General features: G+C 26.8%; 60 protein-coding genes (1 of these 60 running past the window's edge). 10 read left to right on the top strand and 50 right to left on the bottom strand.

Going from position 1 to position 57671, the window contains the following annotated elements:
* The 4 genes from cydB to tupA all read right to left on the bottom strand — a co-directional run.
* On the bottom strand, positions 1 to 546 hold the 5' portion of the coding sequence (cydB, locus tag JG676_RS02995; RefSeq protein WP_200217267.1) for a cytochrome d ubiquinol oxidase subunit II. Its footprint begins 579 nt before the window's first position; the window shows 546 of its 1125 coding nt (coding positions 1-546); the start codon lies at positions 544 to 546; its stop codon lies beyond the left edge, outside the window.
* On the bottom strand, positions 546 to 2096 hold the full coding sequence (locus JG676_RS02990) for a cytochrome ubiquinol oxidase subunit I (RefSeq protein ID WP_200217266.1): 1551 nt from the start codon (positions 2094 to 2096) through the stop codon (positions 546 to 548). The genes cydB and JG676_RS02990 overlap by 1 nt, the downstream gene beginning before the upstream one ends.
* On the bottom strand, positions 2096 to 2326 hold the full coding sequence (locus JG676_RS02985; RefSeq protein WP_200217265.1) for a DUF4492 domain-containing protein: 231 nt from the start codon (positions 2324 to 2326) through the stop codon (positions 2096 to 2098). The genes JG676_RS02990 and JG676_RS02985 overlap by 1 nt, the downstream gene beginning before the upstream one ends.
* Before the next feature lie 217 nt (positions 2327 to 2543).
* Positions 2544 to 3353: a tungstate ABC transporter substrate-binding protein TupA gene (tupA, locus tag JG676_RS02980; protein ID WP_200217264.1), complete on the bottom strand. Its 810-nt coding sequence runs from the start codon at positions 3351 to 3353 to the stop codon at positions 2544 to 2546.
* 83 nt (positions 3354 to 3436) lie between these two features.
* Here tupA and tupB point away from each other — a divergent pair, with 83 nt between their 5' ends.
* The 5 genes from tupB to JG676_RS02955 all read left to right on the top strand — a co-directional run bounded on the left by tupB (position 3437) and on the right by JG676_RS02955 (position 6565).
* Entirely contained in the window at positions 3437 to 4123 is a 687-nt protein-coding gene (gene tupB, locus JG676_RS02975) for a tungstate ABC transporter permease TupB (protein WP_200169965.1), read from the top strand.
* A 1-nt stretch (position 4124) separates the two neighbouring features.
* Positions 4125 to 5069 carry a tungstate ABC transporter ATP-binding protein TupC gene (tupC, locus tag JG676_RS02970; protein WP_200169966.1) on the top strand — a complete coding sequence of 315 codons (945 nt, stop codon included), beginning with the start codon at positions 4125 to 4127 and terminating at the stop codon, positions 5067 to 5069.
* A gap of 71 nt (positions 5070 to 5140) precedes the next feature.
* Positions 5141 to 5803, top strand: a complete 663-nt coding sequence (gene sodB / locus JG676_RS02965; RefSeq protein WP_200169967.1) for a superoxide dismutase [Fe] — start codon at positions 5141 to 5143, stop codon at positions 5801 to 5803.
* Positions 5804 to 5874: 71 nt separating this feature from the next.
* Positions 5875 to 6078, top strand: a complete 204-nt coding sequence (locus JG676_RS02960) for a hypothetical protein (RefSeq protein WP_178890645.1) — start codon at positions 5875 to 5877, stop codon at positions 6076 to 6078.
* A 124-nt stretch (positions 6079 to 6202) separates the two neighbouring features.
* Positions 6203 to 6565 (top strand): methyltransferase, encoded by a 363-nt coding sequence (locus tag JG676_RS02955; RefSeq protein ID WP_200169968.1) that lies wholly within the window; start codon positions 6203 to 6205, stop codon positions 6563 to 6565.
* Between the two features lie 12 nt (positions 6566 to 6577).
* On the opposite strand, the gene JG676_RS02950 is transcribed toward JG676_RS02955, so the two are convergent.
* On the bottom strand, positions 6578 to 7783 hold the full coding sequence (locus JG676_RS02950; protein ID WP_200217263.1) for a saccharopine dehydrogenase family protein: 1206 nt from the start codon (positions 7781 to 7783) through the stop codon (positions 6578 to 6580).
* 125 nt (positions 7784 to 7908) lie between these two features.
* Here JG676_RS02950 and JG676_RS02945 point away from each other — a divergent pair, with 125 nt between their 5' ends.
* Together JG676_RS02945 and JG676_RS02940 are read left to right on the top strand one after the other, a co-directional pair.
* Positions 7909 to 9081, top strand: coding sequence for a putative transporter (locus JG676_RS02945; RefSeq protein WP_200169970.1), 1173 nt, complete (start codon positions 7909 to 7911; stop codon positions 9079 to 9081).
* Positions 9082 to 9160: 79 nt separating this feature from the next.
* Positions 9161 to 10537 carry a hemolysin family protein gene (locus JG676_RS02940; RefSeq protein ID WP_200217262.1) on the top strand — a complete coding sequence of 459 codons (1377 nt, stop codon included), beginning with the start codon at positions 9161 to 9163 and terminating at the stop codon, positions 10535 to 10537.
* 179 nt (positions 10538 to 10716) lie between these two features.
* Here the strand turns inward: JG676_RS02940 and JG676_RS02935 are convergent, their stop codons facing one another.
* The 6 genes from JG676_RS02935 to dapB form a co-directional block, all read right to left on the bottom strand.
* The gene (locus JG676_RS02935) at positions 10717 to 12687 is read right to left on the bottom strand and encodes a methyl-accepting chemotaxis protein (RefSeq protein WP_373563794.1); all 1971 of its coding nucleotides are present in this window, start codon (positions 12685 to 12687) and stop codon (positions 10717 to 10719) included.
* Positions 12688 to 12939: 252 nt separating this feature from the next.
* Positions 12940 to 14934, bottom strand: a complete 1995-nt coding sequence (locus JG676_RS02930; RefSeq protein WP_200217260.1) for a methyl-accepting chemotaxis protein — start codon at positions 14932 to 14934, stop codon at positions 12940 to 12942.
* A 59-nt stretch (positions 14935 to 14993) separates the two neighbouring features.
* Positions 14994 to 17507: a molybdopterin guanine dinucleotide-containing S/N-oxide reductase gene (locus JG676_RS02925; RefSeq protein ID WP_200169908.1), complete on the bottom strand. Its 2514-nt coding sequence runs from the start codon at positions 17505 to 17507 to the stop codon at positions 14994 to 14996.
* Positions 17508 to 17519: 12 nt separating this feature from the next.
* The gene (locus JG676_RS02920; protein ID WP_200217259.1) at positions 17520 to 18089 is read right to left on the bottom strand and encodes a cytochrome c3 family protein; all 570 of its coding nucleotides are present in this window, start codon (positions 18087 to 18089) and stop codon (positions 17520 to 17522) included.
* 117 nt (positions 18090 to 18206) lie between these two features.
* Positions 18207 to 19544: an amidophosphoribosyltransferase gene (gene purF, locus JG676_RS02915; RefSeq protein ID WP_200217258.1), complete on the bottom strand. Its 1338-nt coding sequence runs from the start codon at positions 19542 to 19544 to the stop codon at positions 18207 to 18209.
* Positions 19545 to 20273, bottom strand: coding sequence for a 4-hydroxy-tetrahydrodipicolinate reductase (dapB, locus tag JG676_RS02910; protein ID WP_200169911.1), 729 nt, complete (start codon positions 20271 to 20273; stop codon positions 19545 to 19547).
* A 138-nt stretch (positions 20274 to 20411) separates the two neighbouring features.
* Here dapB and JG676_RS02905 point away from each other — a divergent pair, with 138 nt between their 5' ends.
* Positions 20412 to 21857, top strand: coding sequence for a DASS family sodium-coupled anion symporter (locus JG676_RS02905; RefSeq protein ID WP_200217257.1), 1446 nt, complete (start codon positions 20412 to 20414; stop codon positions 21855 to 21857).
* A 34-nt stretch (positions 21858 to 21891) separates the two neighbouring features.
* Here JG676_RS02905 and trxB read toward each other — a convergent pair whose 3' ends face one another.
* The 19 genes from trxB to mqnP form a co-directional block, all read right to left on the bottom strand.
* Positions 21892 to 22830, bottom strand: coding sequence for a thioredoxin-disulfide reductase (gene trxB / locus JG676_RS02900; protein ID WP_200169913.1), 939 nt, complete (start codon positions 22828 to 22830; stop codon positions 21892 to 21894).
* 127 nt (positions 22831 to 22957) lie between these two features.
* Positions 22958 to 23272, bottom strand: coding sequence for a thioredoxin (trxA, locus tag JG676_RS02895; RefSeq protein WP_200169914.1), 315 nt, complete (start codon positions 23270 to 23272; stop codon positions 22958 to 22960).
* Positions 23273 to 23323: 51 nt separating this feature from the next.
* Positions 23324 to 23662: a YraN family protein gene (locus tag JG676_RS02890; protein ID WP_200169915.1), complete on the bottom strand. Its 339-nt coding sequence runs from the start codon at positions 23660 to 23662 to the stop codon at positions 23324 to 23326.
* Positions 23662 to 24915, bottom strand: coding sequence for a homoserine dehydrogenase (locus tag JG676_RS02885; RefSeq protein WP_200169916.1), 1254 nt, complete (start codon positions 24913 to 24915; stop codon positions 23662 to 23664). Before JG676_RS02885 ends, JG676_RS02890 begins: the two co-directional genes overlap by 1 nt.
* The gene (locus JG676_RS02880; protein WP_200217256.1) at positions 24912 to 26120 is read right to left on the bottom strand and encodes an LL-diaminopimelate aminotransferase; all 1209 of its coding nucleotides are present in this window, start codon (positions 26118 to 26120) and stop codon (positions 24912 to 24914) included. The genes JG676_RS02885 and JG676_RS02880 overlap by 4 nt, the downstream gene beginning before the upstream one ends.
* An 8-nt stretch (positions 26121 to 26128) precedes the next feature.
* A complete protein-coding gene (locus JG676_RS02875) occupies positions 26129 to 26932 on the bottom strand; it encodes a hypothetical protein (RefSeq protein WP_200169918.1) in 804 nt (267 codons plus the stop codon).
* Positions 26926 to 27864 (bottom strand): hypothetical protein, encoded by a 939-nt coding sequence (locus tag JG676_RS02870; protein ID WP_200169919.1) that lies wholly within the window; start codon positions 27862 to 27864, stop codon positions 26926 to 26928. Before JG676_RS02870 ends, JG676_RS02875 begins: the two co-directional genes overlap by 7 nt.
* Positions 27857 to 28543, bottom strand: a complete 687-nt coding sequence (rlmB, locus tag JG676_RS02865; protein WP_200169920.1) for a 23S rRNA (guanosine(2251)-2'-O)-methyltransferase RlmB — start codon at positions 28541 to 28543, stop codon at positions 27857 to 27859. Before rlmB ends, JG676_RS02870 begins: the two co-directional genes overlap by 8 nt.
* 4 nt (positions 28544 to 28547) lie before the next feature.
* On the bottom strand, positions 28548 to 29381 hold the full coding sequence (rsmI, locus tag JG676_RS02860) for a 16S rRNA (cytidine(1402)-2'-O)-methyltransferase (protein WP_200169921.1): 834 nt from the start codon (positions 29379 to 29381) through the stop codon (positions 28548 to 28550).
* Positions 29382 to 29384: 3 nt separating this feature from the next.
* Complete coding sequence (gene rpmE / locus JG676_RS02855; RefSeq protein WP_200169922.1) at positions 29385 to 29585, bottom strand: 50S ribosomal protein L31; 201 nt, start codon at positions 29583 to 29585, stop codon at positions 29385 to 29387.
* Positions 29586 to 29647: 62 nt separating this feature from the next.
* Entirely contained in the window at positions 29648 to 30301 is a 654-nt protein-coding gene (locus JG676_RS02850) for a 16S rRNA (uracil(1498)-N(3))-methyltransferase (RefSeq protein WP_200169923.1), read from the bottom strand.
* Positions 30302 to 30709 (bottom strand): hypothetical protein, encoded by a 408-nt coding sequence (locus tag JG676_RS02845; protein WP_200169924.1) that lies wholly within the window; start codon positions 30707 to 30709, stop codon positions 30302 to 30304.
* Positions 30709 to 31131 (bottom strand): cytochrome c, encoded by a 423-nt coding sequence (locus JG676_RS02840; RefSeq protein WP_200169925.1) that lies wholly within the window; start codon positions 31129 to 31131, stop codon positions 30709 to 30711. Before JG676_RS02840 ends, JG676_RS02845 begins: the two co-directional genes overlap by 1 nt.
* A complete protein-coding gene (locus tag JG676_RS02835) occupies positions 31131 to 31712 on the bottom strand; it encodes a 6-carboxytetrahydropterin synthase (RefSeq protein ID WP_200169926.1) in 582 nt (193 codons plus the stop codon). The genes JG676_RS02840 and JG676_RS02835 overlap by 1 nt, the downstream gene beginning before the upstream one ends.
* A complete protein-coding gene (locus tag JG676_RS02830; protein ID WP_200169927.1) occupies positions 31709 to 32458 on the bottom strand; it encodes a 7-carboxy-7-deazaguanine synthase QueE in 750 nt (249 codons plus the stop codon). The genes JG676_RS02835 and JG676_RS02830 overlap by 4 nt, the downstream gene beginning before the upstream one ends.
* Before the next feature lie 5 nt (positions 32459 to 32463).
* Entirely contained in the window at positions 32464 to 33426 is a 963-nt protein-coding gene (moaA, locus tag JG676_RS02825; protein ID WP_200169928.1) for a GTP 3',8-cyclase MoaA, read from the bottom strand.
* A 10-nt stretch (positions 33427 to 33436) separates the two neighbouring features.
* Positions 33437 to 33946: a DUF6115 domain-containing protein gene (locus JG676_RS02820; protein WP_200217255.1), complete on the bottom strand. Its 510-nt coding sequence runs from the start codon at positions 33944 to 33946 to the stop codon at positions 33437 to 33439.
* Positions 33943 to 34440, bottom strand: a complete 498-nt coding sequence (locus tag JG676_RS02815) for a hypothetical protein (protein WP_200169930.1) — start codon at positions 34438 to 34440, stop codon at positions 33943 to 33945. Before JG676_RS02815 ends, JG676_RS02820 begins: the two co-directional genes overlap by 4 nt.
* A complete protein-coding gene (gene mqnP / locus JG676_RS02810) occupies positions 34431 to 35306 on the bottom strand; it encodes a menaquinone biosynthesis prenyltransferase MqnP (protein WP_200169931.1) in 876 nt (291 codons plus the stop codon). The genes JG676_RS02815 and mqnP overlap by 10 nt, the downstream gene beginning before the upstream one ends.
* 67 nt (positions 35307 to 35373) lie before the next feature.
* Between mqnP and miaA the strand changes: the two genes are divergently transcribed.
* Positions 35374 to 36243 (top strand): tRNA (adenosine(37)-N6)-dimethylallyltransferase MiaA, encoded by an 870-nt coding sequence (miaA, locus tag JG676_RS02805; RefSeq protein WP_200169932.1) that lies wholly within the window; start codon positions 35374 to 35376, stop codon positions 36241 to 36243.
* On the opposite strand, the gene JG676_RS02800 is transcribed toward miaA, so the two are convergent.
* The 20 genes from JG676_RS02800 to JG676_RS02705 all read right to left on the bottom strand — a co-directional run bounded on the left by JG676_RS02800 (position 36232) and on the right by JG676_RS02705 (position 56812).
* Positions 36232 to 38595 (bottom strand): lipopolysaccharide assembly protein LapB, encoded by a 2364-nt coding sequence (locus JG676_RS02800; RefSeq protein ID WP_200169933.1) that lies wholly within the window; start codon positions 38593 to 38595, stop codon positions 36232 to 36234. The genes miaA and JG676_RS02800 overlap by 12 nt on opposite strands.
* Positions 38596 to 38614: 19 nt before the next feature.
* On the bottom strand, positions 38615 to 40009 hold the full coding sequence (locus JG676_RS02795; RefSeq protein ID WP_200169934.1) for an NADH-quinone oxidoreductase subunit N: 1395 nt from the start codon (positions 40007 to 40009) through the stop codon (positions 38615 to 38617).
* Positions 39999 to 41489: an NADH-quinone oxidoreductase subunit M gene (locus JG676_RS02790; protein WP_200169935.1), complete on the bottom strand. Its 1491-nt coding sequence runs from the start codon at positions 41487 to 41489 to the stop codon at positions 39999 to 40001. The genes JG676_RS02795 and JG676_RS02790 overlap by 11 nt, the downstream gene beginning before the upstream one ends.
* Before the next feature lies 1 nt (position 41490).
* Positions 41491 to 43287 (bottom strand): NADH-quinone oxidoreductase subunit L, encoded by a 1797-nt coding sequence (gene nuoL, locus JG676_RS02785; protein ID WP_200217254.1) that lies wholly within the window; start codon positions 43285 to 43287, stop codon positions 41491 to 41493.
* A gap of 1 nt (position 43288) precedes the next feature.
* Positions 43289 to 43585 (bottom strand): NADH-quinone oxidoreductase subunit NuoK, encoded by a 297-nt coding sequence (gene nuoK, locus JG676_RS02780; protein ID WP_200169937.1) that lies wholly within the window; start codon positions 43583 to 43585, stop codon positions 43289 to 43291.
* Positions 43585 to 44100, bottom strand: coding sequence for an NADH-quinone oxidoreductase subunit J (locus JG676_RS02775; protein ID WP_200169938.1), 516 nt, complete (start codon positions 44098 to 44100; stop codon positions 43585 to 43587). The genes nuoK and JG676_RS02775 overlap by 1 nt, the downstream gene beginning before the upstream one ends.
* Positions 44097 to 44765, bottom strand: coding sequence for an NADH-quinone oxidoreductase subunit NuoI (nuoI, locus tag JG676_RS02770; protein WP_200217253.1), 669 nt, complete (start codon positions 44763 to 44765; stop codon positions 44097 to 44099). The genes JG676_RS02775 and nuoI overlap by 4 nt, the downstream gene beginning before the upstream one ends.
* A gap of 9 nt (positions 44766 to 44774) precedes the next feature.
* Positions 44775 to 45773 (bottom strand): NADH-quinone oxidoreductase subunit NuoH, encoded by a 999-nt coding sequence (gene nuoH, locus JG676_RS02765; RefSeq protein ID WP_200169940.1) that lies wholly within the window; start codon positions 45771 to 45773, stop codon positions 44775 to 44777.
* Positions 45766 to 48228, bottom strand: a complete 2463-nt coding sequence (locus JG676_RS02760; RefSeq protein ID WP_200217252.1) for an NADH-quinone oxidoreductase subunit G — start codon at positions 48226 to 48228, stop codon at positions 45766 to 45768. The genes nuoH and JG676_RS02760 overlap by 8 nt, the downstream gene beginning before the upstream one ends.
* Positions 48225 to 48929 carry a hypothetical protein gene (locus tag JG676_RS02755; protein WP_200169942.1) on the bottom strand — a complete coding sequence of 235 codons (705 nt, stop codon included), beginning with the start codon at positions 48927 to 48929 and terminating at the stop codon, positions 48225 to 48227. Before JG676_RS02755 ends, JG676_RS02760 begins: the two co-directional genes overlap by 4 nt.
* Positions 48919 to 49152 carry an NADH-ubiquinone oxidoreductase subunit E family protein gene (locus JG676_RS02750; RefSeq protein ID WP_200169943.1) on the bottom strand — a complete coding sequence of 78 codons (234 nt, stop codon included), beginning with the start codon at positions 49150 to 49152 and terminating at the stop codon, positions 48919 to 48921. Before JG676_RS02750 ends, JG676_RS02755 begins: the two co-directional genes overlap by 11 nt.
* On the bottom strand, positions 49149 to 50375 hold the full coding sequence (gene nuoD / locus JG676_RS02745; protein ID WP_200217251.1) for an NADH dehydrogenase (quinone) subunit D: 1227 nt from the start codon (positions 50373 to 50375) through the stop codon (positions 49149 to 49151). The genes JG676_RS02750 and nuoD overlap by 4 nt, the downstream gene beginning before the upstream one ends.
* Position 50376: 1 nt before the next feature.
* Entirely contained in the window at positions 50377 to 51168 is a 792-nt protein-coding gene (locus JG676_RS02740) for an NADH-quinone oxidoreductase subunit C (RefSeq protein WP_200217250.1), read from the bottom strand.
* Positions 51168 to 51671, bottom strand: coding sequence for an NADH-quinone oxidoreductase subunit B family protein (locus tag JG676_RS02735; RefSeq protein WP_200169946.1), 504 nt, complete (start codon positions 51669 to 51671; stop codon positions 51168 to 51170). Before JG676_RS02735 ends, JG676_RS02740 begins: the two co-directional genes overlap by 1 nt.
* Positions 51653 to 52042, bottom strand: a complete 390-nt coding sequence (locus JG676_RS02730; protein ID WP_200169947.1) for an NAD(P)H-quinone oxidoreductase subunit 3 — start codon at positions 52040 to 52042, stop codon at positions 51653 to 51655. The genes JG676_RS02735 and JG676_RS02730 overlap by 19 nt, the downstream gene beginning before the upstream one ends.
* Positions 52043 to 52157: 115 nt before the next feature.
* Positions 52158 to 52826 carry an ATP-binding cassette domain-containing protein gene (locus JG676_RS02725; RefSeq protein WP_200169948.1) on the bottom strand — a complete coding sequence of 223 codons (669 nt, stop codon included), beginning with the start codon at positions 52824 to 52826 and terminating at the stop codon, positions 52158 to 52160.
* Positions 52810 to 53562 carry an ATP-binding cassette domain-containing protein gene (locus JG676_RS02720; RefSeq protein WP_200217270.1) on the bottom strand — a complete coding sequence of 251 codons (753 nt, stop codon included), beginning with the start codon at positions 53560 to 53562 and terminating at the stop codon, positions 52810 to 52812. The genes JG676_RS02725 and JG676_RS02720 overlap by 17 nt, the downstream gene beginning before the upstream one ends.
* Positions 53562 to 54344, bottom strand: a complete 783-nt coding sequence (locus tag JG676_RS02715; RefSeq protein ID WP_200217249.1) for an ABC transporter permease — start codon at positions 54342 to 54344, stop codon at positions 53562 to 53564. Before JG676_RS02715 ends, JG676_RS02720 begins: the two co-directional genes overlap by 1 nt.
* The gene (locus JG676_RS02710) at positions 54337 to 55293 is read right to left on the bottom strand and encodes an ABC transporter permease (protein WP_200217248.1); all 957 of its coding nucleotides are present in this window, start codon (positions 55291 to 55293) and stop codon (positions 54337 to 54339) included. The genes JG676_RS02715 and JG676_RS02710 overlap by 8 nt, the downstream gene beginning before the upstream one ends.
* A complete protein-coding gene (locus JG676_RS02705) occupies positions 55274 to 56812 on the bottom strand; it encodes an ABC transporter substrate-binding protein (protein WP_200169952.1) in 1539 nt (512 codons plus the stop codon). Before JG676_RS02705 ends, JG676_RS02710 begins: the two co-directional genes overlap by 20 nt.
* 290 nt (positions 56813 to 57102) lie before the next feature.
* Between JG676_RS02705 and JG676_RS02700 the strand changes: the two genes are divergently transcribed.
* Positions 57103 to 57534 (top strand): hypothetical protein, encoded by a 432-nt coding sequence (locus JG676_RS02700; RefSeq protein ID WP_200217269.1) that lies wholly within the window; start codon positions 57103 to 57105, stop codon positions 57532 to 57534.
* Positions 57535 to 57671 lie beyond the last annotated feature (137 nt).

Below are 57671 nucleotides of genomic sequence, written 5' to 3'. Positions count from 1 at the left end.
AACCAAAGCAAAACCAAGTAAATAATTTAAAGGGTTAAATAAAAGTTCCAAACCACGTAAAGGATGATCCCAAAAAACAAAATTATATTCACTAAGTCTAAAATAAGAACCGCTAAAAAAACTACTTAATGCTATACCAATTAAAAATACTCCCAAAAATCCATTAATCTTTAAAAACAATTCATAAGTTTTAGCACCATAAAGATTATTATCTTTTTTACGATACTCATAAGAAATAGCTTGGATAATAAAACAAAACAATATACTAAGCCAAGCCCAATAAGCACCCCCAAAGCTGGTGCTATAAAAAAGAGGAAAAGCAGCAAAAGCAGCTCCTCCAAACATAACCAAAGTTGTAAATCCTAACTCCCACTTTCTACCTAAAGAATTTATAAACATAGTTTTTTCAAGCTCATTTTTTGAAAGCTCATCAATTAAAGTTTGACCCCCTTGTATAAAAAACATAAATACTAAAAAACCACCAAGCAAACTAATAATAACCCACCAATAAATTTGCAAATGAGAAAGTTCTAAGCCAAAAAACATTATTTAGCCTCCTTTGTATGATCTTGATGTGTATTAAATCCTTTTTTAATTTGAGTAAGCATTATTTTAATTTCAGCAATCAAAAGTGCTGTAAAAAGAAAAGCAAATAACCAAAATGAAATTTGGACATTTAATTTTCCAAGATGAGTTGCGCCAATACTTACTGGCATAAGATCTTGTATAGCCCAAGGCTGTCTTCCTACTTCTGCTACTATCCACCCTGCCTCTGCTGCTATATATCCAAAAGGTATAGAAAAAACACAAATCCAAAGTATTTTTTTAAACTTCTCAATATCATTAGCCATACTCAAGTAAAGAGTGATGATAAAAAGCAAGAAAAAGAAAGTTCCAAGTCCTACCATAATGTGAAAACTATAAAAAGTTAAAGCAACAGGAGGAATAGCATCTTCAGGTTTTTCTAAATATCCATAACCAAAATCTTTAAAATTTTGTTCAAATAAAACCTGACTTGAATGTTTTAAATCACTCATATTATTTTCTTTTGCAAATTTATAATCTTTTAAAGCTTTAAGTGCGATCTTTCCTCTATCGATACGATTTTGCATAGGTTCTATATTTTTAGCTTCATTGCCATATATTAAATCCTCAATGCCAGGAACAAAACTATTAGGATCACGATTGCCTAAAATAGATAAAGCATAAGGAATGCTAATATTAAACAAAAATACACTTTCATTATTATCAATATTTTTTCTAGGATTTAAAATTCCAAAAGCCACAATGCCGGCTCTATGTTCTCCTTGATAAACTCCTTCCATAGCAGCAAGTTTCATCGGTTGAGTTTGCGTTACACGATAAGCACTTTCATCTCCACTAAAAAATAAAAAAATAGAACATATTAAACCAAAACTAGCTCCTACTACAAGACTTTTTTTAGCTTCTAATATATGTCTTTTTTTAAGTAAAAACCACGCTGAAATTCCCATAACAAAAAGTGCAGAAATTACATAACCACTTCCTATGGTATGTAAAAATTTTGAAATAGCAACCGGAGAAAAAGCCACTTCAAAAAAATTTTCCATCTCATTTCTTGCACTATCAAGATTAAACCTCATGCCTACTGGATATTGCATCCAAGCATTAGCAACTAAAATCCAAAAAGCACTTAAATTACTTCCAATAGCTACACACCAAGTAGAAAAAAGATGAATTTTTTTTGAAACTTTATCCCATCCAAAAAACATAACAGCAAAAAAAGTAGCCTCTAGAAAAAATGCCATTAAACCTTCTATTGCTAAAGGAGCACCAAAAATATCACCTACAAACCAAGAGTAATTAGCCCAGTTTGTTCCAAATTCAAATTCCATAATAATACCAGTTGCTACACCAATGGCAAAATTTATAGCAAACAAGGAAAGCCAGAATTTTGTAATTTTTTTCCAAAGTTCATTTCCTGTTTTAACATAAATACTTTCCATTATTGCAATAATAAAAGAAAGTCCTAAAGTTAAAGGCACAAATAAAAAATGATAAAGTGCCGTTAAAGCAAATTGTGCTCTAGACCAATCAACACTACTTAGCTCACTCATCAATTTTCCTTTAATAAATTTTTAAATACAAAATCACTTTTTTCTTCAAAACTTTTAAAAATAGAATTAAAATTAATATCAAAAAGAAAAATTTTAAAAATAATGAAAATAATAAAAAGTTTAACGAAGATAATTTTCCACAAAGTTTTTCCAAGAGTCAAACTTTTAAATCCATCTTTATAAAAGCAAAAAATCTTGATTAAAATAGAATAGAAATATTTAAAAAACATTTATACCTAATCATTAGTATTAAAAGGACTATTTTAGTATGTTTTGTTTTAAAAAATGATAAAATATTTTAAATTAAAAATAAACTTTATTAAAAGTATTAAACAAAGAATTAAAGCAAATTGAAAATATCCAAGAATAAAGATAATTATAAAATTATAATTATCTTTATTTTCTAATCTAATTTGTAAATTCAAAATTTGAAATTTTTATAAAAAATTATTCTTTTCTTGTTTTAGAATCAACTATAAATAAAGGCTTATTTAACAATTTAAAATCACTAATAAATTTAAGAGTTTTATCACTACTTATCCATTCAATAAATTTTTTCGCTTCTATATAATTGACATTTTTACAATGCTTTGGATTTACAGCTATAATAGAATAAAAATTCTTTAAACTATTATCTCCTTCATTAACTATAACTAAACTTGGATTATTTTTTTCATTTGCTTCATATTTAATATAAGTGCCACGATCTGTTAAAATAACACCTTTTTTTTCTGCAGCTATCATAATAGAAGCTAACATTCCTTGACCACTTTGTTGATACCAAGCTTGTTTCTCAGGAACTTCGCCTGTTAAATTTTTCCAAAGACTTTTTTCTTTATTATCTGTACCTGATTTATCTCCTCTTGAAATAAAAGTTAATTTTTTATCTTTAATAAGCTCTAAACTTTCTTTTAAACTTTTATCTTTAAACAAAGGCGCTAAAGATTTATCAGCAATTAAAATAAAGTCATTATACATTAAAGGCGTTCTATCTACACCAAAACCTTTGGCAACAAATTCTTTTTCTACCTTTGGAGAATGGACAAAAACAACATCTGCATTACAATCTTCACCAAGTTTTAAAGCAGCACCTGTTCCAACAGCAACCCATTTAAGAGTATTTCCACTTTCTTTCTCATAAAGAGGCTTTAAAGCATCAAGTAAACCTGTATTATCTGTGCTTGTTGTTGTTGCCATTTTAAGCTCTATGGCATTAATGCTAAGTATAAATACACATAAAAAAAATAATTTTTTCATTAGAAATTTCCTTTAATAAGTAAATAAATATTTTTATCTTAGCATAATTATGCTAAGATTTCTCAATATTAAAAAGGTTTTATGTGGATTATATTTTAGAAGGTTTAAAACAAAGCATATTTTTACTTTTTAGTGGAGATAAAAGTATTTATTCTGCTATTTATACCACACTTTTAAGTTCTAGTGTTTCTATTATTTTAGCTCTTTTAATTGGATTTCCTTTAGGATTTGCTTTGGGATTTTTTAATTTTAAATTTAAACGTTTTATTAAACTTTTAATCAATACTAGCCTTTCTTTTCCAACCGTTGCTATAGGATTGATAATTTATGCTTTTATTTCTTATAAAGGTCCTTTAGGAAATCTAAATTTACTTTTTACAACAAAAGCTTTAATCTTAGGGCAATTTATTCTAGCTTTACCTATAATCATAGCACTTTTTTCAAATTTAATTGAAAATATGAATCCAAAACATTTTTTACTTATCAAATCTTTTCATTTAAGCTCTACAAAACTTATTTTAACCATTATTTATGAGTTAAGATTTGCTTTAATTAGTGTTATTGCTCTAGCTTATGGACGCATTGTTGCTGAAGTTGGAGTTGCTATGATGGTTGGGGGAAATATAAAATACGACACAAGAACAATTACAACTGCAATTTCTCTTGAAACAAGTAAAGGAGAATTTGCAAGAGGTATTGCACTAGCTTTAGTTCTTATTACTCTTTCATTTTTCTTAAATTTCATTATCCATAAACTAAAAAGAGACTAAAATGATAAATATAAAAGATCTTCAATTTTTTTATAAAGAAAAAATGATTTTAAATATTAACAATCTTAGTCTTGATACAGAAAAAATAAGTATTTTAACTGGTATAAATGGAAGTGGAAAAAGCACACTTTTAAGAATACTTGCTTTTTTAGAAGGAGATTTCTCTAAAAATATTACTTATTTTGGTAAAAACAAACTTTCACTCAAAGAAAAAAGACAAATTTATTTATTGCTTCCTGATCCCATTCTTCTTAATCGTAATGTAAAAGAAAATTTTTATTTTGCATTAAAAACTTATGATATAAAAGAAAATTGGGATGAAAGTATTCAAAAAGCTTTAAAATTATTAGATCTTGATAAAAATTTATTAAAAAAAAATACTCACGAACTCTCTTCTGGACAAATTAGAAAAATATCTTTAGCTATAGCCTTAAGTATAAAAGCTAGATATTATCTTTTAGATGAACCTAGTGCATTTTTAGATAAAAATACTTTATTTTTATTTAAAAAAGCTTTATTGCAATTTCAAGAAGAAAGAAAAAATGGTTTTCTTATAGTAAGTCACGATAAAAATTTTTTAGATGATTTGGCACAAACTAAATTTTATTTACACGATGGGAAAATTTTGGAATTTGAAAATATAAATATTTTTGATTTAGAACAAAATATTATAGAATTTTCAAATCCTCTTTATTTTGAAACAAAAGCACAAAAAATAGCTATTAATCCTTATAAAATAAAACTAGGCAATCATTTAAAATTTCATATTAAAAAAGCAAAAATCATTGCTTTAAGAATAAAAAAAGAATTTATATTTATTAGAGTAAATTCTGGAAATAAAATTTTAGAATTTGCCTTAAAAAATGAAGAGTTTCAAAAACTCTCGCTAAAGCTCTATCAAGATATAGAACTAAGCTTTGATAAAGAAGCTATTTATTATATATAAATAAAAAGACTTTTTTACTCTTTTTAAATAATTTATGTTACAATTTTAATAAAAATAACAAAGGAGAAATTATGTTTGAATTAAGAAAATTACCTTATGATATCAATGATTTTGGAGATTTTTTAAGTAGCGAAACTTTTAATTTTCATCATGGAAAGCATCATCAAACTTATATAAATAATCTTAACAATCTTATTAAGGGAACAGAATTTGAAAATAGCGATTTAATCCATATTATTAAAAATTCAAATGGAGGAATATTTAATAATGCTGCACAAGTTTATAATCACGATTTTTACTTTGATTGCATAAAACCAAAACTTGGTTGTGGATGCGGGGGAAATTGTGAAAGCTTGGATGAAAAATTAAAAGAAGCCTTAGAAAAAGAATTTGATTCATTAGAAAATTTTAAAGCAGAATTTATTAAAGGCGCTACAGGAGTTTTTGGTTCAGGTTGGTTTTGGCTTGTTTATAATACTAAAAATCAAAAATTAGAATTTGCAAGCACTTCAAATGCAGCTACACCAATAACTGAAGATAAAGTTCCTTTACTTGTTGTAGATGTTTGGGAACACGCTTATTATATAGATCATCGCAATGCTCGTCCTGCTTATTTAGAAAAATTCTATGCTCATATTAATTGGAGTTTTGTTTCAAAAGCTTATGAATGGGCTTTAAAAGAAGGTATGAATTCGGTTAGCTTTTATGCAAATGAACTTCATAGCGTAAAATAACTTTTATTTCTTTTCTTGTGTTATAATGAATTTTGACTTAATTGTCAAAATTCTACATAGAAAGGATAAATATGGATAATTCTTTATTAGCATATACCCAAAAATACGAAAAAGAAGGATATGGATTACAATATCCTGATGGACACGTTATAAGATTTTATGAGAGAATCTTAAAATATAAATTAAATAAAACAAGTGGAAAATTACTTGATTTTGGTTGTGGAAATGGAGTGCATTCTAAATATTTCCAAAACATAACTGGGGGGGGGTATTGAGCCTTATGGCATTGATATAGTTCCTAGCTTAAAAAATATCTGGGAAAAAGATCCTTACTTAGATTCTAAAAATTTTCACATTATAACTCCTAACTCTAGTTTTAAAAATCTATTTAATGTAAAAATGGACTTTATATTTGCAAATCAAAGTTTATATTATCTTACTAAACAAGCTTTTAAAGAAACTATACAAGAATTTTATGAATTGTGCAATAAAGGGGCTATTATATTTGCCACAATGATGAGTGATAAAGGCTATAGTATGTATAAAAGAGGAGAGCTTATGGATAATGGATTATGTGAAGTAAAAGAATGTCCAAGTGGTAGATTAAGTGGTTCTTCATATATACGTTTTACTAAAAATATAGAAGAATTAAAAGAAGATTTTAAGCCTTTTAAACCTTTATTTTGGGGAGATTATGAATTGATTAACTTATATAATTTTGAAGGCAGTGTAGAACATTTTATTTATATAGGACAAAAGTAAGTGCTAAAGCACTTACTCTCCTAAACTTGGAGTCATTTCGATAATCTTCCAAGGAAGCCCTTGAGAATTAAGCTCATCCATAAAAGGCTTAGCATCAAATTCTTCCATATTAAATACACCCTTACCTTTCCAAATTCCCTTAGCAACAAGTTTTGTTCCTATCATAGCAGGAACACCTGTAGTATAACTTACAGCTTGGGCACCTGTTTCTTTATAACACTCTTCATGATTGCAAACATTGTAAATATAAACTTGTTTATCTTTGCCATCTTTTATACCGCGAATCACACAACCTATATTAGTATAACCTTTAGTGCGTGGTCCTAAACTTGCAGGATCAGGAAGTAAGGTTTTTAAAAATTCAATTGGCACAATTTCTCTTCCTTGATGCATTACAGGCTTAATACCTAGCATTCCTACATTTTCAAGACATTTCATATGAGTTAAATAGCTTTGCCCAAAAGTCATAAAAAAGCGTATTCTTTTTAAACCTTTAATATTTTTTACTAAACTTTCAAGTTCTTCGTGATAAAGCAAATAACTATCTTTCACACCTACTTCTGGATAGTCCCATTCCATTTTTATTTCCATAGGTTTTGTTTCTATCCACTGACCATTTTCCCAGTAACGCCCCTTAGCAGAAACTTCACGTAAATTAATCTCAGGATTAAAATTAGTTGCAAAAGCATAGCCGTGATCACCTGCATTACAATCTAAAATATCTATATAAGAAATTTCATCAAATAAATTTTGTTGCGCATAAGCACAAAAAACATTAGTTACCCCTGGATCAAAACCACTTCCTAAAAGTCCTAAAATTCCTGCTTGTTTAAATTTATCATTTCTTGCCCATTGTTCTTTGTATTCAAATTTCGCTAAATCAGGATGTTCATAATTTGCTGTATCTATATAATCAACTCCTGCTTTTATACAAGCATCCATTAAACTCAAATCTTGATAAGGTAAAGCTACATTGAGTAAAATTTGTGCTCCTGTTTTCTTGATAAGTTCTACAACTGCATTGCTATCATCAGCATCAATTTGCGCTGTTTCAATTTGAACCCCTAAACGCTCTTTGATAAAAGCAGCGATTTCATCACATTTACTTTTTGTTCTACTAGCTAAAGTGATTTTGCTAAAAGTATCAGAATTCATTGCGCATTTTACAGTAGCCACACGGCTTACCCCGCCTGCACCTATGATTAAAAGATTTGCCATTATATTTATCCTTAAAAATTAAAATTTATCTAAAATTTCATATAAAATCTTAAAAATTTATATATGATTTAAAATAAAAAAATATAATTAATATTATACTAAAATTAATTTTATAAAGTTTTAAGATGTTTAAATCATTTTTTCTTTCTAAAAGATGGGCGCTTTGGGCGTATTCTGGTTTATTTTTATTGCTATTATTTTTATATTTGCAAATAACTTTAAATGTTGCTATTAATGAATGGTATCAAAATTTTTATAATGCATTACAAAAACCAAAAATTCAAAGCTCTAATGAATTATTAATTTTTTCAGATAAAGAAATTCAAAAAGCAAATGAGTTAGCCGAACAAAATTTAGAAAATGCAAACCTAATTAATAAAGCTTCAATTTATTATTATCAATTTCTTTTAAAAAATTTCTTTGGGGTAAAAAATATAGAAATAAAAACAAATTATGATATTAAAGATTTTTATTCTTTAATTATTATATTCTTATGTATTGCCTTGCCTTATGTAATCATAGCAACAATTAATATTTATTTTGCGAGTGTTTATGCTTTTAAATGGCGCGAAGCTATGACTTTTGATTACTTAAAATTTTGGAAACAAAAAGATGATAATATAGAAGGAAGCTCTCAAAGAATTCAAGAAGATATTTACAATTTTTCTAAAATAGTAGAGCAACTTGGTTTAGCTTTTATAAAAGCTTTGATGACACTTATTGCTTTTATACCTATTCTATGGGCTTTAAGTGATCAAATTTCTAAAAGTCTATCTCAAAGTTTATCAAAAGATTCTTTATTTTATTTTTTAGTTAATTTAGATGGATTTTTGGTTTATATAGCACTTTTAATATCTTTGGGCGGACTCATTATCTCTTGGTTTATAGGGATTAAACTTCCAGGACTTGAATATAACAATCAAAAAGCAGAAGCTGCATTTAGAAAAGAATTAGTTTTTGCAGAAGATGATAGAAAACAATATGCCAAAAACGAAACGATGATTGAACTTTTTATAGGATTAAAATTTAATTATCATAGGCTTTTTTTACACTATGGATATTTTAATATATGGCTTATATTATTTAAACAAATATTGGTCATTGTTCCTTTTTTGATTATAGCTCCTAGTCTTTTTAGCGGTGCTATTGGCCTAGGTGTTGTTATGCAAATAAACAATGCTTTTGATCAGGTAAGGACTTCTTTTAGTGTTTTTATAGAAAATTGGACAACAATCACCCAGCTTAGAAGTATTTATAAACGTTTAAATGAATTTGAAAAAAATATTTCTTATAATTGACTCAATTATTTTAAGCTAAAATTTTACTTTTGATAATGTATAATTTCTAAATATTAATTTTAAATTATAAGGAGTTTCATTGGACCCCAGTCAAATTTTAGACTTAAATAAAACCCTATCTCAAACATCTTTTGATACAAGTTATTCTATATTTATGATTTTAATCACGATTATTTTAGTGTTTTTAAATGGTTTCTTCGTTTTATCTGAATTCAGCATTGTTAAAGTAAGAAAATCAAAACTTGAAGAATATGTAAAAGATAAAAAAGCTAATGCTAAACAAGCTTTAGAAATCACTTCAAAACTTGATACTTATTTAAGTGCCTGTCAGCTTGGTATTACTCTAAGTTCATTAGCTCTTGGTTGGATAGGTGAGCCAGCTATAGCTAAAATTTTAGAAATACCACTTTTAAAACTCGGCTTTAACTCAGTATTTATTCATACTATCTCTTTTATTATAGCTTTTAGCATTATTACTCTTTTGCATGTTGTTTTAGGAGAATTAGTTCCAAAAAGTATAGCAATAGTAACAGCAGACAAAGCAGTACTTTGGATAGCCAAACCTCTACATTTATTTTGGTCTTTATTTTTACCTTTTATTAAAATTTTTGATTTTCTGGCAGCTTTAACTTTGAAAATGTTTGGAATTAAACCCACTAAAGAATATGATTTAACCCATTCTGAGGAAGAAATTAAAATTATAGCAAGTGAAAGCCAAAAAGGTGGAATTTTAGATGAATTTGAAACAGAGATAATACGCAATGCAGTTGATTTTTCAGATACGGTTGCCAAAGAAATTATGACTCCACGTAAAGATATGATTTGTTTAAATAAACAAAAAAGCTATGCTGAAAATATTCAAACTATTTGCGAACATAAACACACAAGATTTCCTTATATTGATGGTTCAAAAGATACAATTTTAGGAATAATACACATTAGAGATATCATACAAAATGAACTTATAAATAAAAATGAAAATTCTAAAAATAATAAAAATTTAGAGAATTTTGTAAAACCAATTGTAGTTGTACCTGAAAATATCAGTATTTCAAAAGTTCTTGTTATGATGAATAAAGAAAGATCTCATACTGCTTTAGTAATTGATGAATATGGTGGAACAGCTGGAATTTTAACCATTGAAGATATTATGGAAGAGATTATAGGGGAAATTAAAAGTGAAAATGAAGAAATAGACAATTATAAACAGCTTTCAGAGAATGTTTTTGAATTTCAAGGTCGATGTGATATAGAAAAAGTAGAAGAGCTTTTAGAAATAAAATATGATGAAGATTTAGAACAAGTAACTATTGGGGGATATGTTTTTAATCTTTTAGGACATTTGCCTTTAGTTGGAGAAAAAATTGAAGATGAGCTTTGTTATTATGAAGTTCAAAAAATGAATGGTAATTCCATAGAACAAGTAAAACTCACTAAAAAACACAAAGATGATTAATTCATCTTTGTAGATATTTTTATTTATATACTCTTATTTATAACCTTCCTTAAGCATAAAACATAAGCTAAATTTATTGAATCTTATTCTTTATAACATTAAAAGCTAGAAAGTAGTTTAATAATTAAATTTATTTATTACTCATATTAATTCACTAAAGAGCTTTTGCTCTTTAGTTATTAAAATCTCTTTTTCTTTACATCATCAAGTATATTACTTGCTATATCACTTACTGTATTAGAAATAAGTGCTGATTCATTTGCAATCTCAACATTATCTTTAGTAGTTTGATCTATGTGAGCTACACTTTCATTGATTTGAGTAATACCTGTAGTTTGTTCTTTTATAGATTCAGCCATATCATTGATAGATTGAACAAGTAAATTAGTATTAGCTTCTATTTCACTTAGAGATTTTTGAGTTCTCTCTGCTAGTTTTCTAACTTCATCAGCAACAACAGCAAATCCACGTCCATGTTCTCCTGCACGTGCAGCTTCAATAGCAGCATTTAAAGCTAAAAGATTGATTTGATCTGCAATATCACCTATTATACTTGTTACATTTTTAATTTCTTCACTTTGAGTAATAACATCACTTGTTTTTTGAGAAACATTTTGCATAGAAGAAGTGATTTGTTCTAATGCTGCTGCTGTTTCTTCTAGTGAAGCTGCTTGAGAATTTGAAGAATTAGTTAAAGATTGAACTGCAGTTTGAAGTTTTCCACTCTCATCTGCTAATGAATTTGCAAAGTCAGAACTTTGTTTTAACATTTTAATGATTTCTTGTCCTAATGCATTTGTAGTTACTTCAACAGCACCTTTAGCATCTTTAACTTCTGTTGTAAAATCTAAGGCTCTATAACTATTAAATACTCTTTGTATTTCATTCATATTAGAACCTATTTTTTCTTGTAAAACATCTAAAAGTTTATTAAGAACATTTTTAAGTTCAATTAATTGTGGATTTCTTGGATTAGCAGTAATTCTTGCAGTTAAATCTCCTTTTTCTACTACTTGAACAGTTGATACACTTTCTTTTACTGCTTGATTATCTTGTTCTAAACCTTGTTTAGTTTGAAGAATGTTTTCATTGATGGCATTAGATATTTGACCAAATTCATCATTTGTTTTTATATTAATGGTTGATACATTATTTGTTTTATGATTAATAAAATCAAAGAATGAGTTAAGACCATTTTGGATAGTGGTAAGTGGGGATAAGAAATAATTATTAACAAGATATAAAAATATTAAAGCAAAAGCTACCATTATAATAACTACTATTGTTTGAATAAAAGCCATTTTTGTAACTGGTTCATTGACTACTTCTGCGCTTTCTGTGCTACATATAGTATATTCAGATACTTTAGCACAAATACCTAATCTTTCTTCTCCTTTTAATCCATAAGAAAAGAATTTATAATCTCCGTTTTCTTTATAAGCATTGATTACTGGAGTATGATCTACAGAAGAATCTAAAAGTTTTTTTTGTGTAGCAATAAAAATTTGATTATTCTTATCAAATAAAAGAGAGTTGCCTGGCTTAGTTTCAAATTCTTTTTGTAAAGCTTCTACCAAGACATCAATTGCTAAAACTCCTATAAATTTACCATCTTTATAAAGAGCTTTTGAGTAAGTAAAACAAGGTAAATTAGTAGTAACATCTATGTAAGAAGGGGTTATATAAATTCCATTTGTTTTTAAAGCTTCCTGATAATAGCCTCTTGTTCTTGCATCATAATTATCAGCTTTACCATAAATACCAAAATTCTTTCCTTTAGCATCAGAATCTGTATCACTTACAATAAGCTCACCATCTGGTTGTGCAATATAAGCTGCTAAAAATCTTCCAGCTTCTCTTAAAAACTTTAAATCATCTCCTATATTTTCCATCAAAGCTTGTTGATTATCTAATTGATTATAGGAAAGTTTTAAAATTCTATTAGCGAAATTTTCAAGAGTTTGTGAATTATTATTTTGAAAATTGATGATAGATTCTTGAGCTACCTTTAAAACATTACTTTGAGATTTAAATTCTGCTTTATTCAAAGCATCTTTTGAAAAATAAAAAGTAACTATACCCAAAACAACTAAACACAAAATAGCTATAATATTAGCTATTAAAGAGATTTTAAATTTAACACTGCTTATTTTCATAAAAATCCTTCAGAACTAAAAATAATAAATTATTATATAACAAAAACAACTTATTTATTCTATATTTAGGAAATTTTAACAAGAAAATATAAAAACTTATTTTTTCAAAACAAATATAACTGAAGTTTTATTTAAAAAATTTATTGAATCTTATTCTTTATAACATTAAAAGCTAGAAAGTAGTTTAATAATTAAATTTATTTATTACTCATATTAATTCACTAAAGAGCTTTTGCTCTTTAGTTATTAAAATCTCTTTTTCTTTACATCATCAAGTATATTACTTGCTATATCACTTACTGTATTAGAAATAAGTGCTGATTCATTTGCAATCTCAACATTATCTTTAGTAGTTTGATCTATGTGAGCTACACTTTCATTGATTTGAGTAATACCTGTAGTTTGTTCTTTTATAGATTCAGCCATATCATTGATAGATTGAACAAGTAAATTAGTATTAGCTTCTATTTCACTTAGAGATTTTTGAGTTCTCTCTGCTAGTTTTCTAACTTCATCAGCAACAACAGCAAATCCACGTCCATGTTCTCCTGCACGTGCAGCTTCAATAGCAGCATTTAAAGCTAAAAGATTGATTTGATCTGCAATATCACCTATTATACTTGTTACATTTTTAATTTCTTCACTTTGAGTAATAACATCACTTGTTTTTTGAGAAACATTTTGCATAGAAGAAGTGATTTGTTCTAATGCTGCTGCTGTTTCTTCTAGTGAAGCTGCTTGAGAATTTGAAGAATTAGTTAAAGATTGAACTGCAGTTTGAAGTTTTCCACTCTCATCTGCTAATGAATTTGCAAAGTCAGAACTTTGTTTTAACATTTTAATGATTTCTTGTCCTAATGCATTTGTAGTTACTTCAACAGCACCTTTAGCATCTTTAACTTCTGTTGTAAAATCTAAGGCTCTATAACTATTAAATACTCTTTGTATTTCATTCATATTAGAACCTATTTTTTCTTGTAAAACATCTAAAAGTTTATTAAGAACATTTTTAAGTTCAATTAATTGTGGATTTCTTGGATTAGCAGTAATTCTTGCAGTTAAATCTCCTTTTTCTACTACTTGAACAGTTGATACACTTTCTTTTACTGCTTGATTATCTTGTTCTAAACCTTGTTTAGTTTGAAGAATGTTTTCATTGATGGCATTAGATATTTGACCAAATTCATCATTTGTTTTTATATTAATGGTTGATACATTATTTGTTTTATGATTAATAAAATCAAAGAATGAGTTAAGACCATTTTGGATAGTGGTAAGTGGGGAGAGAAGTTTAGCAATTAGAATTCTTGCAAATATTAAAACTATCACTAAAGCTAAAAAACCAACTATAAGCTGACTATATAATATGCTATTAATAACATTATCATAAGATTTTTTATCCACTACACTACAAACCCTATATAAAGGATTGATTGAAGTAGGATTGCACATAACTGCTTGAGTTTGACCTTGATCATTGTTTGCATAAAATAAAGTATCTTTTTGCTTAGGATCTATCAACATTGGATCATTTTTAATAGCTGCTGCAATATTTTCACTTAAAGCATTTTTAGTTAAAATTCTTGAAAGATCTTCATGAAATATAATATTACCTTCTATATCATAAACAGCAGCATAAGAATTTGCACTATGGCCTAAAGCAAGAACATTTTTAGAAAAACTTCTTAAATCATAATCTCCTCCAACAACACCAATAAATTTGCCATTTTGAAAAACAGGTGTTGCATAAGTTAAAGTAATATGACCACTAATTGATTTATAAGGTCTTGTAACACTGATTTTTCCATTATCTTTTGCTAATTTAAACCAAATAGAATTTTTTGTATCAAAGCCTTTAGAAGCATCTAATATGGAACCATCTGATAAATATGTTTTTTCAGAATCTTCAAAACCCATAAAAACAAGATCAAATCCATTAGCTTCCTTAAAAACATGAAGCAAAGTTACAATCTCTTGTATAGTTATTTTAGGGTTATTAGAAATTTCATTTGCTAAAATTTCCAAAGCTTTTCTTTTAGAACGAGCATAATTATCAAAAGTTATTTGAACATCATCCATAACTTTTAGTTGATTATCTTGCAATAATTCAAAAGCATTTGATTTTGATTGATAATAAGTTATTGTAGTAGTTGCTACTAATACTAATACTATCAAAATACCTACATATAAAGTTAATTTTGAAGACACTTTAAAAGAATTCTTTGGATCTTTTGTTTGCATTTATGGCTCCTAAAAATAAATTTTTGTTATTAATATTATAACAAAAATTTATCAAAAACTTATAAAATTTTTGGATCATTAAAAGCCGTAACTTTAGGAAGACTTTCGTTGAATTTTTCAACTCCTACAAGTGTAGTATGTGAGATATTGCCATTTGCAAGTTTTGAAGTAGGCAAATCTAATGTTAAAACATTAGCACTTCCATATTTACACAATCCATTTTCGTCAGGATCATACCAACCTCCTTCACAAATTCTCACAACTCCTTGCATTATATCCTCGCTTACCAAAACTCCAGCTAAAATTTCTCCACGCTTATTAAATACTCTTACAACATCACCATTTTTAATACCAAGTTTTTTAGCATCTTTAGAATTTATAAGCAAAGGTTCTCTTTCTTTAATGGTATATTTTGTCCTTAAATCTGTATGGCAAAGTTGAGAATGAAGTCTTTTGCTTGGATGAGAAGTTAGAAGATGAAATGGTGTTTCTTTAGTAGCATTCCCAAGCCATTCAATAGGTTCAAACCAAGTAGGATGTGCTTTACAATCATCATAATTATAATTTTTAATTGTTTCTGAATAAATTTCAATAAGCCCTGAAGAAGTTCCTAAAGCATTTAAAATAGGATCTTCGATAAATTCTGAAAAACGAACATATTCTAAACTTTCACTTGTTGGTTCAAAAACAATAGGTTCATTTTTTGCCCAAAATTCTTCAAAATTAGGCATAGGAATACTAAAAGCTTCTCCATAACTTTTTACTTGTTTTAAGGCAATATTATAATAATCTTTAATTAAATCTTTTGCTTTTTTACCATTTTGGGTATAAGCATTAAAAACATCTTTTCCGTAAATCTTGCAAAGATCAGAAAAAATTTCATAATCATCCTTACTCTCTTCTACCGGTAAAACAGCTTGTTTCATAGGAATTATATGCATATTAGAATAATCTCCACTCATAGTAATATCATCTCTTTCATAAGATGAAGTAACCGGCATTACAATATCTGCCATCTTTGCCGTTGGAGTCCAATAAATTTCATTTACAACAATAGTACGTGGTTTTCTCCAAGCTTTTACATTGGTATTAGTATTTTGATGATGCACCAAAGGATTTCCTCCTACCCAGTAAATAAAATCTATATCAGGATAAGTAATTTTAGTCCCATTATGTTCTATAGTTTTTCCAGGATTAAGCAAAGCATCAGCTATTCTTGCTACAGGAAAAGATAAACTAGCAGAATTTTGCAACCACTCAGCGGAATTTAATTCTTCTTTTGACTTTGCAAGACCTTTAAATTTACCATTTTTCCAAACTCCTAATTCACCCGCATTCATACCCCCTATTACACCTCCTTTACAAGTAGGTACACCTCCATTACTATAATGATAACTAAGTCCAAAACCACCACCCTTGGTTCCAATTTGCCCTAGCATAGAACATAAAGTTACCAACATCCAATGAGGTTGTTCTCCATGATGAGCTCTTTGCATACCCCAACCACTCATTATCATTGTTGGATTATCATAAAATGTTTCAGCTAATTCTTTAATAGTTTTTTCTTTTATACCACAAATTTCACTTGCCCATTTAACATCTTTTTTTATACCATCTTCTTTGCCTTCTAAGTAATCCTTAAACTGATTAAAACCAATCGTGTAATTTTCCAAAAAAGTATAATTTACTTTATTTTTAGCGATTAAATGACTTGCTATACCCATCATTAGAGCTACATCAGTATTTGGACGCGGAGAAATCCATTTAGCATTTAAAAATTTAGCTGTATCTGTTTTTATAGGATCTATACAAATAACCTTTATTTTACTATTTTTCAACTTTTCAAAATAAGCTAAACCTCTTTGATCATTTGAAGTCCAAGCTATACGCAATGTTGTTAATGGATCAGCTCCCCAAATAACAACATATTTAGAATGATTTAAAATATTTTCCCAAGAAGTTTGTTGCTCATAAACCTCAATAGAACCCACTACATAAGGCATAATAATTTGCGAAGCTCCTGTTGAATAATCTCCACTCACTCCAACAAAACCTCCTGTAATATTTAAAAATCTATGAAGTAAAGTTCTAGCATTCTGCATATTTCCACTTGATTTCCAACCATAACTTCCACCAAAAATAGCGCTTGATCCTTTTTGTTCTCTTGTTTTTTTAAGTTCATTTGCAATTAAATTCAATGCTTTTTCATAACTTACACGGACAAATTCATCTTTTCCTCTTAATTCTCTTTTTGGATTATTAGGATTTTCAAGATAAGATTTGCGAACATAAGGATATTTTATACGAGATTTATATATTAAATCAGAAGTATAATGTTGCAAAGGATTATCCATTTTAGTAAGTTTTTCCCAAGGTTCACTTTTTATAACTTTTCCATTTTTTATAGTGAGTTTTAAAATTCCCCAATGGGCTGCAGTAACTATTTCTCCATTTTTTACAATACCAAGACTTACTTTTGAAGCTTCAATATTTTTTGCCATACTAAAAGTAGGTATAAAAGATAAAGCACCTAAACTTGCACTCACTTTTAAAAATTTTCTTCTATCTAGCATCTTATTTCCTTTTTAGTTTGCTTTGAAATCTTTTGAATTTTTTTGTAAATATTCTATAACAAGCCATCTATCTTTTTTTTCAATTGCTGTTCTATCAACCATAGATCTAAAAATTGATGGCCAAGCATTTGCATTAAATTCTTTTTCTTTATGTAAAGTATGACAGATTCCACAATTATTAACAAAAAGATCTTTTGCACGAATTAACATTTCTTTATCACTCTTAAAAAATTCTTTTTTATCTGCCCAAATTTCTAAACTTACCCTATCCCATTTATCTTTGGAAATATTTTTTTCATTAAAATTTAATTTAGTATTTCTAGAAAAAGCAGCTACAATAATTCTTTGGGCATCATTATAATAAATAATAGAAGGTGATTTAGGATTTACAAAACCTTCAATTTTTATATAAACTTTATTACCTTGTTCTTTTAAAATTTCAAAAGAATTTGTAGGAAGTAATCTACCAATTACTTTAGTATCATCTTGAGAAAGATAAAGTGATACAACCTCATCACTATAAGCTATATTTTTAGACCACATGCAAGTGATTAAAAAAAATGTTAATAAAAAAAGCCTCATTGTTTTTCCTTAAATAAATATTAAATCATTTTTATTATATTTAATATTTTATTAATTATATATTAATAAAATATTTATATTTTAAAATAAAAATAAAATAATATTTAATTAAGAAATTTATTTTATAAAATAATCTCCATCAAAGCTTACCAAAGAATAAAATCTCTCATCTCCTATACTACTCACTAGCTCATCTATGCTTAAAAAAGTAAGAGAATCAGCACCAACAAATTCTTTTACTTCTTCTATATTTTTATTAGCACTAATTAGTTCTTCAAAAGTAGGTGTATCTATACCATAAATATCCGGGAATTTGATTTCAGGACAAGCAATAGCCAAGTGAATTTTACTTGCACCTGCTAATCTAAGCAAAGAAATAATTTTTTTAGAAGTTGTTCCACGTACCAAACTATCATCAATTACTACAATTTCTTTATCTTTTAAAACTTTAGACATAGGATTAAGTTTTAATTTAACTTTAAAATTTCTAAGTTCCTCAGTTGGCTCTATAAAAGTTCTACCCACGTAATGATTTCTAACAATAGCCATTTCAAGTGGAATTTTAAGATATTGAGAAAAACCTATAGCAGCGCTTACTCCACTATCTGGAACAGGTACTACAAAATCAATTTTTTGCTTAAATTTTTTTGCCAAAGTTTCCCCCATTTTTTTACGCACTTCATAAACACTTTTTCCTTCTATAATACTATCAGGTCGTGCAAAATAGATATATTCAAAAGCACATATTCTAGGTTTTTCATTAAAAAGCTTTATACTTTCAAATTTATCACTGCCTTGTGTAAAAATAAGCATCTCTCCCGCATCTATATCACGGATAAATTCAGCTTCAATTAAATCAAAAGCACAAGTTTCACTAGCTATAATATAACCTCCATCTTTTAAACGTCCTAAAGATAAAGGTCTAACTCCATAAGCATCTCTTATCACATAAAGCTTATCTTTACTAGCCAACATAAAACAATAAGCTCCTATGCATTTTTTTAAACCTTCTATCAAACGATCTTTTAAATCTTGTTTTTTGCTACGAACAATTAAATGGATTAAATTCTCTGTGTCTAAATTTGTTTGAAAAATTGCACCATCTTGCATTAGAGCATTTCTTGCTTCATTTTTATTTACTAAATTTCCATTATGCACCAAAGAAATATCTCCAAAAGAACAATTAGCATAGATAGGTTGTGCATCATCAATACTTGAATTTCCAGCCGTAGAATAGCGATTATGTCCTATAGCAATTTCACCATTTAAAGTTTTTAAATTTAAAGGATTAAAAATTTGATTTACTTCTCCTTTAGCTTTAATAGTTTTTATGCTTTTTCCATCACTTACACTTATGCCACTTGCTTCTTGTCCGCGGTGTTGCATAGCAAATAAAGCATAATAAGCATAAGTACTTGCATTCTTAGAATTAATCACCCCTACAACTGCACACATTTAAATTCCTAAAAAATCATTCATTGAATATAATTTTGGCTCTTTTTGAACGAGCCATTTAGCAATTTTAATTGCACCTTTAGCAAAAGTAGCCCTTGAAGTAGCATTATGAGTTAATTCTAAATATTCTCCTTCTTCATAAAAACCTATAGTATGGCGTCCTACTATATCACCTCCTCTTAAACTCATTACCGCAATCTCATCTTTACTTCTTTCTCCAACTATGCCATCTCTACCGCTTACTCTAACATTTTGAAGCTCTAAATTTCTAGTTTTAGCTACATTTTCAGCCAAAGTTAAAGCTGTACCACTTGGAGAATCTTTTTTATGTCTATGATGCATTTCGACAATTTCTATATCAAAATTTTTAAGCATAATACTTGCTTTACTTGCAAGATAATTTAATACAGCAACTCCTAATGACATATTTGTAGCATAAAATATTGGCATTAATTTACCTAAATTGTGTATCAATTGTATAGTTTTCTCATCTAATCCTGTTGTGCCAATCACCAAAGGTTTATGATTATTTTTTGAAAATTCTAAAAGTTTATTTGTTCCTTGTGGTGAAGAAAAATCAATAATCACTTCACTTTTTTTAAAAAGTTCTTCTAAATTTCCATCTTTATCATAAAGTATAGATGTTTTTGCTTCTTGATCAGATTTTAAACACTCTTGTATTTGCCTTCCCATTCTTCCATAAGCTCCATAAATTCCAATGTTTATCATTTTCATCCTTCTTAATTAATACTAAAATTATATAAAATTAAATTAATAAATTATTTATTTTAAAATATTTAAAATATATTTTAAATATTTTAACTTTTTGTTAAAATGTAATATAAATAATTTTAAGAAGGAGAAATAATGTGGAAGCTGTTTTTACCTATTATAATAGCTGTAGTATTTTATTTTATACCCACTCCGGAAGGATTGAGTAACAATTCTTGGCTTTATTTAAGTATTTTTATTGGATTAATTATAGGTTTAATGCTAGAACCTATTCCACCGGCATTAATAGGAGTTATTGCTATAACCTTGGTTGTTATTTTCAAAATAGGTCCTGTAGGAAGTGATAAAAGTATTATAAGTGATAGTGCTGCTATAAAATGGGGATTAAGTGGTTTTTCTGACTCTGTTGTTTGGTTAATCTTTTCCGCTTTTACCATAGGTCTTGGTTTTTCAAAAACTGGATTAGGTGAAAGAATAGCTCTTTATCTTGTTTCAAAACTCGGTAAATCAACTTTAGGCTTAGGATATGCTATTTGTATAGTTGATTTTATTTTAGCTCCTTTTATTCCAAGTAATGCAGCAAGAAGCGGAGGGACAGTTTACCCTATAGTAACAAATATAGCTCCTATGTTCGAAAGTTATCCTGATAAAAATCCTAGAAAAATAGGTTCATATTTAGTTTGGATGGGTTTAGCAAGTTCGTGTGTAAATAGTTCAATTTTCCTAACCGGACAAGCGCCTAACCCTCTTGCTCTATCTTTAATTTCAAAAAATGGTATTGAAGTTGTAGATTGGCTTGGATGGTTTTTATCCTTTCTTCCTGTTGGAATTGTTATATTTCTTTTAACACCTTTACTTGGATACTTTGTATATCCACCAGAAATTAAAGGTTCAAAAGAAATAGCACAATGGTCAAATGAAAAATATAAAGCTTTAGGAAAAATGGATAAAAAACAAATTTATATGATTATAGTTGCTTTAATCGGTTTGATTTTATGGGTTGGAGCTAGTTTTTTTAAAATCAATGCTACAACAACAGCTTTAATAATGATTATTTTAATGATAGGTCTTAAAATAATTACTTGGCAAGACTTTTTAGCAAATAAAAGTGCTTGGAATACCTTAATCTGGTTTGCTACCCTTATTACTTTAGCTAGTGGGCTTAAAAATATGGGAATATTAGATTTTTTAACAAATAATTTAGGCAAATATTTACTTGGTTTTTCTCCTTTATTTGCAAGTATTTTATTGCTTTTGCTTTTTTCATGGCTTAGATATTTTTTTGCATCTGGGACAGCTTATGTAACTGCGATTATTGCTATTTTTGCAAGTTTAGCAGGACAAATTCAAGGAGCAAATGCTCAAGAAGTAATGTTAATTCTTGCTTTAAGCATGGGATTTATGGGTATTATTACTCCTTATGGAACAGGGTGTTCGCCTCTATGGTTTGGAAGCGGGTATGTAAAAGGATCTAAATTTTTCCTACTAGGAGGAATATTTGCTTGTGTATATCTTGCAATTTATATTATTATTGGAATACCTTGGATTAAATTTATAAGTACTTATCTTAATTTTCATTAAAAATTCTACCTCTATACGAGGTAAAATTTAAAAATTAATGTAAGCTTTCTACATAGGCTATTGCACTAAGCGCTGCAATAGCTCCATCACTTGCAGCACAAATAACTTGTTTTGGAGCATCTTTTCTTAAATCTCCTGCAGCAAAAAGCCCTTTAATATTTGTTTGCATTTTAAGATCAACGCTAACTTGACCTCCTTCTTCCATATTGCATAAAAATTTTCCATCATCTTGTTTTAAAATTTCATTACGCACATCAAGCCCAACAAAAGTAAAAATTCCGGGAATTTTTAAATCTCTGATATTACCATCTCTTAATTTAACCTTTACACCGCTAACACCCATTTTATCACCATATACTTCATCAATACTTGCACTTGTAATAAGTTCTATTTTCTCACTTTTTTTCACTTTTTCTATAGTAGAAGGCGCTGCTCTAAATTCATCTCTTCTATGGATAAGATAAACTTTAGAACAAATATTGGCAAGATATAAAGCTTCTTCTAAGGCTGTATCACCCCCTCCTAAAACTGCAACTTCTTTATTTTTATAAAAAAAACCATCACAAGTTGCACAAGTGCTTACGCCTTTTCCAAAGAATTCATCCTCCCCTTTAAAACCTGCACGACGTGGAGTTGATCCCGTACAAACAATAACTGATTTAGCTTGTTCTATTTTTCCATTTTCTAATTTTATATTAAAGCTACCATCATTATTTTTTAAAATTTGACTAACTCCAACCATTTCGTGTTTTAAACCAAAACGCATACATTGTTCATTCCAAGGAGCCATAAAAGAAATACCATCCATTATAGTAGCAACCCCAGGATAATTTTCTATTTCAGAGCTTGAGGTTATTTGACCACCTGGCATACCTTTTTCAAACATAACAACATTTTTTAAACCTCCTCTAGTTGCATAAAGCCCTGCACTAAGTCCAGCAGGTCCTCCTCCTATAATTGCTAAATCTAACATTTACATTCCTTTTTAAAAAAATTATTTTCATTATGATATAGAATTTTTTCTTAATATGTAGTTAATAAAAATTATTATTTAATATAAAATATAATTAGATAAAGTCGCTAAAGCGACTTTTAGAAGATTAAAGTAAGGAATTAATTTTATCAGCAATAGCTTGCTTAGATTGTGCTCCAACTAGTTGATCAATTACCTCACCATTTTTAAAAAATATTAAAGTAGGAATTGATCTTACTCCGTATTCAGCAGCTAAATCACCTTGCTCATCTGTATTCACTTTACAAATTTTTGCCTTGCCTTCAAAATCATTTGCAAGCTCATCAATTACTGGTGCCAACATTCTACAAGGACCACACCAAGGAGCCCAAAAATCAACTAAAGCAACACCTTCTTTCACTTCTGAAAAATTTTCTGAAGTAAGTTCTATATATTTTCCCATAATTTCTCCTTTTTTTAAATTTATTGTATTTTAACTAAATAAAAAACTAACTTAAAAAGTTATATTTTCAATAAATTCTATTATATTATTTTTAACACAAATTAGATCTATTTGAAAATCATTATTTTTACGTGTTTTCAAAAAATAAAATTCTATTGTTTTAATGATTTTTTGACATTTTTTACGATTAATGCGCTCATAAACATTATAGTCATTTTGAGTAAATTTAACTTCAATAAAATGCAAAATATTATCTTTTAAGGCAATAATATCTATTTCACCAAATTTAGAATGAAAATTTCTTTCCAAAATTTGAAACTGCTGTTTTTTAAGAAAATCACAGGCTTTATCTTCTCCTTTGATACCAAGGATATAAGAAGATACGCCCATTAATCCTCTATACGCATCATAAAAGGTTCTTCTTTGACAAATTCTTGCTGTTTTAAAATTTTTAATAAATTTTGTATGCTCTTTTCATAAGTAAAATGCGTTGTAAAAAATATAGTAGTACAATTTTCATTATTTTTTTTAGGTTTTTGCAAAAAACTTTCAATAGAAATTAAATTTTGAGACATAAGTAAAGTAATTTTAGATAAGACTCCTAATTTATCTTCTACTTTAATTCTTAAATAATATTTTGTATATATTTCTTCTGGTTTTAATAGGTTAAATTCTAATTTTTCTTTAAAACCTAACATAGGAGTTTTAAAATTTCCTTTGGCTATATCCATTAAATCAGCAACAATAGCACTAGCAGTTGCCAAACCTCCAGCTCCAGCACCATAATACAAACTCTCTCCTAATACATCACCTACTATAGAAATAGCATTCATAACTCCATCAACTTTTGAAAGCATTTTATTTTTACTAATCATAGTAGGATGCACTCTTAATTCAATATTTGAATCTTTTAATTTAGCTATACCTAAAAGTTTTATAGTAAAATCAAATTCATTAGCAAAATACATATCTTCAGAACTTATATCTTTAATGCCCTGAGTTAAAATTTCTTCAGGTTTTATATCAAGATTATAAGCAAGACTAGCCAAAATTAAAAGCTTATGTGTAGCATCTTGTCCTTCTATATCAAAACTAGGATCAGCTTCAGCATAGCCTAATTCTTGTGCTTTTTCTAAAGCACTATTAAAATCCATTCCAACCTGCTGCATACAAGTTAAAATATAATTGCACGTTCCGTTTAAAATGCCTTTAATATTAATAATATTATTTGCACTTAAACCCTCTTTTAAAACTTTAATAATAGGAATACCACCTGCAACACTTGCTTCATAACCAAAAGCTAAATCTTTAGCTAATCTTTCAAGTTCATAACGATGATAAGCAAGCAAAGCTTTATTAGCGGTTACAACATTTTTCTTTCTCTTTAGTAATTCACTAATGATTTCAAAAGGTTGCTTAATTCCACCCATTAATTCTACATATACATCAATATCTTTAAAATTTAAAATTTCATCTACATCTAAAGTAATAGGAATAAGAGCATCTTTTTTAATATGTCTTGCTAAAGCTATTACCGGAGTAATGCTTTGACCGCATCTTGCTTTTATAATTTTTTTATTTTCTATTAAAACTTTTGCAACATTGCTTCCTACTGTTCCATAACCTAAAATAGCAACTCTCATATATTTTCTTTAAAATATTTTTTAATATTTCTTGCAGCTTGACGAATGCGATTTTCATTTTCTATCAAAGCAATGCGCACATAATCATCTCCTGCTTCACCAAACCCAACCCCTGGACTTACCGCAACATTAGCATATTGTAAAAGTTGTTTTGAAAATTCTAGACTTTTTAAATGAGCTTTACTAGGTGGTAGCTTAGCCCATATAAACATACTTGCATTTGGTTTTACTAAATTCCAACCTATATTACCAAAAGCTTCTACTAAAACTTGCATTCTTTTTTCATAATTTAATCTAATATTTTCAACACAACTTTGATCGCTGTCAAGAGCTATAGTAGCTGCAACTTGTATAGGTGTATACATACCATAATCAAACCAAGATTTGATTTTTTTAAGAGCATTAACAAGACGTTGATTACCCACAACAAAACCAACTCTCCAACCAGCCATATTATAAGATTTTGAAAGAGTATAAGTTTCCACAGCAACATCTTTAGCACCATCAACCTCTAAAATAGAAGGGGTCTTATAAGATCCATAAGTCAAATCAGCATAAGCAATATCACTAATAATGTAAAATCTTTCTTTTTTTGCAAACTGAACAAGTTTTTCATAAAAACTTTTTTGCACTATTATTGTTGTCGGATTATGAGGAAAATTAACAACCAAATATTTAGCTCTTGGTATGCTTTCAGTTAAAGTTTGTTCTAAATTTTTAAAAAATTGATTTTCATTAAGCTCAAAATTTTCATTATAGCAAATAGGCATTTTAACAACATTTCCACCTGCTATAATAAAGGCTTGAGTATGAATAGGATAAGCAGGAGTTGGAACTATAGCTGTATCACCAGGATTGATAATGGCACGAGCAAGATTTACAAAGCCTTCTTTTGAACCCATAGTAGCTACAACTTCATTTTCTGGATCTAAAATAACATTATATTTTCTTTTATACCAATTACAAATAGCAAGTCTTAATTTATAAATTCCAATAGAAGCTGAATATCCAGATGTTTTATCTTTATTAGCGCTTTCACAAAGTTTATCTATAATATGTTGCGGGGTTTTGCCATCTGGATTCCCCATTGAAAAATCTATAATATCCGCTCCCTTGCGTCTAGCAAGCATTTTTATTGCATTTACCTCAGCAAAAACATAATTTGGTAATCTTTCTATAGTATGAAAACGGATTTCATCAAACATATTTTTCCTTATTTTTTAAGATATATTTTTAAACCTCTTTTAATATTATCAAGATTATATACATCACTAATTATTACATATACTGATCCATCTGGAACAAATTCTGAAAAATGATTGTTTTTTGTTTGACTTTTAATACTTTTGATTAAATTTAAATTTTTATCTAAAAATAAAATTTTTGGAAACCATTCATCAGTATCATTAGCATCTATTTTAAGTGAAGTGGCACCTTTTAATAAAACAATATAATCTTGCAAAGGTTTTTCTAAAAAAGTAGCTGTGTTTAAATTAACATTTGCATTGGTTTTTAATTTTACTTGATCAAAATTCAAATCATACTCATAGTCATTTAAACCTATTCTTTTTATATTATTAATATAGACAGAATTTTCTTTTAAAAGCCTATAAAATATTCCAGGATCTAGAATATATTGAGATTCTACTTGTATAGTATAATCAATATTTCCCTCTCTTAAAACCAAATCTGTTGGAATAAAATATACATAACCTGCATTATTTAAGGCATCATTAATAATTTCAAAAAATAAAATAAAATCTGTTTGTGCCTTAAAATTTAATCTCAAAGTTTCTGGAGTTGGAAGTATAAGATTGAGTAAAGAATTTGCTTTTAACATATTAGATATTTTTTCTATATCTAAATTACCTTGTGAATCTTGATAGTTTTGATTAGCAAACAAAAGCTCAAGCTGGGTTTTTTTACTTGAGGAATTAACAATATTTTTAGCCAATTCTAAAGAGGATATACCATAAGCTAAGCTGGTAAAAACTATCAAAAATAAAATTTTTACCATTCTTTTCCTTTATTAAGCTTTATAAAATCACTTAAAGTAATATTTGAGATCTTTCCGTCTTTAATTAAAAAGCGCTTTGAACCTCCTGCTGGAAATCTTTTTTCTTTTCCATCTTCATCTATAAAACTTAAAGCAGAAGCTCCCATTAAAACAAGCTGATCTTCTTTTAAAGAAAGATTAAAATCCTTATCTTTAACAAAACTAGTTTTTTTATAATTTTTAAGATTAATTAAACCAACCCATATTTTACCATCTGTCTTAAAAGTAACTTCATCTAATGGTTTTTCTTCTATAATATTAAGTTCATCATTTTGAAAAGTCACATTATCTTCTTGGCTTAAATTTTGTTCTTGATTTATTGTAGTATTTTCATCAAGAAAATTATCTTGATTGGTTAAATTATTTTCCTCTTTTTCTTCAACTTTAGGACTTTTTTCTTCATCTACTTCTTGTGTATTATCGATAATTTTTACGTTATTTGTTACTTCTTTTAAATTTGTTTTAGCTTCTCCTATAATATTTACAATTGCAGCACTTGATTTATTTTCTTCAGTTTTTAAAGAAAAATTAAATCCGCTTAAATAATAAAACACAAAAATTAAAATTACAATAATTGCAACAATAATATAAATCCAAAAACCTGAAGACTTATTTGTATAAGTATCAATTTTTGGAGTGATAATTTTACCTTTTGATAGATTATAAGAATTATTAAGGTTATTTTCATTTAAATAATTTTCATACAATTCATTAAAATCTGTAAAATCAAGATCATATTCACGACTTAAAATTTTAATAAAACCACGCACATTAAAATGATTCAAAGTATCAAAATCTTGGTTAATTAAAGCCTTTAAAAAATCAATTTCAATTTGCGTTCTAGCAGCAACTTCTCTTAAATCTAAATCTTGTAATTTTTTCCAACTATTCATTTATCATCCTATCACAAAGTATTGCAAAAGCAGCACTTACATTTAAACTATCAAATTGATTTTTCATAGCTATACCTATACATTCATCACATTTTTTAATTATTTTTGCACTCAAGCCAAAACCTTCACTGCCTAAAATTAAAGCTTTCTTTTTAACATTTTTTAATTTTAAAGTATGAATTTCTTTTCCTTCTTTATCGGCAGCATAAATTTTAAAATTTACTTGCTTAAGCTCATTAATTAATCCTAAAATATCATTTTTTACTACAATAGGCAAACCAAGAGCTGCTCCACTGCTAGTTCTTATTATATTTTGCATTGCAAGCTGATTTCCACAAAAAATTAAACCTTGTGCACCTAAAGCATAAGCAGTCCTAATAATAGCACCTATATTTCCCATATCAGTTACACCACAAAGTATAATTAAAAAATCATTTTTTTTAATCGTATCAAAATCAGCAAATACAAATTCTTTTATATCCATTAAAAAACCTTGATGATTTCCACCTTTAGCATAAGATTGAGCTGTTTTAAAATCAAGCCTTTTAATCTTAAAACCAGACTTTGCAATTTTATTAAAAGTTTTAAAATCACATTCTTTAGCTAAATAAATTTCGTTAATCATATCTTGATAATGTTCTAAAATATAAAAAAATACTTGCTTACCATAAACTAACATTTTATTATTTTATCTCATCTTGACTTAAAAGCAGTTTTTTATAAAGTTCCTTTGAATTTTTACCATAAATTTTTGATAAAAGCTTACTCTTAACCTTTAAAGGTAAATCAAGTTCTAAAATATCTTTTTCATTTAAAAAATTTTTTTGCTCTTCTTGTTCTTTTTCTTTTAAAACTAAAACCCATTCACCTTTTAAATTAGTATTTTTTAAAATTTCAAATAAATTTTTGGCACTAGCTCTTAATTTAGTTTCAAATTTTTTACTAATTTCTTTGATGAGAAAAATCTCTCTTGTTTCTTCTAAATTAGCTATTGTTTCAATTAAAGATAAGATACGTTTTGGGGATTCATAAACTATACTTGGATAAGGATTATTTAAAAGTTTTTCTATATCTTTTTGACGCTCTTTGCCCTTATTTGATAAAAAACCCATAAAAATAAATTCTTTCTTACAAAAACCACTACTTACTAGAGCGATCAAAGCAGCATTAGCACCAGGTAAAACCTCATAAGATAAATTATTATCTAAAGCATATTTTATCAAAGAAACTCCAGGATCACTAATACCTGGCATACCAGCATCGCTCATATAAGCGATATTTTTATCAAAAAAATCTAAAGTAATATTTTTAAAAAATTGAATTTCATTATGAGTATGAAGTGAAATAAATTTATTAGGTTTAATTTGAATATTAAATTTAGAATTCAAAAGAGAAATTAAAGACTTGCAAACTCTAGTATCTTCGCAAACTATTACTTCGCAAGTCTTTAGAATTTCTAAAGAACGAAATGAAATATCATTTAAATTTCCTATGGGAGTAGGAATAAAATAAAGCATTTACTATTGCATTGCGTATTTTTTCTTGAATTTCTCTACACGACCTGCTGCATCAACAATTTTTTCACTTCCTGTAAAAAATGGATGACAACTTGAACAAATATCTACTCTTAATTCGCTTTTATTTGATCTTGTTGTAAAAGTATTGCCACATGCACAACTTACTTTACACTCTACATATTCTGGATGAATTTCTTTTCTCATTACAATTCCTTGAAATTTTTAAAGTTTTTATTATATAAAAATATAAATAAAACAAAGATAAATTAAAGTAAAACTTTAGAACTTATAGCAAGAGCCGCGCTATGAGCTCTTAGGATATTTGGAGTATTTAAAGAAATTTTATTTTTAAAAATTTGAATTTCTTCTTCGCTAAAACCACCCTCAGGTCCTATAAAATATATATTATTTTTAAAAAATTCTTTTTTTTCTCCAGAAAAATCAACTAAAACAACATTTTGATATTTTTCTAAAAACTCTTCAATATTATTAAAAAGTTCAATTTGCATCATATATGATCTTCCGCATTGCTCACACGATTGTATGATAATTCTCTCACAACGTTTAAAATCAATTTTAAAATTTTTTTGAGAATATTGAGTATAAACTAAAATAAGTTTATCTACACCTAATTCATTTAAAAAAGGTAAAGTTTTTTCTAAAATTTTAGGATCAATTACCGCTAATGCTAAAGTAAAATGGGTTTTCGTTGTAATTTTTTCTTCTTTTCTTATTAATTTCAAAGCATAAAATTTTTTAGTTATTTCTAAAATTTCATAAGAATATAAAAAATTATCCTTTAAATTTCTCAAATAAATAATGTCCTTTTCTTTAACACGACGTACTTTAAGATGAGAGAATTCTTCATTTTTTAAATATAAAAACTCCACACCGCTTTCTTTGCAAAATAAGAACCGCATTTAGAAAAATTTTTTAAACAAAAAAGGTAAAAATAATAAAAAAATTTCTATAGGTAAGATTAAAAAACTAATCCATCTAAAAAAAATATATCTTCTATTTTCACGTGCTTTTTTAAATTGTCTAAAATGAAATATAGCTAAAACAAAAATTAAAATATTAGCTAAAATCATCAACCAATAATTTAAAGTCATTTCAAAATGATTAAGAGCTAAGAGTAACATTCCTGTAAAAAAGATTAAAATTAAAAAAAAATAATAAATAGGTAAAAATAAACGAATTCTTCTTGTAAAGATAAATTCTGTTTTAAAATTTCCCTGAGTTAAAACTAAATAAAAAAGCATTAAAAAACCGCTTGCATAAAGACTATAAAGATGTAAGGCTAAAATAAACTCATAACTTTGATCCATCATTTCCCTTTGTTGGTGATATATTTAGCCAAATTTTCAATTTGATCCAAATTTAAATTAATACAATGATCTTTATCATTTTGTTTTTGACAAAGATTAAATTTTCGCATAAAATTTTCTTTGCTTAAATTTTTAATTCTAATATTATTTTTTAATTTTAATTCTCCTTCTTTTCCGTGACAATTTGCACATTTTTGTTTATATAAAGAACTAATAATACTTAAATTCATATTTAAAACTTGAGTATCATCTAAAGAATCGTCACCAACTGGTAATGGTAAATTATCATCATTTACTTGAGTTTTTTCATCATTTTGCTCTATTTGAACAATCTCTTGATCTGATGATTTGGATTTAAGAGATTTATCTTCATTATTAGAACATCCAACAAAAAATAAGAAAATGATTATTAAATATGGCATTAAACTTCCTTTGGGTTAATAAAAATATAAGAATTTTTTAATTTTTCATAGAAATTCTTATCTTTCCAATCTTCTTGAATTGCTTCTGAAAATTCTATATCTTCTAATTTTATAGAAGGCAAAAATTCACTATAAGCATCCTCCTTAAATCCTTGTGCATAACCACTTTTTGTTTCATGAACTATAATACTTTTTAAATAAACCCCTTGCTCGCCATTTATCATCTTAGTCTGTTTTAATAAAGTATCAATAAGAACAAAAAAAATACGGCAAAAATTTTCAGCACTAACATTTAATGGTAAAATAATCCAACGACTAGAAAATTTTTTCATTTGTTCTAAATATTCTTCATTATCATCTTTAAAAAGAGTAATAGCATGATCAAAACTATCAATAATTTGTTTTACTTCTTGCTTTAAAAGTCCAAAATCATATACCATTCCAGCGTTATCTAAATATTTACTTTCAAGCAATACTTCAACTTTATAAGAATGTCCATGAATACTACTTTTACAACGCTTAGAACTGCAAAAACGAACGATATGAGCATTCTCAAATTCAAATTCTTTTCTAATAATCATACTCCCTCTTTATCATTCCAAAGTCTTATATGCATTCTATCGGAGTAATTATATCCATTTTTTATACAAAAATGTGCCACCTCTAAAGCATTAATTTTTAAAATTTCTTCATTATAGCCCATAGGCATACAATAAACTTCATTATCCACTTTGGCTAAAATTTCATCAATTTCTATTTTAGCTTTATTACTTTTTATCATTTCTTTATCTAAAACAAATTTATAAAAACTATCTTTAGCATTTTGCACAATAGCTTTTATAGCATCAAAATTTAATCTTTTTTCTTTAGGTATTTTACTATTACTTAATTTTACACCCAAAGCAAAGATGCATTTTTTATATAAAGGAAATTTTTCAAAATCTATCTTTAAGCTTGCATTAGTTTCAAAATGAATTTCAAAATTATCTTTTAATAAAAGCTCAAGCCACTTTAAAAAATCATTATTATTATAATACAATAAAGGCTCACCACCTGTAATAACTACAATAGGGTTTAATTTTGCTTTTAAAAAGCATACTCTTTTATAAAGCTCTAAAGGGGTAAATCTTGTATATTGATCAGCAAAATCTTTTGTAAAAACTGCTCTAATAGTATCACAACCTAAAAATTTTTTATCATTTATATTTTTATGTACTCCAAAACCATAACAATTAAAATTACATCCAGCAAATCTTACAAAAATAGCTAATCTTCCACTAAATTTTCCCTCACCTTGTATGCTTATAAAACTTTCAACAATATCCAAAAAATTTAACCTCCCGTCTGATAAAAAGCCCTAGAGGATGTTTCATTATCTACAACACTCCATTTATTTTTTTCTGGTTTATTTTTTAAAACTTCTTTAAGAATTTTAGCTGCTGTTTTAATATCTTTCTTTTTTACTGCTTCTTTAATACTTAAAGATTCATCATAATACAAACAAGGTATTAAAAGACCCTCGGCACTAAGTCTTATACGATTACAAGTATCACAAAATTCGTGAGAATGAGGATCAATGATACCAAAGGTATAATTATTTATTTCATATAAAGTCACTGGAGAATTTTGTGCTTTTCTTGAAGAAATTATTTCATATTTTTGTTTTAAAATTTCAAGAATTTCATTAGATTTTAAACCTTGAAGTTTTCCATAAGCATGATTATTTTCCATAAATTCTATAAAACGAATTTGTATATTTAAACTTTTTGCATATTCTAATAAAGAAATCAGCTCATTATCATTAAAATTTTTAAGAGCTACTGTATTAATTTTGACTTTAAAATCTAAATTTACAGCTTCTTCAATTCCTGCTAAAACATTATTTAAAACCTCTTTTTGAGAAATTATTTTTGCTTTTTTAGAATCAAGAGTATCAAGAGAAATATTAATACGTTTTAAACCAGCTTTTTTAAGATCCTTTGCATAATCTTTGAGAAAATATCCATTTGTAGTAATAGCTAAATCAATATCTTTTTTATAATCATGAATCATTGAAATAAATATATCTAAATCTTTTCTCAATAAAGGCTCACCGCCTGTAATTCTAATCTTAGAAATTCCTTCATCAATAGCTACTTTAACAAATAAAAACATTTCTTCAAAGGTTAATAAATTTTCTTTTGGAACCCAATCAAATGGAATTTTTGGCATACAATAAAGACAACGAAAATTACATCTTTGTGTAACTGAAATTCTCATATAATTAATTTTTCTTCCATACTTATCAATTAGCATTTAATAAACCCTACTTAATCATTTTTTTAAATTTTAAAACAAGCTCGACATTACCTATACCTACTCTTAGATCTTTTGCAATTTGCTCTATACTTTTACCTTGCTGAAATAATTCTATAATTTTTTGCTCTTCTGTATCGTAATTAGGCGTAAGTTTGCTTATACTTTGTGTTTTTTGCTCTAAAGTTAAAATTCTATTTTGCTGTTCATTTTGAAATTCTTCTATAATACTTTCAACATTTTTCAAACTTTGCAAAATAGGATAAATTTTATGAGAAACTTCTTTTTCAAGCATTATTTTTACTTCATCTTTTAAAAGATCTATATTAAACTTTTCCTCACTATCATCTTTTAAATCTAAATCTTTTTTAAGATAATGTAACTCCTTAGTAAGATCTTCCATAGCATTTTGCAATTTTGTAATTTTACTTGTATTTTCTTTATCCTTAATATTCATATAGGCTAAAAAAGCAACTAATAAAACAATCATAAAGACTAGATAAAGCACATCTACACTCATTTATTTCCTTTAAAAGTTCTAATGATATCTCTTTGAATTTCTACTACAAAAGCATTATAAATATCTTGATCACCTGATTTAATCTTAATGATTTTAGCTAACTTTTTATTTAGTGCTTTAAAATAAAAAGCTATTTTTTGATCATTAATCTCGAATCTAGCATAATATTCTTGGCCTTCTATTAAAATTTCATTCTCAAAACCTATATGCTCAAAATTTAACAAACTTATAATATCTGACTGAGCTAAAGCAAGCAATTTATTTTCTTTAAATAAACGATTTTCAATTCTTGAAATATCCTCTTTTAAACTTAAAAGTAAATCAAAGATTATCTTTTCAGAATCTTCAAAATCAATCCTATAAGCTATTTTTTTCCATTTGGCTAATTGATGATTTGTGTTAATATTTAAATATTCTTGCAAAAATAAATTATTATTTATATCACAAGCTTCAAATTCTATCTTTAAATCTGTTTTAAAAAGATTTAATTCCATAATAAATCAACCCATATAAAAATAAAAAAAATAATACTCAAATATCCATTTAAAGTAAAAAAAGCTTTATTAATATGAGAAAAATTTTTACGGACAATTTTATGTTCAAAAAATAAAATTAAAGCGCTAAGAATTACACCTATTAAAGCAAAATTTCCTAAAGGAGAGACAAAAACAAAAATAAGCCAAAAACATACAGCTAAAATATGAAAAAAAGCTGAAAACAAAAGAGTAGTCTGACTTCCAAATTTAGCAGGTATAGAATAAAGTCCCATTTTTTTATCATACTCCATATCTTGAAGGCTATATAAAAGATCAAAACCTGCTGTCCAAAATGTAACTCCTAAACATAAGAATATGCTAAAAATATGAATTTCTCCTAATACCACAATACTTCCCGCAATAGGAGCCAAACCCAAACAAAAACCAAGAACTAAATGCACAAAAGAACTAAAACGTTTAAAAGCTGAATAAAATGCCAAAATAAAGAGTACAGGAAAGGAAAGAATAAAAGCTAAATTATTAATAAAATAAGAGCAAAGAATAAAAACCAAAGCATTAAAAACGATAAAAATCCATATACTTTTTTTACCAATACGACCATTAATATTAGGTCTATCTTTACAACGAGGATTGTTTAAATCAATATCTTCATCCATCAAGCGATTTGAAGCCATAGCAAAATTTCTAGCACTAATGGCACAAATAATTCCTAAAATTAAGGCTTTAAATCCAAACCAAGCACTATCATTTGCTATTTTTGAAGCAACAAGCATAGAACTTAATAAAAAAGGTAAGGCAAAAATAGAATGTTTAAATACAATCAAATCTAAAATATCTTTAAATTTATTCCATATTAAACTCATTAAAACTCTTTTATAAATTTTTGTTATGATTTTACTAAAATTTTATAAATTTTTAGAAAGTTTAATAATGTTTTTTGAATTTGCACTCATTGGTCCTACAGCTAGCGGAAAAACTGCTATTGCAAATGCTTTAGCTTACGAATTTAAAGCTGCTATCTTAAGTCTTGATAGCCTTTGTATTTATAAACAAATTAATATAGCAAACGCTAAAAGTGAAGATAAAATTTTAAATGAGCTTGATTATTTTGGAGTAAATCTTTTAAATGTAAATGAACATTTTAATGTTTCTTTATTTATGCAAGAATATGAAAAAGCAAAAAAATGGGCCCAAGACAAACAGAAAATTCTTATTATAACTGGTGGAACGAGCTTTTATCTTAAAATTTTAATGCAAGGATTAAGCGAAAAAATAGAAGAAAAAGAAATTACAATTAGCAATAATGAAATATATGAACTCTTACAAAAAATAGATCCTACTTTTAAAATCGAAAAAAATGATACTTATCGTCTAAAAAAATGGTTTAATATTTATGAAAGCACTAAAGAAATACCAAGCGTTTTTTTAAAGAAAACTCAAAAAAAACCTTTAATTGAAAAAATGGAAATTTATAATCTATCTTGGGATAAAGAAGAACTTAGAAAAAACATACAAAAACGCACTAAATTAATGTTAGATCTAGGCTTAGTAGATGAAGCTAAAAACCTTTTTGAAAAATATGATGCAAATTTAAAACCTTTAAATTCTATAGGATTAAAAGAATGTAAAGCTTATTTAAATAATCAAATATCGTATAAAGAATTAGAAAATTTAATCAATATCCACACTGCACAACTTGCAAAAAGACAAAGAACTTTTAATAAACAATTTGAAAAAATAGATCTTAATTATGATGAAGCTTTTTTGTATTTGCAAAAAAAACTTCAATCATTGAATTAATTGATTTTTCTGACTACATAAGTTTTGCCAGCTAGAACTTGCATTGATATCTAAACATTGTTTTAAACTTTCTTTTTGTGCATTAACATCTTTTAAATTTTCATAAATTCCACTTTGTATATATAAAGCTCTAGCCCTATCATTTGGTGATAATTTTAGCTTTAAAAGATCGGTTAAAACACTCAAGGCCTTTTCATTTTGATTGGTATTTTGTAAAGTATCTAAATAAATAAATTCTAAATTTGGACTAAAAAGATTAATCCCTTTTAAATTTTGATAATCAATTGCCTTTGGCGCATAAGTTAAAATAGTTGTTTGCATATTATGATCATTTGCATAAGTAAGTAAAGCATCATAAAGCTCTACCATATTAAAATTCATAGGAAAACTCTCTAAAATTTGTAAAATATCCATTGCTTTATTATAATCATTTAAACGCAAATAAGATAAAAATTCTAAATAATAAGCTTTAAAATTTTCTTCATCGCTTTTTAATATTCTTGAATTTATGATTTCATCAGCAATTTTAATCACTTGAGTATATTGTTTATTATCAAATAAAATTTGCGCTTTTTGTAATCCATAAAAAATACTATCTTCGTGATAATTTTTATCAATGTATTGCAAAGCTTCATCTAATCTAGATGTTCTTTGAAAACAAGTAAGCATTTTCTTTTTATTGCTAATTTTTTGCCCTATATCATAAGCTTTAAATTCTTCAAAAATTTCACTTGCTCTAATACAATCATCTTTTTGTAATTCCTCGCTAAGTAAAAAAGTAGCAGAATCTTCTAAAATTTTAAGAGTTGAAGGAATTTTGATTTTCTCAATTTGATCTTTATAAGTAATTATTTTTGGATAATTTTTCTCTTTATAATAAAGTTTAATGTCTTCTTCTAAGGCTTTATTACTAATAGCTTGATCACTTTGTTCATATTGTTTTATTATTTCTTCATAACGTTGATGGAGTAAGGTTGCATTATTATCATCTAATTTTAAAAAAACTTCATCATTAGCTTTTCTAATTTCATCAATATAAAGCCCATCTACAAATTCATTCATATATAAATTTATATATTTTTTTGCCTTTAAAGCTTCTTTAGTATGAAGCAAAGAAAAAATTAAATTTTTTAAAACATTTTCATAACGAGGATCTGTTTTATCCATTTGTTCAAAAGTATCCTCATAAATTGAAGAACTTGTATCATACTTTTGATTTTTATAAAAAAGATTAGCAAGATCTAATGCTCTTGAGATATCTTTTCCAAAATATTTTGGATCTGCTTTTAAAACAATATCAATATAATCAATTGCTTGTTTTATTTTATTATTTGTTATCAAATCTTTTGATAAAGATAAAGCAGATCTTGCTGCAAGATCTAAATTTTTATTATTATAGAAAGTATTTTCATAAATTGAAATTGCTCTTTCTTTATCTCCTAAATCATAAATGTAATCAGCATAATCAAGTCTTGCAAGATCTGTAAAATAATTATTTGCTTGCTCATTATTTAAAATCGACATTACATAATCAACATCAGCCTTTTGAGAAAGTGCTATATATGTTCTTAGCATGATATATAAAACTTCTGGAAAATTTTTATCACTTGTAAAAGTCCTCATCCAATTTTTAGCATCATCAATCATACTTTCTAAAATCTGTTGATCTCTAGAATCTGAATTTTGAGTATAAATTTTATTTTGTGCCCTTAATTTATAAAGAGCAAATTCACTCATAAAAATACTACCTTTATAACGATTAATAGCATTTCTTGCATCTGTAATAACTTGTTCATAATTTTGTTTTTGATAGTCTTTTTCTATACGTAAAAAAGTATTAATGTCAGCACTTTGAGGGATAAATACCGGATCTGAGTTTAAATCAAGAGCTCCTATATAAGGAAGGCTTTGATGAGGAAAATCTATGGGAAATTCTAAACCATTGTACTCTTTAGTATTAGCAATATTTGGCACAAAAGCAAATGTAAGACTTTTTGATTTTAAAGAATTATCAGTGCGAATTTCAGTATCCATAAAAATATTTTGCGAAAAATTATATACTTTAGTATCAACTTTTGGAAAGATTAATAATTTTATTTTTTGATCTTCTTTAATAAATCTAAGATCAAATAAAGCAAAATTTTGATCTTTTAACTCATTATTTACTACACCTAAAATTTCACATTCGTAGTGAATTTTAGTATCTTCAATAACACTTTTGCATGTAAATTCTTGATCATTATTAATATGTAAAATTGCAAAAGGTTGATTATTCTCACGACCTGTATTTAACACTAAATCAAATGCAAAAAGTTTTATAATGCTTAATAATATTAAAATTAAAATTTTCATAAATTAATTACAAAAACTCCTACAACATGAAAAATAGTGCTAAAATATTTACGCCAATACATAAAATCAATACTAAATTTTGTCTAAAATTTAATTTGGTGATATAAATCTTATCTTTCTTTATAAAGAATGCATTAATAATAATTTTAATATAGGCATAAAGCATAATCATAGAACTTAAAGCAATAAATAAAGCTAAATATCCATAGCCATTTTCTATAATAGATTTTAAAATCATAACCTTACCCCAAAATACCCCAAAAGGAGGAATCCCAGCTAAAGAAAGAACACAAATTCCTAAACAAATAGCTATTAAAGGTCTTTTAGTTAAAATTCCTTGCAAATCTTCATAAGAACTTTTCTTTAAAAGACTTAAAATTAAAAAGATAGCATAGTTAGCAAAAGCAAACAATACCCAATATCCAAAAATAGGAATTAAGCTCAAACTAAAATCTTCTTGATTGTATCGCAACAAAGGAATTAAAGCACATAATACAAAAGAAGAATGAACCACAGAACTATAGGCTAACATTTTTTTAATATTTTGCTGGCTTAATGAACTTATAGCTGCTAATATCATAGAAAAAACTGCTATTATCATTATAATATATTCAAATCCTAAATTACTCATAAAATTAAAAATTCTTAATATAACAACAAGTATAGCAACTTTTGGAACAACTGAAATAAAAGCAACCAAATTTGTATGGGCCGCATAATAAACATCTTTTAACCAAAAATGAAAAGGTATTAAAGAAAGCTTGATGGCACATAAAATAAAAATAATAACCCCTATACTTAAAAATAAAGGATCTTTTTGAAATTCATTTTTTAACGCAAGGGTAGAATTTAGATCTAAACTGCCTGTTTTCATATAAAATAATGCACAAGCAAGAGTAAAAAATCCTGCTCCAACAGCAGCAACGCTAAAATATTTAATACTAGAAGAAATAGCATTTTGCGTTCCTCTCATAGCAATCAATGTATAAAGGGCTAAGGAAGATCCTTCAAGAGCAATAAAAATTAAAATCAAATTAGAACTTGAAACCATCAATAATAATGAAGAAACCATAAATAAAAATAAAGGATAAAATTCACTTTTATTTTTTTCTCTATCCATTAAAAGGTATAAAAAGGAAAAAAATAAAATAATACAAGATGCATAAAAAGATACTATATCACTTCTTAAAGTATCCAAAAATGCTTTAGCCTCTATACCTTGCATACTCATATTTGATAAAATTAAGAAAAAAGAAAAAATTAAAGATAAAATACTAATGCTTATATAAAAACTTCTATGAAGCTTATAAAAAGCTGAACAAAATAAAAGAATAATTGCAATAATAATTAAAAAAATAAAAGGATATGCCAAAGCTATATTAAGTGCTTCAAAATTAATAAATTCATTTAGCATAACTTTCTCCTTTTAAATTAGATAAAAATTCTATTGTACTTTTTTCAATAGCTTTAATATTCATAGTATTTATCAACTCTTTACTATTTTCTTGTAAAGGTTGTAAAAAAATCTTAGGGGCAACTCCAAGATAAAAAATTAAAATTGTAGCAATACTTAAAACAAAAATTTCCCTAGGATAAAGCTTAAAGCCTGCAATACCATTATCTTTTTGCATAAAAAATATTTTTCTAAATAAATTAAGCATATAGATAGCTCCAAGTATAATCACCAAACCAGCTAAAAATGCATATAAAAGATTGATCTTGGCAATACCTAATAATACTAAAAACTCACCGATAAAAGATAAAGTTAAAGGTAAAGAAATACTAGATAATAAAACAATAGCAAAGAAAATTGCAAATAAAGGCGCTTTACTTGCTAAAGAATGGTAAAAAGAAATTTCATAAGTATTATATCTTTGAAATAAGCTTTGCATCATTAAAAATAAAACTCCCGTTACAAGTCCATGTGCAAACATATAAAATACAGCTCCGCTTATACCTAAAACATTAAAAGAAAAAATACCAAGAACAATAACACCAATATGAGATAAAGAACTATAAGCAACCAATTCTTTTAAATCATCACTCCTATAAGCAATTAAAGCACAATAAATAATACTTACTATACACAAAGCCGCAATTAAAGGCATATAATACACGCTAGCATCTGGGAAAAGTACTAAGCAAAATTTTAAAAAACCAAAAGGAGCCATCTTAAAAGCTACAAGCATTACAGAAACAATTGTTGGAGATTTTGCATAAACTTTTGGCGCCCAAGTGTGAAAAGGAAATAAAGGCGATTTTATAGCAAAAGCTATAAAAAAAGCTGCAAAAAGAATAAGTTGTTCATTTAAATTTGCCCCAGAAACATTATTTTTCCAAATTTCTAAATCAAAAGTCCAAATATTTAAAAGTTGATAATTTAAATAAGCTAAATAAATCATAGCAACAAGCATTAAGATAGAACCTATAAAAGCATAGATAAAAAACTTGATTCCATATTTAAATTCTTTAGAATAAATTCCTATAATATAAATTAAAGGTAAAAGAGAAAATTCCCAAAAAATGTAAAAAAGTAAGGCATCTAAAGCACTAAAAAGTCCTAGCATTGCAAATTCTAATAAAAATATATTTAATACAATATCTTTTTGTTCTAGCTTTAAAAATACAAAAGAAAGAAATACCATTAAAGAACAAAGAAGCATCAAAATTAAAGCTATGCTATCTATTCCAATATGGTAATTAAAAAATTTTAAAATTTCAAAAGAAACTTTATACTCAAAATCAGTTCCTGATAAAAAATCTAAAAAAACTTTGATATTAAGCACCAAAACTATAAAACTTGCCAAGACGCTAAAAATTTTAATCCCACCACGTTTTAAAAGTAAAATGACAAAAGCGGCAACTAAAGGAGAAAAAATCAAATAATTTAACATATTAAACCATCCATACTAAAAAAAGTAAAATGACAAAAGCGGCAACTAAAAATTTAAGCATTAATGAAAGCGAATTGGACATAATAATTTTTTTAGACAATAAATTAAGATTTAAAACAATCTTATCTATACAAGCATCAAAAATATAAATATCACAATGCTTCATTACTGCACACAAACTTGCATATTTTTTAATTAAAAAATTATGATAAAACTTAGGAATATAATACTCATTGCTTAAAAGTTTATAAATATTTTTTTGCTCTAAATTTGGTTTAAACCAAGATTTTTTATAAGCAACAATAGCTAAAAGTATTCCAAAAATAGCAGCAATACTTGCAAGAATCATTACAAGAGAATTTTGCGCATTAATATAAACAAGTTTAATACTTATAAAATCAAAAAATTTATGCTCAAAAAATCCTAAAATAATAGCTAAAATCGCCAAAGGAGTCATTGATAAAAGAGCCAATTTACTTGCTTCGTGAGGATGAGTATTATGTCTTTTTGGGGTAAAAAATACAAGCATTAAAAGTCTAAAACTATAAAATGCTGTCATAAAAGCTGCTATTAAAAGCACCAAAAAAATCCCGTGATGAAAAGTTATAAAAGAATAACCTAAAATCAAATCTTTAGAAAAGAATCCAGCAAAAGGATAAATTCCTGCTAAAGCCAAAGATCCAATAAGCATAAAAATGGCTGTAATTTTCATAGGATTAAAAAGTCCGCCCATTTTTCTAATATCCAAATTATTATTCATAGCATGCATTACATTTGCAGCACCTAAAAATAACAAAGATTTAAAAAAAGCGTGAGTTACTAAATGAAATAAAGCTATACTATAAGCCCCTAATCCTGCCGCAACAAACATATAACCTAATTGAGAAAGGGTTGAATAAGCAATAATACGCTTTAAATCAGTAGCTACTAAAGCCATAGAAGCGGCAAATAAAGCTACAAAAGCTCCTACAAAAGCTATTATATAGCTTACTTCAGGAACTAAATCATAAATTATATTAGCACGAATTACCAAATAAACCCCTGCAGTAACCATAGTTGCTGCGTGAATTAAAGCTGAAACTGGAGTAGGTCCAGCCATAGCATCTGCAAGCCAAGTATGAAAAGGAAATTGTGCTGATTTTCCCATAGCACCTATAAATAAACAAATTGCTATAAGAACTAAAGCAGAATGATCAATACTTGAAATCAAAGAAAAAACTTCATCATATTTTAAAGTATTTGTTTGCAAATAAAGCCAAAAAATTCCAATTAGCATTCCAAGATCACTAATTCTATTCATAATAAAAGCTTCATTAGCTGCAAAAGAATATTTATTATTTTTATACCAAAAACCGATTAAAAGCCAAGAGCATAAACCAACTCCTTCCCAGCCTATAAATAATCCTAAGAAATTATCGCTCATAACCAAAAACATCATAGAAAAAACAAAAAGACCTAAATAAGAAAAATATTTATTAAATCCCTCATCATCTTGCATATAAAAAATGCTATAAAAATGAACTAAAGTAGCAACTATGCTTACCACACTCATCATAGTTAAAGAAACAGCATCAATATCAAATCCAAAAGAAAGACCTATAGTAGGAATCCATTCAAAAAGTACAATATTAAAACTTTGATTTTCAAAAAGAAGTATTAATGAGCTCAAAGCACTTAAAGCTATAAAAAATGAACACAAAAATCCTACAATAATTTTTTTCTTACTCAAAGAGAAACAAGAAGCTAAAATAAATGCCATAAAAGGCGCAAAAAGAGAAATTAAAGCTAAATTTTGCATATTACACCTCTACTTCTTTTAAACTTTTTAATTCTAAGCTTCCTTTTTTTCTATACCAAAGAACACACAAAGCTACTCCTACTGCTACTTCACAAGCTGCTATACCCATAATAAAAAGTGCAAAAACTTGTCCATTTAAGTCATTGTGCATTTTTGAAGCAGCAATTAAAATTAAATTTGCAGCATTAAGTAAAATTTCAGTAGAAATAAAAAGCATAATTAAATTTTGTCTTTTTAAAATACCTATAAGTCCAACTATAAACATTAAAATTGCAATAATAAAATATTTTTCTATCATTATTTTTCCTTGCCAAACTCTTTATGCGTAAGAACAATAGCACATACTAAAGCTATTAAAAGTAAAACAGCTATAAATTCGAAAGCCAAAAGATATTTTGAAAAAATAGCAAAAGCAAGTTGCTTACTATAATCAAAAATAAGAGGATCTTTAAGAGTTAAATCAGTACTAATATTTTGATATTTAAACCCACCAATCATTAACAAAAGAAGCAAAGCACTTAAAACAACTAAAAAGAAAAATATTTTTTTGTATTTTATTTTTTCTTTTAATTCTTTAGAAGAATCAAAAAACATTATAGCAAAACTATAAAGTCCTAAAACTGCTCCACTATAAACGATAATTTGTATTACTCCAATAAATTCAGCATCTAATAAAAAATAAAATCCTGATAAAAAAACCATTCCACCAGCTAAAGCCGAAAGTGAATATAAAACATTTTTACTTAAAACAGCCACCAAAAAAAGGCCTAAAACCACCACACTAAAAAATACAAAAGCTAAATTTTCTATCATTTGTTTTCTCCCTGTGAGGCTAAATTTGGCAATATACATTCTTCATCAGTGCATAAATTATTTTCTCTTTCTTGTAAAACTTCATAATAGTTTGGAGTTTTTTTAACAAACAAATCAGCATCTTTTCTCAAGCTTCCAGAACCTTCAAATTCTTTTTGAGCTTTAAGATGATCAACAGGAGTTAAAAAGTCATTTTTATAACCAAAATAAGCTCTTTGTTCTGATGCACTCTCATACTCACTTGTATGGACTATAGCAAGTTCTGGGCAAACCTCAGCACAAAATCCACAATAAATACAACGTCCTAAATTAATACTATAATTGCTTACTTTTTTACGACCTTCCTCATCTAAAGAAGTTTCCATTCTTATACAATTACTAATGCAAATTTTCTCACAAAGACCACATCCTATACATCTTTCATTTTCACTTTCAATAAAACGCATTAGTCTATGAACAGCTCTATACCTTGAATCAAGCTTAATTTTTTCAAAAGGATATTTTATTGTCGCACTATTATTTTTCTTTATTAATTCTCTTAAAAGAACAAAAAGTCCCACAAAAAGTTCTAACTTAATAGATCTTTTTATAGTTTGAGAAATTTTTTGCCAAGTTGTTTGAGGATTTTTTCTTTTCTCATCAACTAAATAATATTGTTTTTCCATTATAAGTCCTTAAAAAACAATTGTAAAAGCTGTTATTAAAAGATTAAAAACTGCTAAAGGAATTAAAATCAAATAACACATTCTCATTACCTGATCAGGACGCAATTGAGGAAATGCAGCCCTAGCCCAAAAATACCAGAAAAAAATAAAAACAGATTTTAAAATTATCATAATCCAACCAGGAATAATCCAAAAATCATTAAAACCGCCCAAAAATAAAAGTGAAACAAGAATAGCTCCTGCTATCATAGAAGCATACTCACCAATAAAAAACATACCCCAACGAAGTCCTGAATACTCTGTTCCATATCCAGCAACAATTTCAGCATCATTTTCAGTTAAACAAAGCGGGGTTCTATTTGTTTCTATAAATAAAGCGATGATAAAAAGAATAAAAGCTAAAGGTTGTTTAAAAATAAGCCAAGAAAGAATTCCATCGCTTTGATAATTATTAATATCTATAAGAGAAAAAGATCCAACAAGCATAACTATAGCAATTAAAGCTAAAGCCCCTACACTTTCATAAGAGATAATAGCCACCAAAGCTCTTGCTGCACCTAAGATAGACCATTTATTATTACTAGCAAGTCCTCCTAAAAATACCGCATAAAAACAAAGTCCAGAAGTTCCTATTACAAAAAGTAAAGCTACATTAATATCTGCAATAATTGGCTGAACTACTCTACCAAATAAAGTAAATTCGGGCAAAATAGGGATAGCTGATAAGGAAACAAAAGCACTAATAGCAGCAATTAAAGGAGCAATTGCAAAAATAATTTTTTGCGAATTTGAAGGGATAATATCTTCTTTTGTAAAAAGCTTAATCATATCAGCAACCAATTGAATCAATCCAAAAGGACCAACCATATCAGGACCTATACGTCTTTGAAAATATGCTAAAACTTTTCTTTCAGCATAAGTTGCAAAACCTGCCAAAGTAGCAAATACTGCAAGCACTACAACGCATTTAATCAAAGTTTCTATCGCAAAATAAGCAAATTCACTCATTATTTGCTCCTAATTTTTTAATTTTTGCTACAATAAATCTTTCTTTAAAAAAGCTTAAAGTATCAATCTTGCTATCAAAATAAGGTAAAAAAATACTATTTTTTAAATCTTTATCTATCCTTACACTAAGGATTATTTTTTTATCATCTATAAAAAATTCAACCAAATCTTTTTCATTTAAATTAAGCTTTTGAGATAAATCTTCACTCATGCCTAAAAAGATACTCTCCTTTAAAGCACTAGCTAGATTAGAATATCTTCCAAATTGATAACTTGGATTGGCACTATAAACTATAAATTCATTTTCTTTTAAAGCAAGAGAAGATTTAAGATCAGGTAAAATCCATTCTAAATCTGCATTTTTATCAAAAACTTTTGTATCCAAAAGATAACCTCTTTTATTTTCTCCACCATTAGTATAATAATTTTCTAAATGATCAAATTCTATCGGTAAAAATCCTTTATTGATTGGCAATCTCTTTGTATAATCAATGGTAAAATTCTCATCAAAACCTAAAGCATTTGCTAAATCATTTAAAAAATAACCATCAAATTCTAAGGCTGCATTAGTTGGAACTACTCTTTTATCGTAATTTACAAAAGTTCCTTCTTGTTGATTCAAACTAGAACTTTTAAGATCATTGTATTCCTCATAAGAAAAGCTAAAATCACCTTTTTCATTATATCCTAAAGTTTTTCCTTCTTTAGCTTCTGATAAATCACAAATTAATGAAACTCCTAAAGTATTTGTATGTGTTGGATTTAAGAAAATTTTAAAAGGAGTTGTATTTTGAATAAGAGCAAGAAGTTTAGCAAGTTTTTTAGAATTTTTATGAAAGTAAAAATCACTTCCTATAATCAAAGTAAAATTATTTTTCTTTAGCAATAAATCTTCTAATTTGTTCTCATCAATGCCTAAATTTTTAGCAAAAACAGATTTTTTTACCTCTACAAGCCTTTTTATCTTCTTAGGCAAAATCTTTTTTACTTCTTTTTGAATTTCATTACCTTCTTCATCTTTTTCTATTATTGTTTCTATTAATTCTTCATTAATACTTTCTTCTATTTCTTTATTTTCTTGGATAAAAAATTCTTCTAAAGCTTTTCTTATATTTTCATCTTGTGAAAATTTTTGTAATAAAAAGTATAAAATTTGTTCTTCATCTCCCACCTTATGAGTGTGAGTAATGAAATTTTTAGAATATTTTTTCACCCCTTCATCTTCTAAAGGATGAAAATAAAATCCTGCTCCTTTATTCATTACTAAAGCATTATTAATCTTATAACTTAGTGTTGGTGCATCATATCTTAATAAAGTTCCAACAACAACTAAAAAGTCACTTTTAGTTATATCTTCACTTGTTGCATTATAAATACTTCCTGAACTTTGTATAAAATCATTTAAAAATTCTTTAAAAGCTTTTGCCTCATCATTAATCAAACAAAGATCAAATTTCTTTTTCAAATTCTGTAAAATCAAAGCTTCTTCATTTGTGATAAAACTATTAAATTTAATATTTTTAATTTCCCCTTTTTTAATTAAAGAAATTAAATAATCAAAAGCTTTTTTATCTTTTTTTCCTGCACTTTGGGTGTCAAATCCATATCTTGCAGCCTTATTTAAAGTTGCAAAAGAAAAATCATTACTTACTCTATAAATTTTTGTTTTTTGTTCATTGATACTTGTTTGTTTCACATCATAATACATAAGCTCACAATCACTAGAATGCGGATTTGAAGCTGGAATCCTTTTTAATTCCCAAATATTTGAAGTATATTGAAATGAAGAACTAATAAGAGCACCTGTAGGACAAACGCTAGTACATTCTCCACAAAATGAACAATCAAGTTTGTCTCCACTAGAAGGACCTATTAAACTTTTTTGGAATTTAGTCCAAATAGCATAAGCATCTTTTCCCATATTTTCTTTAAAAGTGATATCTGGCATATTACCACCTCTAGGGACAGTTTTTAAAGCACTTTCACCTATCCTATCCTTACATACAGTAATACAACGTTCGCATACTATACAAAGTGCTGGATCATAATTGATAAATCCCCATTTTTTATGTGGTTTGTGTGTATCTTTAATCCAGTATTTTTGTTCATTTACTCTAGCTTTATGAGTAAAATTTTGAAGCTCACATTCTCCTGATTTATCACATACTCCACATTGTAAAGGATGATTAATACAATAAGCTTGCATAATCTCATTTCTTTCATCCCATAAATTCTTTAAATCACTCTCAACAATCATTTTATCTTTAGCTTTAGTATTACAAGAATATACTTTTTTGCCATCTGCTTCTACCATACACATACGACAAGCTAAAGTTGGACTACAACCGCTAAGATAACAAATCGCTGGGATAAAAATATTATTTCTTCTTGCAATATTTAATATATATTCACCTTCTTCAAAGAAACACTCTTTGCCGTTGATTGTTATTGTCATCTTGCTTCCTTTATGCAAATTTTAACAAAATCTAAACCCTCATTTTCATCATTTAAAAATCCTATTGTTCCGCTTAAATTTTCATCTAGATAAAGCTTAGTATTTAAATTTAAATTTTTACCTTGAATATTTACTTCATCTAAATGCTTAAATTTAGCAAGTTGTAAAAATTGCTTAGAACAATGTAAAAAATTATCATTTAATTTACTTTTAAAAACTACAAGTCCATCATAATTATCAAGTTCTTTTAAAGTTCCTAACTTAGAATCAGAAAAATCATATTCTTTTTCAAAAGAATCCAAAATTTGTAAATTAAATTCTTTACTTAAAATATATATAAAATATTTAATATTTTCAAAATCTTTATAAAATTTTAAGTTTTTATCAAAAATTAAAACCTTAGCTTTTTTTAAAAAATCTAAAATTTCTAAAGCTTCTTCCTCTGATATACAAGATTCCGCACTTAAAAAACCCTCATCTAAATCTTTAAATTTTTGTTTATTGAGTATTTTGCAAAGTAATGCTAAAACATAAGAAATGCTTGCTATTTCACATTTATAAAATTTAGCATTTAGAGCTTTATCTTGCAAACAAGAAATATTAATATTAGAACTTTTTTGTAATTTTTCGCATAAAATTGTGTTATTAAGACTAAGCATATTTACAAAACAAAATGCATTATCGCCACTTTTATAGTGCATTTTTATCCTTTTTTATTACTATAGTCCAATCTTTTTGATTAAATTTCAAAGAATTTAAAAGGGTGCATTTTTTTTCTTTTATAAAAGAAAAACTTTTCTCTACTGCAGAAAAATCTCCAATTTCAAAAAGTATAACTAAAACTTCGTCAAATTTAGCATTTGTAATTACTTCATCCATTTCTAAAAATAAATCTTTGCTCTTTCTTAAATCAACTCTTCTCATCTATCAATCTCACCCAAAACTATATTTACACTTCCCATAATAGCTACAACATCAGCCAAATAAGATCCTACAAGCATTTCTTCAAAAAAAGAACAATGCCAATAACTAGGTGTTCTAGCTTTAAGTCTATAAGGTCTGCTACTTCCATCTGAATGAATGAAAAAACCAAGCTCACCTTTTGGACTTTCTGTTGGAACATAAACTTCACCTTTTGGAGGCCTAAGTCCTTGTGAGATTAAAACAAAATGTTGTTGCAAAGAATAATTTTGTGTTAAAATTTGCTCTTTTGAAGCACTAACATATTCTGGATTATCAGCTAAAATTTCTGGCGGAGTATCTTTATAAAGTTTTATACATTGTTTTAAAATTTTCAAACTTTCTCTAAATTCTTGCATATAAACTTTATATCTAGCATAAGAATCACCTTGAGTAGCATAAGGAACCCCAAAATCGACTTCATTATAAAGCAAATAAGGCTCTTCTTTGCGTATATCATAACAAACTCCACTCGCTCTTAACATAACTCCGCTACAACCCCAATTTAAGGCTTGTTCTTTACTTACAACTCCAACATTTTCTGTTCTTAAACGCCAAATTCTATTATCATCAAGCAAAGCTTCATAATCTTCAATATCTTTTGGAAATTTATTACAAAAGCTTAAAAGTTCATCTAAAAAACCTTCAGGTAAATCAAGCATTACTCCGCCTATCCTCATAGAAGAATGCGTAAGTCTTGCTCCGCAGTATTTTTCTAATAAATCAAGAACATATTCTCTATCTCTAAAGCAATATAAAAATATACTCATTGCGCCAATATCAAGTGCGTGTGTAGCAAGCCAAAGCAAATGAGAAGCCAAACGATTTAATTCTAAAATTATCATACGAATTACAGCAGCTCTACGAGGAATTTCTAAGCCACATAATCTTTCAACTGCAGCACAATAAGCATAATTATTAGCACTAGCAGCAACATAGTCCATTCTATCAGTAGTAGGAATAAATTCTTGATAAATCATATTTTCAGCCATTTTTTCCATACCACGATGCATATAACCTATACAAGGACGTGCTTTAACAACTTGCTCTCCATCAAGCTCTAAAATAAGACGTAAATTCCCGTGTGCTGAAGGATGCTGTGGTCCTAAATTTATAATCATTTTAGAGTCTTCACGCTCAAATGCTATATTTTCATAATAAGGTTTTAACTTGGTAGGAATTTGCATATTAACGCCTTTTATCTAAAAATTTAATTTTATCTCGCTTGATCTTTTTAACAAAAGCCACGCCCTCTTCCTCTTGATACTCTAAAGCTAAAGAACTTTCAACTGGTGTTTTTGCTTTTTCAACTTGATGATATAATCTTGAAAAATTTAAAGTATCTTTATCATCAATAAAAGCTGGATCTCTATTTTCAGGTCCCACTACTTCTCTATAATCTTTTCCAAAAATTCTATCAATCTCATACCATTTTGCAAATTCATCTCCTTCTAAAGGATAAGTTTTTAATAAAGGATGTCCATACCAATCATCTGGCATTAAAATACGCTTTAAATTAGGATGATTTATAATAAAAATTCCAAACATATCATAAATTTCTCTCTCACTCCAATTAGCACCTTTAAAAACACTTGTAACACTTTGGAGTCTTTCTTTTAAAGCTACAAAAGTTTTAATTCTAACACGCAATCCTTTTTTTACATTAAGAAGTTGATAAAAAATTCCAAAACCATTACGTTGCGCAACAAAATCAATTGCACTAGCTTCAATAAAACAATCATAGCCTAATTCTTTAAGTAAAGTTAAAGCTTTTATATTATCTTCTTTTTTAATATCAAAAACAAGAGTGTTAAATTCGATAAAAGCATCTTGAAGATTAATTTTTTCTTGTAAAATTAAAAAATCATCTTTAAAAATACTTTCCTTAGGATCAGTTTTAACACTTTGTGGAGCATGATAAAACCTGTCTTCATAATAATTTTTTAATTGAACATTTTTTTTATCTTGATACTTTCTCATTACACTAGCCTTTTTGGAGCAATTTTACGACTTGCTTTTTCTTTTCTTATTTTTTTTTGCAAAATCATTAAAGCAAATTGAAAGCTTTCTGGTCTTGGAGCACATCCTGGTACATAAATATCAACTGGGATAATTCTATCAACTCCTTGAACAGTCGAGTAAGTATTAAACATTCCTCCTGTATTAGCACAACTACCCATAGAGATAACCCATTTAGGATCTGGCATCTGATCATAAAGTCTTCTTGTAAATTCAGCGTGTTTTTTAGATAAAGTTCCCGCTATAATCATCACCTCAGAATGTCTAGGACTAGCCCTAAAAATTGTTCCAAAACGATCAAAATCATATCTTGATCCTCCTGCTGCCATCATTTCAATCGCACAACAAGCCAAACCATAAGATAAAGCCCATAAAGAATTACTTCTACCCCATTGAACAATTTTATCAACTGTAGTTAAAACTACAGGAAGTCCATTTGCATAATTTACTTGATGCTCTGCCATTCAAACGCCCCTTTTTTATAAGCATATAAAAAACCTATTGCTAAAAGTAAAATAAATATTAAAATTTCAAAAAGTCCAAACCAACCAAGATATTTAAAAATTAAAGCCCAAGGAAATAAAAATACTACTTCAATATCTAAAAGTATAAAAACTAAAGCAACTATAAAAAATTGAGAATTCATTTTATTAGCTTGTTTTACAGGAATAGGACCACACTCATACATTCCAAGTCCTAATTTTTTACGATTTTTAGAAGCAAAAGAATTACCTATCTTAGAGGCAATAAAAACCAACCCAAAAAAAATAGCACTAGCTAATATTAGCATTAAAAATATACCAAAATACGGATGAGAAATCTCTATATGAGACATATATTCTCCTTAATAAGCATTAAACGTATTATAACACTTTTAATTCTTTAAAATTTATTAAACATATATATAAATTTTACTTAATTTTTTCTATATAGAAACTTATAAAATTATTTTATAAGTTTATTTTTTTATACAAAAAATCATTAAAAAACTCCTGTTGATGGGTTATAAAAATATAAGAAACTTTTTGTTTTTGCTGATAATTTTTTAAAAAATTTAAAATTTTTTGTGTATTTAAAATATCAAGTGAAGAAGTTACTTCATCTAAAATTAAAATTTCAGGTTTTAAAATCAATGCTCTTATAAGACCTATTTTTTGTGCCTCTCCACCACTTAAATTAAAAGGTTTTAAATTAAAAATTTCTTTTTTTAATCCAAAAATATCAAAAAAATATAAAATTTCATTTTCGTCTTTTTTTAAAGAAAAATTTTCATATACATCAAATAATAATCTTTTTATATTTTTATAAGGGTTTAAAGCAAGTTTTTGATCTTGAAAAATATATTGAATTTTATTTCTTAATTCTTTTTTCTGTTTAACATTTTGCAAACATAAATTTATTCCTTTATATAATACTTCTCCATATTTTGGAATTTCAAGCATACATAAAATCCTTGCTAAAGTGCTTTTTCCACTTCCACTTTCTCCTGTAATAATTAAATTTTCGCCACTTTTGAGGTTAAAATTTAATTCTTTAAATATAAATATTTCTTCTTTTTTTAAATACCAATGCTTTTTTAATAAATAGCTTTGAGTTAAATTTTTAACTTCTAGTAGCATAAAAACTCCAAAAAGCCTTTGTATATTCATTTTCTTCTTTAAAAAAATTATTTTTACTTATTTTTTGAGAAATTAAACCTTGATGCATTATCAAAAGTTCATCGGCTAAATCATAAACTATTTTTAAATTATGAGTAATAATAATAAGATTTATTTTATCTTTAAGTTCATATAAAAGCTTGATAATTTTTTCTTCATTCTTTTTATCAAGAGAAGAATTAATTTCATCACAAATTAAATATTTTGGTTCGCTTACTAAAGCTAAGGCAAAACTAATGCGTCTTGCCATACCAACACTTAATTGATGAGGATAAGAATGCCAGATTAAATCTAAATTTTTTAACCCTAATAAATCAAGATAATAAAAAGCTTTTTGCTTTCTTGATATTTTATTTAAATTTGTATGCGTTTTCAAAACAATATGAAATAATTCTCCAATATCCAAATAAGGATAAAGACTTAAATGCGCATCTTGTAAAACAAGGGCTGCTAAAGATCTTAATTTTCTTAATTCTTTTTCTTTTAAATTTAAAATATCAAAATTATCAATCTTAAATTTCTTAGCTTCAATCTTATAATCTTGATTTAAAAGTCTTAATAAAGACTTAACTAAAAGACTTTTTCCACTTCCGCTTTTTCCTATAATAGCCAAAGTTTTTTTGTCTTTTAAACTAAAAGTAATATTTTGCAATAAGGGTTTATTTTTAAAACTTAGGTTTAAATTATCAATTTCTATCATAATCTTACACCAAAAGTATTTTGCCAAAAACGTGCCAAAAAAAGTAAAGGTAAAATAAGTCCTAAAATAAACAAAAGTGGAAAAACAATCATCCACCAAGCCCCAAGAAATATAGCCTTACTTGCATCATTTAAAATATTACCCAAACTTGGAATTTCAAAAGCAAGTCCTAAACCAAAAAAACTTAGAGTAGATTCAGTATTGATAGAATGAATCACATTTAAAACAAATAATACCATTAAAAGTGAAGAACAAGGTGGAAGCAATTCTTTTAAAAAAGCTCTTATCTTAGAACAGCCCAAAACAAGGGCACACTCATAAAATTCAAGTTTTTCAAGACGTTTTAACTCATCTTCTAAAACTTTAGCTATAAAAGGAAAATGAGCTAAAGCTATAATAAAAATCATACTCCAAAATCCACCTTGTAAAAAACTTTGAAAAAACATAAGCAAAAGTAAAATTGGTAAAGATAAAAAAATATTTAACAAACGTATAAAAAAACTATAAAAAACTAAACGCATTAAAAAAACATAAAAACACGCAAAACAAATGGTAAGCAAAGAAGCAAAAATTCCTATTAAAAAAGAAGTTTTTAAAGCAAATAAAAGTCTAATAAATAAATCTCTACCCAAGGAATCTGTTCCAAAAATATATTCTTTGGAAGGACTTTGATAAACAGAATCAAGGTGTATTAAACTAGGATCATATCCACTTAATAAAAAATTAAAATATAAACATAAAATTATAAAAATAAATAAAAAAATACCAATTTTACGCATAATTTAATCTTGGATTTATGAGTCTAGCAAGCAAAGTGCTAATTAAAATAAAAAAATTAACCATTAAAACACTAAGCATAATTAAAAACATTGCTACAGGATAATCTTTAAAAATAATACTTTGTATCATTAAAAAACCTATTCCATTATAAGAAAATATACTCTCAACTACATAAGCACCCATTATAAAACTTAAAGCACAAGCACCAAAATAAGAAATAATCACCCCCAAAGAATGCTTTAAAATAAAGTGCCCATATATTCTTATTTTACTTAAACCTCTTGCAAAAGCATTAAGAATAAATATTTGATTAAAACTCTCAACAAAACTTGTTTTAGCTATGCGCACAAAAATAGCCAAATGTGATAAAACTAAAGTACTAAGAGGCAAGATTAAATGCAAAATTCGATTAGATAAATCATTTTCAAAACCTATATCACTTATACCTGAAATAGGCAAAATTTTTAAAAAAAATCCAAAAATTAAAATATGTATTAAAGCTAAGGCAAAAGGTGGCAAAGCAAAAAAACTAAGGGTAAAGAAATTAATCATCTTATCTATAAAGCCATCTTTATAAATTACACAAATTAAAGCTAAAATAATACTTAAAAAAAATAAAACAAATAAAGATGCTATGGTTAAAATAAAAGTATTTTTTAAAGGTTCTAAAATCAAAAAAAATACTTTTTCTCCGCTAATTAAAGAAGTTCCAAAATCTCCTTTGCAAACTTTTAATAACCACATTTTATATTGTTCTAATAAAGGTTTATCTAAATTCAAATTTGCTTCAATGCGATTTTTTGTTTCTAAACTTACTACATCATTTCCACTAGCAAATACAACACTTGTTTTACTATAATAAAGCATAACAAAACATAAAAATGAACTAAGAAACATTAAAACACAAGTAGCAAAAATTTTATAAATACTAATTTTTACTCCACTCATAAACATTCCAAGTAAATCCTACTCCATGATGACCTAAAATTCTAGGTTTTATACCTAAAATATTTGCTTTATAAACCAAAGCAAAATCTAAATAAGTTAAAAAAATAAAAGGAGGATCTTCGTATAGAGCTTCGATAAAATTAGAATAATATTTCTTTCTTTCTTTTACATCAAGAGAATTTCTTGCTAAAAATAAAGCTTCATCAACCTTAGCATTATGATAATGACCAAAATTCCATCCTGCTGGATTAATATCACTATCTTGTGAGCTTTCAAATACTCTAAAAGTGTGCAAATCAGGATCAAAAGGACTACCCCAACCCACTAAAAAACTATCTACTTTAGTATAGTCAAAACTTCCAGCTATTTTTGCAATTACTCTTGTTTTTACTCCAAGTTTTTTAAAATCATTTTGCAAAATTCCTGCCAAAACAACTCTTAAAGGATCATTACTCATTGCATAAATATCAAATTCAAGAACTTTTCCATCTTTTTCATAATAACCTTGTTTATTTTTTTTAAAACCCTCTTGCTCTAAAAGTTTTTGTGCTTTTGTCAAATCAAATTTATAACTTGGAAATTCCTTAGGATTAGCCCAAGATTTTTCTAAAGGGTGAGAAGCTATAAAACCATAATTATGCAATATATTTTTTACTATACTTTCTTTATCGACTGCATAATTTAAAGCTAGACGTATATTTTTATTTTTGAGAAATTCATTATTTAAATTAAACATCAAAGCTCTATAATCAGCTGAACTTTGTTTTAAAATCTTAAAGTTTTTATCATTTACAAAAGCTTTAAGTAAAGAAGAATCAATCAAAGCAACATCAATTTGCCCATTTTTAAGTTCAACTACACTAATATTTGGATCTGCTATATGTTTTAAAATAATTTTTTTACTTTTTACTTTTGCAAGATAATAATGCTCATTAGCATTAAATATCATATAAGAACCTTTTTTCCATTTTTCAAATTTATAAGGCCCTGTTCCTATAGGATTTTGATTAAATGAACTAGTATTTAAATTCTCATCTTTTAACAAATGATAAGGAAGTATTCCTATACTTAAAGCATCTAAAAAAGCAGGATATGGTTTTTTTAAACTAATTTTAATCTTATAAGGGCTTAAAATTTCTATTTTATCTACATCTTCAAAATTAACATATATAGAAGAGTTATTCTTTTTATCCATAAAAGCTTTAAGGCTAAACTCAACATCTTTTGCACTAAATTTAACTCCATCGTGCCAAAGCACATCTTCTCTTAAATCAAACTCATAATTTAAGCCATCACTACTTATTTTCCAAGATTTAGCTAAATCAGGTTTTAAATTCATATTTTCATCAAAACGCGTAAGTCCTGAAAAAACTAAAGATATAGCTACATCGTGATCTTCGCTATAAGCAGGATTTATCCTTGAAATTTCATTTTCTACTGCAATAACTAAAGTATCTTTAGGGGTTTTTGCATTTAAACTAATAATAAAAAATAAAGCTATAATTATCGTTCTTAACATTATTGTCCTTAATATTGTAGATAATTTGCATTATAACAAAATTTAAATATTTTTCAAATGATTTATCATATTGTTTAATTGAAATAAAATTATAAATATATAAAATAAAAAACATTACAAATTTGCTCATTTTATAAAAAATAAAAAACTTTCATAACCATCATAAAATCATTATAAATATTATTTAAATATCTATAAAATAATACTTTATTAAATTTGACTTAAAATATTTCTTGCAATAAAATAAATTTACATTATATTTAAAATAAGGAGATAGCTATGTTTAAAAAATATTTAGTGTTGTAGCTTTAAGTGCTTTAATTTCAAGTTCTGCTTTTGCAGAGGATATTCTTGCTAAAATAAGCAATGGAGCAATTAGTGATAATAGTATAGGTGTTAAAGTTTTAACTCTTGATGAGATGAAAGAGGTTAAGGGTGAGTATCAGTTTAAAAGAGATAGTGCCTTTGATTATAATGCTGGTTCTCTAAGTTCTTATGGCTATATTGTTTTAAATGATAACAGTAATGATCATGGAGAAGTAAGCAAGCAACTTGGTTATTCAAAGAATGGTTATATTGTAGCTAAATACCGCTATGTAAATAATCAAAAAGATTATTATTTGCAATATTTTTCAAGCAAATATGGTTCAGGCACAAATATTTGGGCTTATGCAGGAAGTCCTGCTTATGAAATTTTAAGACAATTCAAAAACAAATACTAATTCTTTCTAAATTTATTCCATTTTGACATAAAATGGAATAAATATTGCTTGTATTATTTTATATTTAGATTGAAGGCAGAAAAATCTAAATAAAGGATTTAATATGAGCATCTTTAGTATAAATGATAATTCAAGTT

This window comes from Campylobacter sp. 2018MI34, from assembly GCF_016598975.1.
GTDB lineage: Bacteria > Campylobacterota > Campylobacteria > Campylobacterales > Campylobacteraceae > Campylobacter_D.
This window is presented reverse-complemented; position numbering and strand designations above follow the sequence as displayed.

Coding starts and splice junctions, on each gene's coding strand:
- JG676_RS02990 (WP_200217266.1), bottom strand. CDS start 2,096: ATGAGTGAGCTAAGTAGTGTTGATTGGTCTAGAGCACAATTTGCTTTA.
- JG676_RS02985 (WP_200217265.1), bottom strand. CDS start 2,326: ATGTTTTTTAAATATTTCTATTCTATTTTAATCAAGATTTTTTGCTTT.
- tupA (WP_200217264.1), bottom strand. CDS start 3,353: ATGAAAAAATTATTTTTTTTATGTGTATTTATACTTAGCATTAATGCC.
- tupC (WP_200169966.1), top strand. CDS start 4,125: ATGATAAATATAAAAGATCTTCAATTTTTTTATAAAGAAAAAATGATT.
- sodB (WP_200169967.1), top strand. CDS start 5,141: ATGTTTGAATTAAGAAAATTACCTTATGATATCAATGATTTTGGAGAT.
- JG676_RS02960 (WP_178890645.1), top strand. CDS start 5,875: ATGGATAATTCTTTATTAGCATATACCCAAAAATACGAAAAAGAAGGA.
- JG676_RS02955 (WP_200169968.1), top strand. CDS start 6,203: ATGGACTTTATATTTGCAAATCAAAGTTTATATTATCTTACTAAACAA.
- JG676_RS02950 (WP_200217263.1), bottom strand. CDS start 7,783: ATGGCAAATCTTTTAATCATAGGTGCAGGCGGGGTAAGCCGTGTGGCT.
- JG676_RS02945 (WP_200169970.1), top strand. CDS start 7,909: ATGTTTAAATCATTTTTTCTTTCTAAAAGATGGGCGCTTTGGGCGTAT.
- JG676_RS02930 (WP_200217260.1), bottom strand. CDS start 14,934: ATGCAAACAAAAGATCCAAAGAATTCTTTTAAAGTGTCTTCAAAATTA.
- JG676_RS02925 (WP_200169908.1), bottom strand. CDS start 17,507: ATGCTAGATAGAAGAAAATTTTTAAAAGTGAGTGCAAGTTTAGGTGCT.
- JG676_RS02920 (WP_200217259.1), bottom strand. CDS start 18,089: ATGAGGCTTTTTTTATTAACATTTTTTTTAATCACTTGCATGTGGTCT.
- purF (WP_200217258.1), bottom strand. CDS start 19,544: ATGTGTGCAGTTGTAGGGGTGATTAATTCTAAGAATGCAAGTACTTAT.
- dapB (WP_200169911.1), bottom strand. CDS start 20,273: ATGATAAACATTGGAATTTATGGAGCTTATGGAAGAATGGGAAGGCAA.
- JG676_RS02905 (WP_200217257.1), top strand. CDS start 20,412: ATGTGGAAGCTGTTTTTACCTATTATAATAGCTGTAGTATTTTATTTT.
- trxB (WP_200169913.1), bottom strand. CDS start 22,830: ATGTTAGATTTAGCAATTATAGGAGGAGGACCTGCTGGACTTAGTGCA.
- trxA (WP_200169914.1), bottom strand. CDS start 23,272: ATGGGAAAATATATAGAACTTACTTCAGAAAATTTTTCAGAAGTGAAA.
- JG676_RS02890 (WP_200169915.1), bottom strand. CDS start 23,662: ATGGGCGTATCTTCTTATATCCTTGGTATCAAAGGAGAAGATAAAGCC.
- JG676_RS02885 (WP_200169916.1), bottom strand. CDS start 24,915: ATGAGAGTTGCTATTTTAGGTTATGGAACAGTAGGAAGCAATGTTGCA.
- JG676_RS02880 (WP_200217256.1), bottom strand. CDS start 26,120: ATGTTTGATGAAATCCGTTTTCATACTATAGAAAGATTACCAAATTAT.
- JG676_RS02875 (WP_200169918.1), bottom strand. CDS start 26,932: ATGGTAAAAATTTTATTTTTGATAGTTTTTACCAGCTTAGCTTATGGT.
- JG676_RS02870 (WP_200169919.1), bottom strand. CDS start 27,864: ATGAATAGTTGGAAAAAATTACAAGATTTAGATTTAAGAGAAGTTGCT.
- rlmB (WP_200169920.1), bottom strand. CDS start 28,543: ATGTTAGTTTATGGTAAGCAAGTATTTTTTTATATTTTAGAACATTAT.
- rsmI (WP_200169921.1), bottom strand. CDS start 29,381: ATGCTTTATTTTATTCCTACTCCCATAGGAAATTTAAATGATATTTCA.
- rpmE (WP_200169922.1), bottom strand. CDS start 29,585: ATGAGAAAAGAAATTCATCCAGAATATGTAGAGTGTAAAGTAAGTTGT.
- JG676_RS02850 (WP_200169923.1), bottom strand. CDS start 30,301: ATGCGGTTCTTATTTTGCAAAGAAAGCGGTGTGGAGTTTTTATATTTA.
- JG676_RS02845 (WP_200169924.1), bottom strand. CDS start 30,709: ATGGATCAAAGTTATGAGTTTATTTTAGCCTTACATCTTTATAGTCTT.
- JG676_RS02840 (WP_200169925.1), bottom strand. CDS start 31,131: ATGCCATATTTAATAATCATTTTCTTATTTTTTGTTGGATGTTCTAAT.
- JG676_RS02835 (WP_200169926.1), bottom strand. CDS start 31,712: ATGATTATTAGAAAAGAATTTGAATTTGAGAATGCTCATATCGTTCGT.
- moaA (WP_200169928.1), bottom strand. CDS start 33,426: ATGCTAATTGATAAGTATGGAAGAAAAATTAATTATATGAGAATTTCA.
- JG676_RS02820 (WP_200217255.1), bottom strand. CDS start 33,946: ATGAGTGTAGATGTGCTTTATCTAGTCTTTATGATTGTTTTATTAGTT.
- JG676_RS02815 (WP_200169930.1), bottom strand. CDS start 34,440: ATGGAATTAAATCTTTTTAAAACAGATTTAAAGATAGAATTTGAAGCT.
- mqnP (WP_200169931.1), bottom strand. CDS start 35,306: ATGAGTTTAATATGGAATAAATTTAAAGATATTTTAGATTTGATTGTA.
- miaA (WP_200169932.1), top strand. CDS start 35,374: ATGTTTTTTGAATTTGCACTCATTGGTCCTACAGCTAGCGGAAAAACT.
- JG676_RS02800 (WP_200169933.1), bottom strand. CDS start 38,595: ATGAAAATTTTAATTTTAATATTATTAAGCATTATAAAACTTTTTGCA.
- JG676_RS02795 (WP_200169934.1), bottom strand. CDS start 40,009: ATGCTAAATGAATTTATTAATTTTGAAGCACTTAATATAGCTTTGGCA.
- JG676_RS02790 (WP_200169935.1), bottom strand. CDS start 41,489: ATGTTAAATTATTTGATTTTTTCTCCTTTAGTTGCCGCTTTTGTCATT.
- nuoL (WP_200217254.1), bottom strand. CDS start 43,287: ATGCAAAATTTAGCTTTAATTTCTCTTTTTGCGCCTTTTATGGCATTT.
- nuoK (WP_200169937.1), bottom strand. CDS start 43,585: ATGATAGAAAAATATTTTATTATTGCAATTTTAATGTTTATAGTTGGA.
- JG676_RS02775 (WP_200169938.1), bottom strand. CDS start 44,100: ATGATAGAAAATTTAGCTTTTGTATTTTTTAGTGTGGTGGTTTTAGGC.
- nuoI (WP_200217253.1), bottom strand. CDS start 44,765: ATGGAAAAACAATATTATTTAGTTGATGAGAAAAGAAAAAATCCTCAA.
- nuoH (WP_200169940.1), bottom strand. CDS start 45,773: ATGAGTGAATTTGCTTATTTTGCGATAGAAACTTTGATTAAATGCGTT.
- JG676_RS02760 (WP_200217252.1), bottom strand. CDS start 48,228: ATGACAATAACAATCAACGGCAAAGAGTGTTTCTTTGAAGAAGGTGAA.
- JG676_RS02755 (WP_200169942.1), bottom strand. CDS start 48,929: ATGCACTATAAAAGTGGCGATAATGCATTTTGTTTTGTAAATATGCTT.
- JG676_RS02750 (WP_200169943.1), bottom strand. CDS start 49,152: ATGAGAAGAGTTGATTTAAGAAAGAGCAAAGATTTATTTTTAGAAATG.
- nuoD (WP_200217251.1), bottom strand. CDS start 50,375: ATGCAAATTCCTACCAAGTTAAAACCTTATTATGAAAATATAGCATTT.
- JG676_RS02740 (WP_200217250.1), bottom strand. CDS start 51,168: ATGAGAAAGTATCAAGATAAAAAAAATGTTCAATTAAAAAATTATTAT.
- JG676_RS02735 (WP_200169946.1), bottom strand. CDS start 51,671: ATGGCAGAGCATCAAGTAAATTATGCAAATGGACTTCCTGTAGTTTTA.
- JG676_RS02730 (WP_200169947.1), bottom strand. CDS start 52,042: ATGTCTCATATAGAGATTTCTCATCCGTATTTTGGTATATTTTTAATG.
- JG676_RS02725 (WP_200169948.1), bottom strand. CDS start 52,826: ATGCTACTAGAAGTTAAAAATTTAACTCAAAGCTATTTATTAAAAAAG.
- JG676_RS02715 (WP_200217249.1), bottom strand. CDS start 54,344: ATGCGTAAAATTGGTATTTTTTTATTTATTTTTATAATTTTATGTTTA.
- JG676_RS02710 (WP_200217248.1), bottom strand. CDS start 55,293: ATGAGTGGAGTAAAAATTAGTATTTATAAAATTTTTGCTACTTGTGTT.
- JG676_RS02705 (WP_200169952.1), bottom strand. CDS start 56,812: ATGTTAAGAACGATAATTATAGCTTTATTTTTTATTATTAGTTTAAAT.